Here is a 57,671-nt window from a genome sequence, read left to right as displayed (position 1 = left end):
ACACCGGAACAGGGTGCGCCAGTAGTTTCGACGCTTCGACCAGCGCGCGGGTCGGATCGACTCGGGAGTTGGTGAGCAGTGCGATGTTTGCCGGGGTGGGTCGGCGATCGACCAACTCGCCGGCAAGGTTGATCACAGCGGCGCCGTCGAGTTCGCGTGCCCAGTCGCCCACCGTGACGCCGTCCCACTGAACCTGCCTGTGCCTGCCGGGTTTCGGTGAGCGAGTCAGGACCACGACGTCATATCCGCGGTCCGCGAGATCGTCGCTGATTCGGCGGCCGAGAGCGCCGGTGCCGCCGGCGATCACGACCTTCGTCATCACTGCGCCTGGCTGACCGAGGACATGTGGAAGTCGGGAATGCGCATCGGCGGCATGGCCGTGCGGGTGAACCAATCTTTCCACTCCCGGGGAAGCGTGATCTCGGTGCGTCCAGCCTCGGTGACCCGCCGCAGGAGATCGAGAGGGCTCTCGTTGAAACGGAAGTTGTTGACGGCGCCGACGATCTTGCCGTCCTCGATCAAATACACCCCGTCACGGGTGAGTCCGGTCAACAGCAGCGTCGTCGGATCCACCTCACGGATGTACCAGAGGGTTGTGAGCAGTAGACCCTTCTCGGTACCTGCGATCATGTCCTCGATCGAGGTGTCGTCACCACCGGTCAGGATGAGATTGTCGCCGGGAACTGCGACAGGTCGACCGAATTCTCGTGCAGCGTGGCGCGGGTACGCCAGCGCATTGACGACGCCGTCTCGGACCCAGTCGACGGGTTCGATCTCCATACCGTTGTCGAACAGTGAGACGGATTCACTCGACGACGTCGTGATCACGAACGGCGCGGATTGCAAGCCCTCGGCGCCGGGGTCGGAGGTGAGTGTCAGTGGCAATCCGAGCTTCTCGCCGATCCGGGTACCACCGGTGGTGGACAGTGCGGTGTGGCCCTCTTCGGCGCCGCGACCCTCCATGGTCCACATCAGATAGATCATCAGGTCCGCCACAGCCGACGGCGGAAGAATTGTCTCGTAGCGGCCGGCAGGCAGACTGACGGAGTTACCCGCCCAGTCGAGTCGAGTGGTCAACTGCGACAAGAGCTTCGGTATCGAGATATCGCTGAAATCGACAGTTCCGGATCCGACCCAGGCACTTGCGTCGCCGCGCTTGCCGTTGATCTCCACGGAGCCGGTGGCCTGAGCCGTTCTACGTCGCACGCCCGTCGAAGTGCCGAGCCAGGTGGTGTGCAACTGGTGGTGAGCGAAGCCGAACAACTGGTCGCCGCCGTCGAAGGCCGTGGACAGGTCGGCAGCCAACGGCGCAAAGACACCGATGTCGGTCAGGGCGGCCGGCAGGTCCCAGTCGGTCTCTGCCGCCGACTGCGTGATCAGGTCGGACGCGTCGTCAGCCGGAGTGGCTGTGCGAGCAGCTGCCTCGCTTGCCTGTACGAGCGCGGAAATCTGCTCCGGATCGACACTGCTGGAACTGACAGTGCCCACCTTCGCGATGTCACCCTCGCGCACGATCGAGATCACCGTCCACGTCCGGGACAGCGAAACTCCGTTGGTGGTCATCGAATTGTTGGCCCACCGCAGCGACGCCTCACTCGCATCGGTCACGATCACCAACGATTCGTCTACCGTCCTCGCGGCCAATGCACGCTCGACGACCTGCTGCGGATCGATCACTGCTGAGCCTCCGAACGAGTGTTGAGGATGTTGACTCCGCGGAACAGAGCGGACGGGCAGCCGTGGCTGACCGCCGCAACCTGACCGGGTTGCGCCTTGCCGCAGTTGAACGCCCCCTGCAGGCGCCAGGTCGACTCACCGCCAACGGCTTCCATCGAGCCCCAGAAATCCGTCGTCGTCGCCTGATACGCCACGTCGCGCACCTGACCGTCGAGCTTTCCGTGACGGATCTTGAAGAACCGCTGACCGGTGAACTGAAAGTTGTAGCGCTGCATGTCGATCGACCAGGACTTGTCACCGACGACGTAGATGCCGTTCTCGACTCGCGAGATCAGGTCTGCAGTCGAGGTGTCCGTAGAAGGGTCGGGGGAGAGCGAGACGTTGGCCATTCGCTGGATGGGAACGTGATGTGCGGAGTCGGCGTACGAGCAACCGTTGGAACGCGTCAGCCCCAGCCTCGGCGCGAACACGCGGTCTAGTTGATACCCGACCAGTGTTCCCTCTGCCACCAGATCCCACCGTTGAGAGGCGACGCCGTCGTCGTCGAATCCGACGCTGGCCAGGCCGTGCTCTTCGTTACGATCGGCGGTCACGTGCATGAGTGGCGTTCCGTATTTCACCGTTCCCAGCTTGTCCGGCGTCGCGAACGACGTACCGGCGTAGGCCGCTTCGTAGCCGATCGCCCGGTCGTATTCGGTGGCGTGTCCGATGGATTCGTGGATCGTGAGCCACAGATTGGTCGGATCGATCACGAGGTCGGTCGGACCCGCTTCGACGGTCGGTGCCTTGGTCTTCTCGGCCAGCCACTCCGGGATCTGCGCGAGCTCATCGCCCCAGTTCCATGTGCTCTCCGCCCCGAGGTACTCCCATCCGCGGCCTACCGGCGGCGCCAAGGTGCGCATCGATTCGAAGCTGCCGGCCGACTTGTCGACGGCAGTGGCCTCGAACTCGGGGTGTAGACGCACCCGTTGCTGGGTGATCGACGAACCGGCCAGATCCGCATAGAAAGTTTGCTCCTTGACCTGGAGGACACTCGCCGTGACGTGATCCACGCCGTCGGCGGCTTGAAGCCGTCCGGAGTAGTCGACCAGCAGCGCTACCTTGTCGGCCGTCGGTGTCGCGAAGGGATCTTCGAGGTACGGGGACACCCACGTCGCGTCGGCGTAGACGGGCTCGTCGGCAAGGGTGACCGGATCCCGATTGAGCGAGCGCAATGCCTTCGCAACCTCGACCGCTTGGCGTGCCAGCGCAGCCGCGACGTCAGGGGATACGTCGGCGTGCGAGGCGAATCCCCACGTGCCGTCGACGATCACACGGACGGCGACCCCGATCTCGTCTCCGTCGGACACAGCCTGAACTACGCCGTCGCGCAACCTGATCGACTGTGTGAGCACGCGGTGGACACGAACATCGGCGTGCTGGGCGCCGGCCGTTCTCGCTGCCGACAGCGCCGCATCAGCGACAGCTCGCAGCGGGAGGGCGAGGAAATCTGCATCGACATCTCGGGTGACGGTCACGCACACGACGCTAGCCGACGACCGACGATCTCAGCCGAACTGCTGCCATCCGAGGCGAATTACCATGGCGATCACGACAACCAACAGCGTGATCCGCACGAACCCGGAACCCTTGCTCAGCGCCATCTGCGAACCGATGACCGCGCCGAGAACGTTGCACACCGCCATCGCCAAACCCAAACTCCACCAGACATGCCCGGTGACGGCGAAGTAGGCGAGCGCGCCGAAATTGGAACCGAGATTGATCACCTTCGCCATCGCTGCGCTCCGAACGAATTCGGTTCCGAGGAAGGTCGCGAAGCTGATGATGAGGAAGGTGCCGGTGCCGGGTCCGAGCAGACCGTCGTAGAGGCCGATGAGTCCGGCGGAGAGCAGCAGGACGAGGACGGTCTTGCGCTGCGTCGGACGATGGGTCGCGATCGTGGTGCCCAGCGTCGGACGCATGGTCACGAAGACGGCGACGGCGACGAGGACGACCATCACGATCGGAATGAAGTACTTCTTGTCGATCAGCGAAACGGCCGCCGCCCCGCACGCGGCCGTCACCGCAGCCAACGCGGCTGCCGGCGCCATCTGCCGCCACTCCATCGGGATTCGACGGGAGAACGTGTACACCGCAGCACTCGTCCCGGTGAATGCCGTCAATTTATTGGTGGCCAGTGCCGCCTGTGGGGTCAATTGCGGGGCGACCAGAAAGAGCGCCGGCAACAGAATCAATCCACCGCCGCCGACCACGGCGTCGACCCAACCCGCCGCCGTCGCTGCCGTCATCAGCAGTCCCCAATCAGCAATATCCACGGCGGTGACTCTTTCACAGCTGTGACACTCTTGAGCACATGCGGAGGTTCAGCCTGTGGCTGCGAGGAAAGCCGATGATCGCGGACAGCGCGCTGGCGCTCGTGTTCTTCGCGCTCGAGGTAGTTACGTTCGTCAGTTCGCCGCGTGAGGAGCGGTGGCCTCAGCTCGTCGTCGGATTTCTGATCTGCCTTCCCGTCGTGTGGCGTCGCAAGTATCCGCGTATCTCCGCCGCGTCGATTTTGTCGATGTCGTACTTCGCAACCTTGATGATGTGGGCGACAGGGGATCCGGCTGCGGAACATCCAGGCCTGTTGGCGCTCGGGGTCTCGCTCTACACACTCGTTGCGTATGTCGATCGACGCACCGGGGCGATTTTCGCGTGCTTCCTTGCCCTGGACATGACACTCTCGCTGCTCGTCATCCGCGAAGACGTGATCCTCACGATCATCATTGCGACCCTGCTCTATGCACTGGCCTGGATCACCGCCGAGTTCTTGAGCGCCCGCCGCGCCTACGACGAGGAAGTGGCCGCCAGACTCGAAGTGGCCGAATACGAACGGGATCGGCGTGCCGAGGATGCGGTGGCCACGGAAAGAACCCGAATCGCCCGCGAACTCCACGATGTCGTCGCCCACGCGGTCAGCGTGATGATCGTCCAGGCGGACGGCGCGTCGTATGCGGTCGATTCCAATCCCGCGTTGGCCAAGAAGGCGCTCGGCAACATCTCCAGCACCGGACGCGACGCCCTTGCCGAGCTTCGCCGTACCGTCTCGCTGCTGCGCACCGAGGTCAGTAGTGATGCGATGCCGCAACACGGAACTGCCGGCATCGCCAAGGTCGTCGAGATGATGCGGGCCGCTGGTCTCGGCGTGCGCCTCGAGCTGACCGGCGAGCTCGACGACGTCAGTCCTTCAGTCAGCCTGGGAATTCATCGCCTCGTTCAGGAATCACTGACCAATGTCCTCCGCCACGCCGGCGCAAACCCGAAGGCACGAGTCACCGTGCGCCGCACCGACACCGCGGTGCTGCTCGAGGTCGTCGACAACGGAACGTCGAGTTCGACCTTCTCCCACGGTTCGGGGAATGGACTGGTCGGAATGCGTGAGCGGGTGGCGGTACTGCACGGGACACTCGAGACGGGACGACGCCCCGACGGCAGTTGGCGTGTGTACGCAGAGTTGCCGCTCGAGATCCACGATTGATACCGGCTCGCCGCAATCGCATTGGCACCGACGTCTCAGGCCCGATAGGTTTACGCCGTGCCCATCACCGTGCTGCTAGTCGACGATCAGGAACTCATGCGGATGGGCCTGAACATGGTGCTCGAAGCTCATGAAGACATCTCCGTCATCGGTGAGGCCGGCGACGGGGCCGCGGCGGTCGCAGCGGCGGTGGCGCTGAAGCCTGACGTCGTGTTGATGGACGTGCGGATGCCGATTGTCGACGGAGTGAAAGCGACCGAGCAGATTCTTGCCTCCGGGGTCGAATCCAGGGTCCTGGTGATGACGACCTTCGACCTGGACGAACACGCTCTCGGTGCCTTGCGCGCCGGAGCCAGCGGCTTCCTTCTCAAGGACACCCCGCCCGAGGATCTCGTGTCGGCAATCCGCAGCGTGGCAGCCGGTGACGCGGTTGTTTCCCCGAAGGTGACACGTCGTCTGCTGTCGAGGTTCATCGTGGACGGTCCGGCGCCCCGGCGCGATCCGGTAGTTCTCGACGTCCTGACCGAACGCGAACGCGAAGTCCTCGGACACGTGGCCACGGGACTGTCGAACATCGAGATCGCACAGCAGCTGTACCTGTCCGAATCGACGATCAAGTCGCACGTCGGACGCATTCTCACCAAACTCGATCTGCGTGATCGTGTGCAGGCTGTGGTGCTGGCCTACGAGACCGGACTGGTGACTCCGGGCGCGTAGGCCAGCCGTCTGTCAGGCAGCGAGCGTTTCGCTCTGCTCAAGCATCAAAAGCGCCCACTGTTGGCAGCACGATGCAGGTCTTCCCGTCTGCGTAATCGACATTGCCGAACAGAGCGGCAAACACCTTGCCGTCACCGGTGTCGACGACCTTCGAGAGCAACGGCGTATCGAGTACGGGCAACTTCTCGTCCAACGGGACGATGCCGCCCTTGAACGTGCCGACGTTGATCCACGCAACACTCAACCCTGAGGTCTTGGGTATGCCGACGTAACCCGGGATTGCCTGGAAACGGAGATGGTCGGCCTCGACCCACGGCGGCAACGGGAAGTTCGGACCGGCCTGTGCGGAGCTGAGGGTTACGGTGACGGGTTCACCGGCCACGCCACACCCGACCGTCGGTGCGGGGTACATGAACGACTGCGGCTTGGTGACGCCGATGTCCGGGAGATCGAGAGCGGTCGTGATCTGATCAGCGCCTGCCGTGCCGATCAACTGCTGAACAGCAGCAGAGGCTTCGGGGGAGATGGCTGCGGCCTGCGCGATCAGTGCGGCAATCCCTTCGGGTACTACCGGTTCTGCGGCCGCGGTTCCCGCGCTGATCATCGCGCTGCCGGCGGTGAGTGCCACGACGGCGGCAGTGCCGGCGATGGCAGCGGGAATGCGTCGGGCGAGTGTCTTGCCGGGGAGTCGGCTCATGTCGGGCTCCTTCATTTCATGAGGCCGGGAAATGCGGCCCGAAGTGACTTGACCATGCGCAGAGTCTCAACGTCAACTTGAGGTTTAGAATCGTTAGCGGAGCGTTAGTTAACGCCAGGCAAGTCGCACGTGCGTGAGAGAAGGCCCGTGTGACTCACGGCACCCACCTGTTTTGCACCTCTGCGTCGTTGTCGGGAGAAAAACCGGCCCCTCGAGCGTTGAACGAATAGACCGTCTGAAAGGGGACGTCATGATCGCCGCCGTATTTCTCCTCTACGTGATCGTCGAGATCGCAGCCTTGGTCATCGTGGGCAACGCCATCGGTGTCGCCTGGACAGTGCTGCTGTTTCTCGCCGGATCGCTTGTCGGATTGATCCTCATGCGCTCGCAGTGGCGACGGGTCATGGACGGGTTCCGTAAGGCCACGCGGGGTGAGGGATCGCCGTCACTGGCGGTCGCCGACGGCGCCCTGGTCGCGGCGGGCTCCGCGTTGATGTTCGTACCCGGACTCGTGACTTCGGTTCTGGGCCTGCTGCTTCTGATTCCGCCGACCCGCTGGGCGCTGCGCCCGCTTGCAGTGCTCCTGGCAGGTAAGCGCGCAGCAGCATTTGCCGCCGGTGGTGACGCCTTCGCCGGAACCGTCGGCTACGCGGCGCGGATGCGCGGAAACGGCGAGGTGATCGACGGCGAGATCATCGTCGAGACACCCGAAACCACCGAGTACGTCGCCAGCAACGGCAAGGAACTCGTCCTCGAGGGTGAGATTCTGGACACGGATACACCCACCCGTTCGCGGGGGCCGCAGTACTAACAGGCAGACTGGGTGCTCGTGACTACTCGTCTGCTGGTCAACGGCCGGATCTACAGTTCATTTGCACCTGATGCGACCTCGATCGCCATCACCGACGGCACCGTCGTGTGGGTCGGCGACGAGCGCGCCGGACGGGCGTTGCACCCCGCCGCGGAGATCGAAGACCTGGGTGGTGCGTTTGTCACTCCCGGGTTCGTCGACACCCACGTCCACATCACCGCACTGGGACTCAATCTCGTCGGCCTCGATCTCGTGGGCGCGAACTCTCTGGACGAATGTCTCTCGCGAGTACGAATCTTCGCAGCCGCGAACCCCGAAACTGCCCATCCCGACGCAGTCATCTGGGGACACGGTTGGGACGACACCGAGTGGGCCGAGCAGACCCCGCCGTCGACCGCAGATCTCGACGCGGCCGCCCCTGGCCGCAAGGTGTATCTCTCGCGGATCGACGTTCACTCGGCCGCGTGCTCGAGCGCATTGCGCGACGGGATCTCCGGCCTCGCCGACACCGCTGGATACTCAGCCGAAGGCCCGTTGACGTTCGACGCACACCACCTGGCGCGCAATGCCGCTCGGAATCTGCTGACGGAAACTCAGCGCGCGTCTGCTCGTACCGCTGCGCTCGATCTCTGCGCCTCACGCGGAATCGTGGCCGTTCACGAGTGCGGGGGACCGGACATCTCGGGATTGACCGATTTCCAGGAACTGTTGGCCCACGATCACGGCGTGGAGGTTCGGGGCTACTGGGGTGAGCGTGTCGACAGCGAAGAGGATGCTCGCGCGCTCCTCGACAAAACCGGAGCAGACGGACTCGGCGGGGATCTCTTCATCGACGGCTCGCTCGGTTCGCATACCGCGTGGTTGCTCGAACCCTATGCAGACCAACCTGATTCGACGGGCAATGCCTACCTCGACGTCGACGCGATCGCCGCACACATCCGGGCCTGTACCCTCGCGGGCGTCCAGGCCGGGTTCCATGCCATCGGTGACGGCGCCGTCTCGTCGGCAGCTGCCGCGTTCCGCAGGGTCGCCGACGAACTGGGTGGCCCCAAGGTCGCCGCGTTGGGTCACCGCCTCGAGCACGCGGAAATGATGTCTATGGCCGACGCGGAAACCTTTGCCGCCTTGGGTGTCATCGCTAGCGTCCAACCGGTGTTCGACGCACTGTGGGGTGGCACCGACGGTCTTTACGCCACGCGCCTGGGAGTAGAGCGCGCAGCAGCGTTGAATCCGTTTGCACCTGCTGCCGGTAAGGGTGTCTCGCTCGCATTCAGCTCCGACGCCCCGGTCACCCCCATCGAGCCGTGGGCGATGCTGCGCGCCGCTGTCCAGCACCGCACCGACGGAAGTGGAATCTCGCCGCGTGCGGCCTTCTCCGCGGCAACTCGCGGCGCCTGGCGCGCGGGCGGAGTGCGGGACGGCGCCGCGGGAACCCTCAATCCGGGCGCACCGGCCTCCTACGTGTTGTGGGAGGCAGGCGAACTCGAAGTGAGCGCACCCGCCGACTCGGTTCAGCGATGGTCTACCGATCCGCGCTCGCGCGTACCCGCTCTGCCGAGGCTGGCGGAAGATGCGCCGATTCCGGTCTGCATCAAGTCGGTGCATCGCGGACGCGTCGTCTATCAGCGCGGCTCGTCGAGTGAGTGAGGCCGGCGCAGAGGCGTCTGTCGGTGATCGCTCCCGTGTGAGCGCTGTGCTCACCGGTTCCGCATGGCTACGTTCGCTGTACGCGGCCGCAGGTGGATTCCTGATCTTCGCAGGGTTCCCACCCCGCCCGCTGTGGTTCTTGGCGCCCGTCGGGATCGCTCTTCTGACGTGTGTGTTGACGAACTTCGGGCGCGGCGGACTGCGCCTTCGTGCCGGCTTCGGTTACGGATACTTGGCCGGTCTCGGATTTCTGGTGCCGTTGCTTCCGTGGATCGGTGTGTTCGTAGGTGCGGTCCCGTGGATCGCGTTGGCCGCGGTGGAGTCGTTGTTCATCGGACTGTTCGGGCTGCTTGCGGTTCTGGTGGCGAGGTTGCCATGGGCACCCTTGTGGATTGCCGCGACCTGGACGCTCACCGAGTGGCTTCGTTCCAGCGTTCCTTTCGGCGGATTTCCTTGGGGCAGGCTCGCATTCGGTCAATCCGAAGGGTGGCTCCTCCCACTTGCGAGTGTCGGCGGTGCGCCGCTGCTCAGCTTCGCGGTGGCCCTGACCGGTACCGGCTTGGCAGCAGTTGCAGTCGCTGTCGCGGCCAAACGATGGGACCGAGGATTCTTCGGAGCTGTTGCCGCTGCCCTCGTGCCCGTGATCATTGCTCTCGCGGTGTCGCCGTTCTTGTCCACCATGGATTCCGGTGATCGAACGATCACCGTCGCCGCCATTCAGGGAAGCGTTCCGAGGTTGGGCTTGGACTTCAACTCGCAACGCAAGCAGGTCCTCGACAACCATGTCGCCGAAACCGTGAAACTTGCTGCCGAGGTGGACGCGGGCCGCGTCGATCAGCCTGACGTCGTGATCTGGCCGGAGAACGCCTCGGACATCGACCCCCTGCGAAACGCCGATGCCGCTGCCGACATCACCCGGGCCTCCGAAGCGATCGGAGCGCCGATTCTTGTCGGCACCGTACTCGTGAACGCCGATCGTACGACCACCAATTCGGTGATCGTGTGGGACGGCGCCAACGGTCCTCAGGAACAGCACGACAAGAAGATCATTCAGCCGTTCGGCGAATACCTGCCCTACCGAAGCTTCTTCCGGAACTTCTCCTCGTACGCCGATCGCGCGGGCAATTTCGTTCCCGGCGAGGGCAACGGCGTTGTCCATGCAGCGGGGGTACCCATCGGTGTCGCGACTTGTTACGAGGTGGCGTTCGACCGGGCGTTCCAGGAATCTGTGCGCAACGGTGCACAGTTGCTGGCGGTACCGACCAACAACGCCACTTTCGGGGACACCGAGATGACCTATCAGCAGCTGGCAATGTCGCGTGTGCGGGCAGTCGAGCACGGCCGCGCCGTCGTTGTCGCCGCAACCAGTGGTGTCAGCGCCATCATCGCTCCCGACGGTGCGGTGACTTCGCAAACCGACCTGTTCGTGCCGGCGACCCTGGTGGCGAAGGTGCCGCTCTCGACCAGCTCCACCCTTGCCAGCCGAGTAGGTCCGGTGCCGGAGATCGTGCTCAGCATCATCGCGGTCGGCGCGATTGCCATGGCAGTGCTGGCCAGGCGCCGAGATCAGGCTGAGCACTCACCCGAGGAGACTGCGGCAATCTGAGCCGAGCATCGGATATTGGGGCTGCCGATGTTCCGAGGAGCGCCTACGCGGGTACTCGCTGTGCCACCCGTTCCTGCGTAAGCGGCTTCTTGTGACCGAGCCTGAGAAAACCGAGCCAGACAAGTCCGAGCCCCGGGATGCAGTTCACAAAACCAGTGTCGTCGACGCGGTTCTGCAGTCACCGCTCGCCGGCCTGTCACCGTGGATCTTGCTGTCCTTGCTCTCCGGGCCGGGAAGGTTCGAGGAATCCGCGGCCGCAGCCCTCGGGTTGTCGCTGCTGATCTTGGCGGCCAGTCACCGGCGCGGCGGCACCGTGAAGCTGTTGGAGGTCTTCGACGTCGTGTTCTTCGGCGTTCTGGCAGTCATCGGGCTTCTCGCGTCGGCGAACACGATTCGGTGGTTCGAACTCTGGGGAGGCGAACTGACCAACATCGCGCTGGTGGTCTTTGCCTTCGGATCGATCCTGCTCCGCAATCCTTTCACTTTGCAGTACGCGAAAGAGTCGACGCCTGAAGAGTATTGGACGACGCCACTGTTTCTGCGCATCAACTACGTCATCACCGCAGTGTGGGCGCTCGCCTTCACCTGGTCGGCCGTAGTGGGCCTGTTCGGAGACGCACTGCTGCACGACGGTGACAACTTCTGGACCGGATGGATTCTGCAGTTGCTCGGAACCTTCTTCGCGATCTCCTTCACCGAGTGGTACCCCGAGTATGCGCCGAACAAGGCCGCTCAGGCTCAGGGCGTCGAAACCGAGCCACCGCAGTCGATTTTCAGGCTGTTCGACTTTTTGCCGGTGTTCGTAGCCGTGGCCGGCATCGCGGGGTTGGTGACCGACTCCGTTTCCGTGACCGCAGGCGTCACGTTGATTCTGGTCGGCGTGTTCGGACATCTGGCGATGCGACGGTTCACCGTCGACTAGGAGCTCTCGGTGATCTCGCGCCGACGGGAACCTGGTGCACGATTGCTTTCATGACCGGGAGAGTGTTGACCGCCTCGATCGCATCCCACTTGTATTGGCCGCACGTGCCCTGGGGAACGAGGGATCCCGTGGGTCGGAGGGCACCCTGAAGGCGGACAGAACCGCCGACAGATCGCCCCTACGATGCAGCTCAACCCAACCGACCGTGTGCTCGCCATTGTTACTGCCATTGCCACTGCCAGGTGTACCGATAGTCGCAAGTGATCACGTGAGTGGGGGTGAATCCATCGGGGATCGATTTCGGATCGGAAACGATCACGCCTGTGCCGAGCGACGCGCCGAGATTGTCCGCGAGGAGGTCGCCGGTTCGAGCATCGAAAGATCGATTGTCGGGGATTCGGCACTTCCACAGCCCACAAGGAGAAGCAGTGCGCTCGCGCCGACAAACATTCCTGACGGTCTTATTTCGGCAATGTATCCAAGGTGTCCCCATGCCGTATAGAAGTTTCACGCCGTACCGAAGTTTGGTGTACCGAAGTTTGGTGTACCGAAGTTTGGTGTGTCGCGGGGTGGGGGATACAGCTCACACTGGTGCACGAAGCAGTGCCGATGGTTCTCCAGCGCAAGTCCAGGATTTGCGCACTGTCGGCCCGCGAGTGCGCCTGGATGCTGAATGACGTTGTCCTGAAGTGTCTTTGAGGACCGCGAAGCATCCTGAAGTTGCCACGTCGAAGAAGGGCCGAAGTATGACGTCGACTTGTGAACGATCAATCCCCGTAGAACGAGAAAGACCGCCCGGTGTAGAACCGGACGGTCTTGATCGAAGTGCTAGTTCATGCGCCGCGACGCTTGGCCTTCAGCAAATCGAGACGCTCTTTGAGGAGCTCTTCGAGTTCCTCGACCGAGCGACGCTCGAGCAGCATGTCCCAGTGGGTGCGGGGAGGCTTGACCTTCTTGGCTTCGGGAGCAGTCCCCTCCATGAGGGTGCCTTCGAGGCCGTTTCGGCACAACCAGGTGCCGGGGATCTCGGCTTCGTCCGCGAACGGGATGTCGAAGATCTCGCCGTTCTCGCACTTGTACTTGGCCATACGACGGGGCGCGAGGTCATGGTCACGGTCGGTCTCGTAGCTCACAGCTCCGAGTCGGCTACCTCGAAGTACGCGATCTGCCATGGTGGTGTCCTCTCTTCGTTCGTCACCGCTGGTGGGCGCCCTGACTTGGGGAGTAGACGCTCACACTCATCTACAACGCCACGAGCACCCGATTGGTTCCCGTGTGGCGAGAAGACGCAACCTCTCCATCTTACCGGGTACCGTGCGCGTTCATCGAAGGCGTCCGAATCTCGAGTACAGTGTCGATTCATGGCTGAGAGCACACGCGTCGGATCACCGCAGTCTGCGCGTTCGGGAAACCCGTGTGTGTGGTGTGGTCGAGAGGTCGCGGTGACCGGTGTCGGTCGTCGACGCCGGTACTGCAGCCAGTCTTGTCGACAGCGTGCGTACGAGCAGCGCAATGCCGTCAAGGGCACGTCGATCCCGGCTGACGCCGTCATCTTGACCGCAGTCGAAGCGGTCGAACTCGTGGATCGGATGTTCGAGGTCCGATGCGCTGCCGAAGATGTGGCGACAGCAATTGCCGAGGGCGCAGAGAATTCAGAGCTCACACAGTTGTGTGAACGGTTGACCGAGCTTGCCCGCGAAGCCGAACGTTTCCGGTAGAGCAGGTGTGGGCAACCGGTTTCTAGCCTTGCGTCGAGCACTGCAACACTGCGGTGCTCCTGACGCCTGACGACGACAAATTTTGATCCTGAGTTCGGACCTTCGGGGAGGTTCGGACTTCGAAGCGACCCTTCGTCGAGGTCGATGACCTTCGGCTGCGCTCTCGCAGGATCGCCACATGGTTTCCACTCGATATCGAGGCGGTGCGATGTTTCTCTTCAATCCCCGAGCCACACTTCCCGGCGCTGATCGTGACAACGCTGATCGTCACAACGCTGTGTGGGGGTGGTCGTGATGGATACCGACAAGAGGATCGACCCGCTCACCGGATCGCGAAGCCTGCCGGCAGGAGCGTTCCCCCTGTCAGCGGTGCAGCGCAGCATGTGGTTTGCGCAGCAACTTCACCCGACGGTCCCGTACTTCATCGCGCAGTACATCGAGTTCCACGGCGATTTGGACATGCAACTGCTCAGCCGCGCCGCGGTGGAGGCTGCCCACGAGTTCGAATCACCGTTTCTACGGTTGATGTACCCGGATGGGGAGCCCTGCCAGATCGTGGACTTCACGATCGACCCGGGCATCGACTACTTCGACTTCCGCGAGCGTGAGAACCCTCGGCAGGCTGCCTCGGAGTGGATGGACAACGATTACGCGACGACGCTCGATCTGACTCGCGATCGTCTCGTCGAGATGACAATTCTTCAAACTGGTGATCGGGATTACCTGTGGTACACCAGGATTCATCACGTCGCTCTCGACGGATACAGCGGTATGACGATCGTCAATCGGATTGCGGCGATCTACACCGCAGCCGTCGAAGGTCGAGAGCCTGCGGTGAACAAGGCGCTCGACGTCACGACGCTGTCCGAGCTCGACCAGAAGTACCGCGAATCGAGCCGATTCGAAGCCGACCGCGAGTACTGGGCCCAGCGTGTGTCGGGCGTCGAACACGGTTCGACGTTGGCCACCCGTGAGGGACCCCCGACTGCACGCAGTGAACTCGTCAGTGCCGCGATGTCGGCGAACAGCCTTGCTGCCTTGGACGAGTGGAATTCACGTTCCGGTGCAACTCCGGCCGCAGTGTTGATTTCGGCACTGGCGTGCTACCTGTCCCGCAGTACCGGCTACGACGACGTGCTGATCAACCTGCCGGTTTCCGCGAGGACGACGGCACCGCTGCAGCGGTCCGGCGGAATGCTGGTCAACGTCGCGCCGCTACACATCCACGTAAACCCGGACGAAAGTGTCGACGATCTGGTCGGGCGCGTGCAACTCGAACTTCTCGGTGCGCTTCGTCATCAGCGATGCAGCCTCGAGGACATCCGGCGTGATGCCGGTCTGACCGTCGGCGACGCGCGTCTGTCCGGCCCGATGATGAATGTGATGCTCTTCCGGCAGGAGATAACCCTCGGGCCACTGACCGGTGAGTATCACATCGTCACGTCGGGTCCGGTCGAGGATCTGCTGGTCAACGTGTACCAGAGCGGCGATCCGGCGCAGACGTTGATCGACTTTCGCGGAAACCCCAATCGCTACGGACACGACGAACTGGCCGAGCACCACCGGGCGTTCACCGAGTTGGTCGCAGAACTGACAGCAGCACCGGCCGGTACGCCGATGAACCGGATTCATCCGGCAAGTGCCGAGGCAGGGGCGCGCAGTGCACAGCGCAGGGAACTCGAGCGGTTCTGGGCGAGATACCTGGGGGACTCCGACGAGGGCTCCACACTGGACCTCGAGACACTGGGCCTCGAGCGAATCGACGCCGAATCGGAGCCCACCGGTACGAATCGGCTGAGCGTCCCACTCGATCCCGCGGTCGCCGAACTTGCGCGCACGGAAGGCGTCTCCCTCTTTGCCGTTGTCCATGCCGCATTTGCTTCGTTGCTGTCGAGATCGACCGAGCGCCGGGACGTGCTGATCGGAACGAGGACCGAGTGGGGAACTTTGCCCCTGCGCTGCGAGGTCGATCCGGCGGCGCCGTTCGACGAGTTCGTGAGTTCTCTTGCTCGAGAACGCGATACGTTGTCGATTCGATCGGCGGCAGGTGTCCCCGCACTGCCCGAGTTGCACGTCCACCTCAACGACGGCTCGCAGGAGACCACGATTGCCGGCCTCGACGTGGCGATCGACGTCCACGCAGATACCGGCGCCCTCGAGGTTGCGTACTCCACGCAGCACTACGCCGAATCCACGGTCCGAGCCTTCCTCTCGCGACTGGTGCGGATCCTTGCAGGCGCAGCAGCAGCCCCGCGAACGCCGGTCGGAGACCTCGATCTCCTCGACGACTTCGAGCGTGAGTCCCTGGTACCGGCGCGGGGAGCGACCGCGTCCTCCCCGTTGACCCTCCCCGATATTCTCCGCCGGGCTTCGGCTGTGAACCCCGATGCCCCAGCGCTCGTTTTCGGTGATCGTGAGGTGAGCTACCGGGATCTCGACGCCGAGTCGAACACACTCGCCCGTGAACTGATCAACAGGGGAGTCGGCCCCGGCACCTATGTCGCCCTTGCGCTGTCGAGGTCTCTCGAATCGGTGACCGCGACGTGGGCGGTGGCCAAGACCGGCGGTGCCTTCCTCCCGATCGATCCGCACTACCCCGAGGATCGTATTCGGCACATGCTCACCGATTCGGGAGCTGTAGTCGGAATCAGTTTGGGGGAGCACCACGGCGGGCTCGCCGATTCGGTGGATTGGCTGCTCCTCGACGAACTGGACACCTCGCACCATTCCGATGCACCGGTCGACGACGCCGAGCGGCGTACGCGCCTGAGCTACGACGATCCGGCATACCTCATCTACACGTCCGGCTCCACTGGTGTCCCCAAAGGCGTCGTGGTCAGTCACCGCGGGCTGAGCAGCTTCGCCGACGAAGAACGAGTCAGGTTCGGAGTCGAACCTGGAGACCGCACCCTGCATTTCTCTTCGCCGAGCTTCGACGCTTCGGTCCTCGAACTCCTCCTTGCCTTCGGGGGCGCGGCAACGATGGTGATCGCGCCGCCCACCGTGTACGGCGGCGACGAACTGGCACAGGTGATGCGTATCGGACGGGTCACCCACGCCTTCGTCACCCCGGCCGCGCTGGCAACAGTCGATCCCGCCGGCCTACCGGATCTACGAGTGGTCGTGACCGGCGGCGACGCATGCTCACCCGCGCTGGTGGATCAGTGGTCACACGGACGCTCGATGTTCAACGCGTACGGACCGACCGAAACCACCGTCGTCGCCACTCTGACCGGACCGCTGAGCAGCGATGTTCCCGTCACCATCGGGAAGCCGATGCGCGGAGCCGCAACCGTCCTCCTGGACTCGCGGCTTCAACCGGTGCCGATCGGTGTCGCCGGCGAGCTCTATGTGAGCGGTGTCGGTTTGGCGCGCGGGTACCACGCGCGTGCCACGATTACGGCCGAACGATTTGTTGCCGACCCCAACGGTGTTGCGGGAGAGCGCATGTACCGCACGGGTGACCTCGCGCGGTGGAACGGCGAGGGTGAGCTGGAGTACCTCGGCCGGAGCGACTTCCAGATCAAGATCCGCGGTTTCCGCGTCGAGCTCGGCGAGATCGACGACGTGCTGCGCCGCCACCCGAGCGTCGCACAGGCAGTCACCGCCGGAGTTGCGGGCCCGAGTGGGGAAACACTGTTGGCGGCGTACGTCACGGCGGCTGCGGGCACACACATCGACAACTCCGAGCTGGTCGCCCACGCGAGATCTTCGTTGGCAGCCCACATGGTTCCGGCGCGGATCGTCGTCCTCGACTCCATTCCGTTGACTCCGGCAGGAAAGATCGACAGGAAAGCGTTACCGGACATCGATTCTGTGGGCGGGTCGGCTGAATACCGTGCCCCCGAGACCTCGACCGAGAAGCGAATTTCGGCGGTGTTCTGCGATCTGCTCGGTATCACCCGGGCGGGAGCAGACGACAGTTTCTTCGACCTCGGCGGTGACTCGTTGATCGCGACCCGCGTCGTGTCGCGAGTCAACGGAGCTCTCGGAACGACGCTGAGCGTTCTCGACCTCTTCGAGGCGCCGACCGTCTCCGCTCTGGCAGCACGTGCCGACCTCGCGGACTCGCGGAACACACGTGCCCCGGCACTGACGCGTATCGATCGCCCTGACCGGATACCGGTATCTCTGGCGCAGCAACGAATGTGGCTGACCAATCAACTCGATCCGAGTTCGCCGGCGTACAACATTCCGATCGCGGTTTCGATGACCGGCGATCTCGACGTCGATGCACTGTTCACCGCGCTGAGGGACGTGATCGTTCGACACGAGATCTTGCGGACCGTTTTCCCCGAGAGTGCGCGTGGCCCCGTCCAGCACGTTCTCGATGTGGACGAGATGTTCGATCATCTCGAGGTGGAAACGGTGCCTGCCGCAGCGACCTCGGCGCGGGCGAGTGAGCTCGCGCGAGAGGGATTCGACGTCAGCGAATCGGTGCCGATCCGCGCGACTCTGCTCGAGGTGAACGAACGCGAGCACACCTTGGTCCTCGTCGTGCACCACATTGCAGCAGACGGCCTGTCGATGGCGCCGCTGGCTCGTGACGTGATGGTGGCGTACGCCTCGCGGGCGAGCGGACGCGTGCCGGCGTGGCTGCCACTCGAAGTGCAGTACGGCGATTTCAGCGAGTGGCAACGCGGAGCGCTCGGTGAAGCGTCCGACCCGGATTCGATTCTTGCCGAGCAGTTGCGGTTCTGGTCGCACACGCTCACCGAACGCGGTGAGCTCGCGGAACTGCCGATGGATCATCCGCGCCCTGCGGGTGTCTCGCTGCGCGGTGACGATCTCGATTTCCGGATCGACTCCGCGACGTACCGCCGGGTCGGCGAGATCGCGGCGCGCAGCGATGTCAGCGTGTTCATGGTGATCCACGCCGCGCTGGCCGTCCTGCTCAGCCGAGAATCCGGAGCGAACGACATCACGATCGGCACTCCGGTGGCCGGGCGGAGCGAGCGCGCTCTCGACGACGTCGTCGGAATGTTCGTCAACACGGTGGTGCTGAGGACGGTTCTCGAGGGGGGACTCACCTTCGGTGAAGTTCTCACCCGCGTCCGCGACGTCGACGTGGCCGCCTTGCAGCACACCGAAGTGCCGTACGACGTACTCGTCGAATCCCTCGCAGACAACCAGGCGCCGCTGTTCCAGGTGATGCTGGTGATGCAGGGCGCCGCTCCCACCGAGGTCACTTTGCCCGAGCTCGAGGTCACGGTCGACGAACTGTCGACGGGCGCGGCAAAGTTCGATCTTCAGGTCATTCTCACCGACCGCGGCGACCATCTCGACGGCCAGTTGAACTACGCCAGCCAGCTTTTCGACTCGGACACCATGTCCGGCCTCGCTGATCGCTTCACGATGCTCCTCGACGCGGTAGCTGCCTACCCGGAATCCGTCGTCGGCGACGTCGATCTCACAGCTCCGGGCGAGGCGGAACTGGTCCTCGAGCGTTGGAATGCCACCGAACACGCCGTACCGATCACCACCCTCTCGGACCTGGTGGCGGAGCAGGCAGCCCGGACACCCGAGGGGGCCGCGCTGGTCTACGGCGAGCGGACACTGACCTATGCGGAGTTCGACGCGAGGGTCGGTGAACTTGCCAGAACCCTCATCGCCCGCGGGGTCGGCCCGGACATGCGCGTCGCGGTGTCGATTCGACGGTCACCGGAACTACTCGTCGCGGTCCACGCCGTGATCCGTGCCGGTGCGGCATACGTCCCGGTGGATCCCGACCATCCCGCCGAGCGCATCGCGTACGTCTTCGACATCGCGGAACCGATCTGCGTGCTGAGCCGGCCCCAGGACCACGGCGCTCTTCCCGCGCGAGTCCCGATCGTGGACGTCGATCTCGATCGTCAGGTGTCCACGACGGCGCCGATCACCGACGCTGATCGGCTCGGACCCCTCCGCCCGGACAATGCTGCTTACGTGATCTTCACGTCCGGATCGACGGGTCGACCGAAAGGTGTTGCAGTATCACACCGTTCGATCGTCAATCGCCTGCTGTGGATGCAGGACACGTACCCCCTTCACGCGTCGGACGTGGTGCTGCACAAGACCCCGGTGACCTTCGACGTCTCGGTGTGGGAACTGTTCTGGCCCCTGCAGACCGGCGCGCAGTTGGTGATCGCGGAACCGGACGGGCACCGTGATCCCGGGTACCTGTCGGCGTTGATTGCCGACAGAGGCGTCACGACGGCGCACTTCGTTCCGTCGATGCTCGCGGAATTCGTCGCTGCCGCGACTGCCGGGCAGTGTGCGAGCCTGCGTCAGGTGTTCTGCAGCGGTGAAGCCCTCGCGCCTACCACTGCGGAGGCGTTCACCCGTCTGAGTTCTGCGGGACTGTTCAACCTGTACGGACCCACAGAGGCTGCCGTCGACGTCAGCGCCGCCGAATTCACCCCCGACATGACCGTCACCGTTCCCATCGGTGCGCCCGTGTGGAACACCCAGCTCTATGTCCTCGACGGGCGGCTGCATCCGGTTCCGGTCGGCGTTCACGGCGAGCTGTATCTGGCGGGAGTGCAACTGGCGCGTGGATACCTCGGGCGCAGCGATCTCACCGCCGACAGGTTCGTGGCCGACCCGTACGGCCCGTCTGGCACCCGGATGTACCGAACCGGTGATGTCGTCCGGTGGCGCGCCGACGGGCTGCTCGACTATGTCGGTCGACGCGATTTCCAGGTCAAGATCCGCGGCCAGCGCATCGAACTCGCCGAGGTCGAAGCAGCATTGCTCAGGCTGCCCGGTGTCGCGCAAGCTGCTGCTCTCGTCCATCACGACGACGTGGTCGGTGACAGTTTGGTCGGCTACGTCATCGCCGACACCGGCACTTCGATCGACACGGACGGCCTACGCACCGAGTTGAGAGGTCTCCTTCCGGCCTACATGGTTCCCGCTGTGGTCATCGCCCTCGACGTGTTCCCTCTCGGTTCGACCGGCAAGCTTGATCGGAAGGCTCTGCCCGCGCCCAGCTTCGACAGCTCGCAGACGTATCTGGCGCCGCGAACACCGCTCGAAGCGCAGTTGGCGGCGATCTTCGAGGAGCTTCTGGAATCCGGGGCAGTCGGTGTTCACGACAACTTCTTCGAGATCGGCGGAAACAGCCTCGTCGCTGCACGCGCTGTGGCGCGCGTGAACGATTCGCTGTCGTTGAACTTGTCGATCAGAGAGTTGTTCGACGCGCCGACCGTTGCGCAGTTGGCGGTCGAGTGCGCCACGGCACGAGGGGGACCGGCAGTCCTTCCGCTCGAGGCATTGCCGCGGCCACAGACGATCCCGCTGTCGCTGGCACAAAAGCGCATGTGGTTCGTCAATCAATTCGACGTCACGTCCGCGGCGTACAACGTCGCCATAGCGATCAGGCTGAGAGGCCGGTTGGACGTTGCCGTGTTGGAGGGCGCGATCACCGACGTGCTTACTCGCCACGAATCGCTGCGCACGCTGTTTCCCATGATCGAGGGAGTGCCGGCGCAGGTGATCGTCGAACCCGGTGAAGCGTTGGGCGCGCTGCCGGTTGTCGCCGCAAACGCCGAAGCGGTACTCGGGGAGATCGAACGTCTCACCTCGAGGGGCTTCGACGTCACGCAGGCTCCACCGATCAGGGCGGAACTGATCGAGGTCGACGAAGAAGATCACGTCCTGACCGTGGTCGTCCATCACATCTGCGCCGACGGATTCTCGATGGCACCGTTGGCGTTCGACGTGATGAGCGCGTACTCGGCAAGGCATCGAGGTGAGGCGCCCGACTGGTCTCCTCTTCCGGTCCAGTACGCGGACTTCGCCATCTGGCAGGAAAGGGCTCTCGGTCGGATCGACGAAGCGGACAGCACTCTTGCAGGTCAGCTCGAGTACTGGACACGTCAACTGGCGAGTGTTCCCGAACTTCTTGCGCTCCCCGCAGATCGACCGCGTCCGCGTGTGCAGGATCTCTCGGGCGGCGTCGTTCGATTCGACATCGATGCCGGCATCCACCGCCGTCTGAGCGAAACCGCGATCGAACACCGAAGCAGTATGTTCATGGCGGTACACGCCGCATACGCAGTGCTCGTGGCGAGATTGTCCGGCATGGAAGACATCACGATCGGCTCACCGATCGCCGGGCGCGGAAATGCCCTGCTGGATCCGATGGTCGGTATGTTCGTCGGCACGTTGGTCCTGCGCGCCGACGTCGACCCCGCCGCCTCGTTCACCGATCTGTTGGCCAGAGTTCGCAGCACCGACCTCGACGCCTTCGCTCACGCAGACGTCCCCTTCGAGCGCGTCGTCGATGCGCTGGCTCCGGAGCGGTCGACGTCGCATTCACCGTTGTTCCAGGTGATGCTGGAGTTCAAGAACACCACTCGGCCAGCAGTTCGTCTGACGGATTTGGACGTCGAGGTCCTCGAACTCGAATCCGCCGTCTCGAATTTCGATCTGCAACTCACGCTTGCCGAGACCTTCGACGACGACGGCCGGCCGGCGGGAATCGAGGCCGGGTTCACCTACGCCAGCGCCCTGTTCGACGAGTCGACCGTCGAAGGTTTCGCTCGATACCTGGTTCGGATTCTCGGTGCTGTCACCGAATCACCGCACACGCCGGTCGGCGACATCGATCTCGTGAGTGATCTCGACACGATTCGCGCCGTCACACCGGAACTTCCCGAGCAGGTTCACTTCTCGACGTTGCTCGAGCGGAAGTACGTCGACGAACCGCAGAGGACTGCACTGATTTTCGGCGACCGCCATCTGACCTACTCCGATCTGGACCGCCGCGCCAACCGGCTTGCACGACTGTTGATCAGCCGCGGGGTCGGTCCGGAATCCGTTGTCGCCCTGGCATTACCACGCTCACTGGAATCCGTGGTCGCGATCTGGGCGGTTGCCCGGTCCGGCGCTGCATTCGTACCCGTCGACCCGGCGTATCCCGTCGACCGCGTGCACCACATGATCAACGACTCGGGAGCGGGCGTCGTTCTCACCACCGCCGAGCATGTGGGTGTCGTCCCCGACGAGGCAGACGCCGTTCTGCTCGATCAGGCAAAGACACTCGCAACCCTCGAACAGATCGGTGATCAGCGGATAGATGCCTCGGAGCTGCTGGCTGCGGCGTCCCTGGACAACCCGGCCTATGTCATCTACACCTCCGGTTCCACCGGCGTCCCCAAAGGCGTCATGGTCACTCACCGTGGGCTTTCGGCACTTGCCGAGCAGGAACGCAGTCGCTTCCGCGTCGAGTCGACCTCGCGCACGCTGCATTTCAGCTCACCGAGCTTCGACGCCTCGATTCTCGAACTCCTGATGGCTGTTGGTGCCGGGGCCACGATGGTCATCGCCCCACCGAGCATCATCGGCGGAACCGAACTGACGAGTCTGATCGCCGACCAGCACGTCACGCACGCCTTCATCACTCCAGCCGCACTGGCCACGGTCGATCCGAGCGGACTGAACGAGCTGGTGTGCATCGGAACCGGCGGCGACGTCTGCCCACCCGACCTCGTCGCCGCCTGGGTCAGCGATCACCGGATCATGATCAATGCCTACGGACCAACCGAATCGACGGTCGTCGCCAGCATCACCGAGCCGATGTCCCCGACCGATCGAGTCACGATCGGTCGCCCGTCGACAGGCATCACCGCGTGGGTCCTCGACAATCGCCTGCACCGCGTCCCGGTCGGAGTGACGGGAGAGCTGTACGTCAGCGGCGACGGACTCGCCCGCGGTTACCGAAACCGCGCCGGCACGACCGCCGAACGATTCGTGCCCAATCCCGCGGGCAGTGCGGGCACACGGATGTACCGAACCGGCGACCTCGCCAGGTGGAACAAGAACGGCGAACTCGAGTACCAGGGTCGAGGCGATTTCCAGGTCAAGATTCGCGGATTCCGCATCGAACTCGGCGAGATCGAGGCAGTTCTGGCTCGCTATCCCGGCGTTGCACGTTCCGTGGTGACCACGCTCGAACGTGACGGAGGCGCCGCACGGATCGTCGGATACGTCGTGCCTGCCAACGACGCTCAGACTGTGGATCCCGAGGCCGTCATCGCGTTCGCGGGCTCGGCTCTGGCCCCGTACATGGTTCCTGCGGTCGTGGTCGTTCTCGACGAACTGCCGATGACTGCCAACGGAAAGCTCGACCGCCGAGCCCTGCCGGTTCCCGACTTGCGAGCAACCCAGGCACGCTCGCGGGCCGCCGAATCCGATACCGAACGCACGCTGGCCGCCTTGTTCGTCGATGTCCTCGGTGTCGAATCGGTGGGCGTCGACGACTCGTTCTTCTCGATGGGCGGCGATTCGATCATGTCGATTCAGCTCGTCGCCCGTGCCCGCGATGCCGGGCTCGTCTTCACCCCGCGTGACGTCTTCGAGGTGAAATCGGTCGCCGGTCTTGCGGTTTTGCTGGCATCGACCAAGGACGACGAACCCGAGGTGCTCGAGGAACTTCCCGGAGACGGCGTGGGCCACGTGCCGTTGATGCCGGTGGCTCAGTGGTGGCTCGACCGGCTCGGCTCCGATCTCCGAGGTCTCGATTCGTTCTCCCAAGCGACTCTTCTCAACGCGCCGCACGGGCTTCACAGTGTGGAGCAGTTGACCGCGGCTCTTCAAGTTGTTCTCGATCGTCACGACGTCCTTCGCGCACGCCTCGAGCTCGACGGCGAGCGCAGGCTTGTTGTCGGCGAGCCGGGATCTGTTGCAGCCGAGAATATTTGCCGGGTGATCGAGGTAGAGGCCGAGCCGGGCACCGCGGTGTTCGACGGGGCGATCGTCGACGCACTGGGCGGTGCGCGTCGAGAACTCGACCCCGGCCGGGGCGTGATGGTGCGGGTCGTCTGGTTGTCCGGCGTGCGCAACACCGGCCGGCTGCTCCTGGTGATCCACCACCTCGCCGTCGACGGTGTCTCCTGGCGCGTCCTCGTGCCGGAACTTGCGTCGGCTTTCCACCGCATCGATGCAGGCGAGGAACCGGAGCCGTCGTACTCGGGCACGTCGGTTCGTCGTTGGTCGCATGCGCTCCGCGACATCGCGCCCGATCGAAGAGTCGAATTGCCCCGGTGGCGTTCGATACTCGAAGGTGCCGACCCGCTGATCGGAACCCGGCCGCTGGACCCGCGGCTCGACACGTTCGATTCGGTCGGCCGAGTTGTCGCCGACGTACCCGTCGAACTGTCCGACACAGTCCTGACCACGCTTCCGGCGCTTTTCGGTGGATCAGTCAACGACGGTCTCGTTGCTGCTCTCGCACTGGCACTGACGCAGTGGAGGCAGGCACAGGGCATACGAACCGACAACGTACTCATCTCGATGGAGGGCCACGGACGCGAAGCTCACGTGGTGCCCGGTGCGGACGTCCTGCACACGGTCGGCTGGTTCACCAGCGTCTTCCCGATGCGGATCGACCTCGCCGGCATAGACATCGCGGAAGTGATGAGCAGCGCCCCAGAGGCAGCGGTGGTGCTCAAGCGTGTCAAGGAAGAACTCTTGGGTGTTCCGGACAGCGGCATCGGCTACGGAGTTCTGCGTTACCTCGACGAGGTGGGTCGAGCGGAACTCGAAGACCTCCGCCAACCGCAGATCTCGTTCAACTATCTGGGCCGTTTCTCCGGCACCGAAGCAGGAGAGTCACTGGGGGACTGGGCACTGGCCCGGGACGTCGATCTGGAAGCGGCAGCGCGGTCCGAGATGCCAGTGGGTTCGGTCCTGGACGTCAACGTCGTCACCACCGAGATCTCGGGCGCACCGCACATCGGTGCCACTATCGCCTATCCCACCGGCGTGCTGGCAGAGCGCGATGCTCGCGCCATCGCCGACCTCTGGGTGCAGGCGTTGCGCGCGCTGGCCACCTATGCCGAACACAGCGAACGCGGGGGACTCACCCCGTCCGACATCGACCTGATCGACCTCGACCAGGATTCCATCGACCACCTCGAGCGCGAGTTCCCGACACTGACCGACGTCTGGTCCCTCTCACCGCTGCAATCCGGACTGCTCTTCCACGCCCGCTACGCCGAACACACAGTCGACGCGTACACCGTCCAACTCGCACTCGAACTCGACGGCGTCGACGCGTCCCGGTTGCACCGTGCCGCACAGGCACTGCTCGACAGACACGAGAACCTACGCGCGGCGTTCACGACCGACACCGGTGGACGATCGGTGCAGGTGATCAACGCAGACGTTGACGTGCCGTGGACCGAGATCGACATCTCTCCGTTGGCCCCCACCGAACAAGCGACCGAGATACGCGAGCTTCTCCATGCGGATCGGGTCCGCGGCTTCGACATGGCCACTCCGCCCCTGCTGCGGTTCCTGCTTCTGCGAACCGGTGACGACGCTTATCGGTTGATCCTGACCAACCACCACATCCTCCTCGACGGATGGTCGATGCCGCTGCTGGTCCGCGACCTACTGACGCTCTACGCGACAGACAGTGATCACAGTGCCATCCCACGCGTACACCCCTACCGGGACTATCTGAGCTGGATCAGCACTCGCGACGACAGCGTGTCGATCGAAGCCTGGGGCGAAGCACTCCGCGGACTCGACGACCCGACGCTGCTCACCGGAACTCACGCCGTCGACGAGGACGGCGCTACCTCACGCTCGACGACCACAGCGCTCGGAGAACGTGAGACGGAACTTCTGCGTGGATTCGTCCGCTCCCGTGGCCTGACGACAGCCTCCTTGATCCAGGTGGCCTGGGGAATCGTGCTCGCCGAACTCCTCGGCCGCGACGACGTCGTCTTCGGTGGAACCGTCTCCGGCCGACCACCCCAGGTGTCCGGCGTCGAGTCGATGGTGGGTTTGTTCATCAACACCGTCCCCGTCCGAGTTCGCCTCGATCCAAGAGAGTCCCTGGCGGCGCTGTGCGTTCGCGTCCAAGCGGAACAGGCGCGGTTGTCCGATCACCATCATGTCGGGCTTTCGCACATCACTTCGGCTGTGGGGTCCGCTGCATCGTTCGACACGCTGACTGTGTTCGAGTCGTATCCCGTCGACCGCGGTGGACTCTCCTCCGGCACCGACATAGCCGGAATGCACGTTCTCGACGTCCACGACGCCGAGGATGCCGCGCACTATCCACTCGCGATCGTCGCCTCTGCGGCAGACGGGCGACTGCGGCTCAAATTCGAGTATTTCCCGGGAGTCCTGGGCGATCACGACATCGACGCGATCGCCGACCGGCTGCTCCGCACCCTCGAGCTGATCACCGCGCAACCGGATCTCCCGCTGGCGAAACTGCGCCTGATGCCGGATTCGCAAGTGCAGCAATTGGTTCCCGCGCGCGGCCGGCAGGGCCGCTCGGTCAGGACACTCGATCGCATCTTTTCGGACACCGCGAGCAGATTCCCCGAACGGGTCGCACTGTCCTGTGGTGACAGAAAGATGACCTATCGAGAGCTGGACGAGGCGTCGAACCAGTGGGCGCGCGTGCTCATCTCGGAAGGCGCCGGCCCGGACTCACGGTTGGCGATCTGTGTGGAACGGTCCTTCGAATCCGTCGCAGCGGTCTGGGCGATCACCAAGACCGGCGCCGCCTTCGTGCCGATCGATCCTCGCTACCCGAGTGACCGGATCTCGTTCATGCTCGAGGACTCGGCATCCTCGCTCGGATTGACCACGGCTGCCCACAGACCCGGCGACGGCGGTGTGACGAAGTGGCTCGAACTCGACGACCCGACGAGCATCGCTCGGCTCTCCGGAGTATCCGCGGCACCGCTACGCGAGGACGAGCGTCGAGGAACCCCGCGGTTGGAGAACACTGCCTACCTCATCTACACCTCGGGCTCGACCGGCCGACCCAAGGGCGTCGTCGTCACGCACACCGGTCTCGAGAACTTCGCCGACGAACAGCGTCATCGCTACGGTCTCACCGAGAATTCACGCGCACTGCATTTCGCCTCTCCGAGCTTCGACGCCTCCGTTCTCGAGTACCTGCTCGCCTTCGCCGTCGGCGGCGAACTGGTCGTAGCTCCCACCACCGTCTACGGAGGAACCGAACTGGCCGACGTTCTCCGCGAGGGACATGTCACCCACGCGTTCATCACGCCTGCAGCGCTGACGTCGGTGGATCCCGAGGGAATCGACGAACTGACCACCATCACGGTGGGCGGCGAGGCGCCCTCGGCGGACCTGGTGCGCACCTGGGCGCCGGGAAGATCGTTCGTCAACGTCTACGGACCCACCGAAACCACCATCTCCTGCAACCTCAGCGACGCCATCCCGGCCGGCGAGAAGGTCTATCTCGGACCGCCGAACCGCGGATTCAGCGAGGTCGTCCTCGATCGCAGACTTCAACCGGTGTCCGTCGGAGTTCCCGGCGAACTGTATGTCGCCGGAGTCGGACTCGCGCGCGGCTATCACGGGCGCTCACCACTGACGAGCGAACGATTTGTCGCCAACCCGTACGGCGAGCCGGGGGAGCGGATGTACCGCACGGGCGACGTGGTGCGCTGGCGCAGCGACCGCACCATCGAGTACCTCGGACGCAGCGACTTCCAGGTCAAGATCCGCGGCTTCCGTATCGAACTCGGCGAGGTCGACACGGCGTTGGGTCAGCTGCCCGGCGTGGAGTACGCGGTCACGTTGGCGGTGCGCGGACCCTCCGACGAGCAGGCCTTGGCGGCATATGTCGTCTGCGACGACGAACGCCGGGTGAGCGCCGAGGACATCCGGGCGGCGGCACGGGAGCTACTGCCGGCACACATGGTGCCCGCAAGCGTCGTCGTGCTCGACGAACTACCGCTGACCGGCGTCGGCAAGGTCGATCGGGCTGCTCTTCCGGCGCCTCGTTTCGACACCGATGCCGAGACACTCACTGCACCGGCCACCGAGTTGGAACGGCTGGTGGTGGGCGTTTTCGAGGACGTGCTCGGAGTGTCTCCGATCGGTATCGACACTCACTTCTTCGACGTCGGCGGAAACTCACTGACCGCGACCCGCGTCATCGCCCGCGTCAACGCACTTCTCGGCACCGACATCGGCGTTCGAGGACTGTTCGAGTCTCCGACAGTTCGGCAGCTGTCTCGTCTGGCGGAGAGCGTCGGCCGCGGAGAGAGCCCCAGACCACCGTTGACTCGGCGATCCCGCCCGGACCCACTGCCCGTGTCACTGGCACAGAAGCGGATGTGGTTCCTCAACCAGTTCGACGTGACGTCCCCCGCCTACAACGTTCCCCTGGCAGTGCGCCTCGACGGCGATCTGGACTTCGCCGCATTGCAGGCCGCGGTAGCGGACGTACTGGGGCGCCACGAGAGCTTGCGGACGAAGTTCCCCTCGATCGACGGACAGCCGGTTCAGCAGGTGATGTCCAGCGACGAGGTCATGCCGATCCTGGAGCCGGAAATCGTCACTGCTGCCAGAGTGTCCGATCGAATCCTCGAGCTGGCCTCGGCAGGCTTCGACGCCTCGGCCGAAGTTCCGATCCGCTGCGCGGTCCTGCGCGTCGACGGGGACGAGCGCAGGCACGTACTCGTGATCGTCGTCCACCACATCGTCGCCGACGGGTTCTCGATGAACCCCCTCGCAGCGGACGTGGCAGCGGCTTACGCGGCCCGCAGTGCCGGCAGTGCGCCGAACTGGTCGGAACTGGCCGTGCAGTACGGCGACTTCGCTGTGTGGCAGCACGAAGTGCTCGGCTCCGAGGAAGATCCGGACTCGGCTCTGACCCGTCAGCTCGATTACTGGAAGGACCGACTCGCGGGACTGGGCGAGCCGATCGCGTTGCCGACGTCGTTCCCACGTCCGGCAAAGCCGTCCATGGTCGGCTCGGTCCACCGGTTCGCGGTATCGCCGCAGACCCATCGGGCGCTGACCGACCTGGCACGTGAGCACGGCACCACCATGTTCATGCTCATGCACGCAGCACTGGCGGTACTTGCGGCGCGCCTGGCCGGTACCGAGGACATCGCCATCGGGACACCCGTCGCCGGCCGCGGCGAGGCCGAACTCGATCACCTGGTCGGTATGTTCGTCAACACTCTCGTGCTGCGAACACAGATCACGCCCGACGCGTCGTTCGAGGACGTCCTCGCCCAGGTTCGCGAAGGCGACCTCGGCGCGTTCCAGCACACCGATTTGCCCTTCGAAAGGTTGGTCGACGCACTCGACCCGGAACGCTCGACTTCGCACACTCCGTTGTTCCAGATCCTCATCGAGTTCCGCAACAATGCACTCCCACAACTCGAATTGCCGGGGCTGTCGGTCTCGGGAGTCGAGTTCGACCTACCCGTCGCCAAGTTCGATCTGCAACTCTCGGTCACCGAGCGTTACGACGCGGATGGCGGAACGGATGGAATCGACGCCGAATTCATCTACGCCACAGACCTGTTCGACGGTGACTTGATCGATTCGTTCTCACGCAGACTGCTCACCATCCTCGAGGCGGTCTCGCGAGAGCCGTCGACTCCTACCGGTGACATCGACGTCGTGAGCGCCGACGAGCGTCGACAGATGCTGACCGAGTGGAACACTCACGCCGAACCGGCTCCAGCGGACAACATCGCGGACCGATTCTTCGAGGCTGTTGCAGCACATCCGTCGTCGACCGCGGTCAACGACAGCGACGGCGCCATGACGTACGCCGAACTGGACGGGCGCGCTAACCGCCTGGCCCGACTCCTGATCGGCCGCGGTATCGGTCCGGAATCCGTGGTTGCCGTTGCAATGCCCAGAACCACCGATCTCGTGCTCGCCCTCGTCGCCGTCATCAAAACCGGAGCGGCATACCTGCCGGTCGACATCACCTACCCGGCCGAGCGCATGCGGTTCCTCTTCGACGACGCGCGGCCGGTATGCCTGGTCACGACCGGAGACTTCCGAAGCGACCTACCTTCGGAGATCATCGAATCCGGCATCGACATCGTCGAACTCGGATCGCCGGAGATCGCGGTACGCCTCGATCACTCCGCGCCCCATCGCATCACCGACGCGGACCGGACGACACCACTTCTGCCCGACGCGATCGCGTACATCATCTACACGTCCGGATCCACAGGGCGCCCCAAAGGTGTCCAGGTCAGCCACCGAAACGTCCTGACTCTGATGGACAACACCGCCCCGACGTTCGGGTTCGACGACACGGACGTGTGGACGATGTTCCACTCGTACGCATTCGACTTCTCCGTCTGGGAGTTGTGGGGGCCGCTGCTACACGGCGGCCGGCTGGTCGTCGTCGACTACTACACGACCAGATCACCGGACATGTTCCACGAACTGCTCCGCCGTGAGCGAGTGACGGTCCTGAACCAAACGCCCACCGCCTTCTACCAACTCGCCGAAGCCGACCGTGCGTACTCACCGAACGGCACCGGTCCCGACCCTGCACTGCGTTACGTCGTCTTCGGTGGCGAAGCGCTCGACCTCGGGCAGTTGCGCAAGTGGTACGACAGGCGGGCCGACACGGCTCCGACGTTGGTCAACATGTACGGGATCACCGAGACGACAGTGCACGTCAGTCGAATCGCACTCGACCGCAACGACAGCGAGCACGCGTCGGCGAGCATCATCGGGCGAGCAGTACCGGGATTGTCCGTCTACGTACTCGATCGGCGACTGAACTTGGTACCACCAGGTGTCGTCGGCGAAATGTACGTCGCCGGTGATCAGGTGACTCGGGGATACCTCGGGAAACCCGCATTGACTTCGGTGCGGTTCCTTCCCGATCCATTCGGTAGTTCGGGGGATCGAATGTATCGGAGCGGGGACCTGGCGAGGTGGAACGACGCGGGGCAGTTGGAGTACGTGGGCCGCAGTGATTTCCAGGTGAAGGTGCGTGGTTTCCGCATCGAACTCGGCGAGATCGAAGCCGCAATGCTCCGCTGCCCCGGCGTCGCTGCCTCGGTAGCACTTGTTCGGACAGAGGGAGCGTCACCGCGGATCGTCGGGTACGTGGTCGCCGAAACAGGCAGTACCGTCGATTCAGCGACGGTGACCGACTTCGTCGCCGCCGAACTCGCGGAGTACATGGTGCCCACCGCCATCGTCGTCCTCGAATCGCTTCCACTGACGGTCAACGGAAAGCTCGACCGACGCAGCCTCCCGGCTCCGGACTTCACCGTCACGGGAACAACCGAGGCGACGCGGGCGCCGGCCACCGCTACCGAAGCGGTCCTCGCGGACCTCTTCGCGGAGGTGCTGGGTCGGGGCAGTATCGGAGTAGACGATTCCTTCTTCGGTCTCGGCGGCGATTCGATCATGTCGATCCAACTCGTCTCACGGGCGAAGTCCGCAGGCCTCGTCTTCACTCCGCGGGACGTCTTCGAAGCGAAGACCGTGGCCGGCCTCACCAAAGTGCTCCTCATCGAATCATCGGAAACGGCACCGGTTCTCACGGAGCTACCCGGCGGGGGAGCCGGCCCGCTACCGCTCACGCCGATCATGGAGTGGCTCGTCGAACGCAGTCGCGGTGACCTGAGCACGATCCGCAGTTACAGCCAGAGCGCGCTGATCGCACTGCCCGCGGATGTCTCCGGCCCCGCGCTGGAACGAGCATTGCAAACGATCCTCGATCGTCACGACGTGCTGCGGGCGCGCCTGGACGCCGCGACTCACCAACTCGAGATCCGCGAGCCAGGGAGCATCACCGCCCCCGACATCCTGCGCCGAACCTCCATCGTGTCCACCAGCGGCGAAGAATTCGTCGCCGCTGCGGAAACCGCGATGCAGGACGCATCCAGCCGCCTCGATCCCGAACACGGGAAGATGATCAGCGCAGTCTGGTTGGATCCCGTCAGCTCGAACGGCAACCGGGCCGAAGCCGGACGGTTGCTCCTGGTCCTTCATCACCTCGCGGTCGACGGTGTGTCCTGGCGCATGCTCGTCCCGGGCCTGGTCACTGCTTATGCCTCGGCGTTCGACGGAGAAACACCCATACTTCCGCCGGGCGGAACGTCGATACGTCGCTGGGCGACAGCGCTCGCCGAGACCGCTGCGCAGCGACGCGACGAGATCGACCTGTGGTCGAGAATGCGGACCGACGAGCCATTGCTCGGGGCACGCGGGCTCGACCCAGCCGTCGATGTCGGAGCCACCGTCGACCGCGTCAGCGTCGACGTTCCGACCTCCGTGACCGAGAACGTCATCTCGACGGTGCCTCAGCATTTCGGAGGCTCGGTGAACGACGGGCTGCTCGCTGCTCTCGCGATTGCCGTCACCGCCTGGCGTCGATCGCGCGGACAGCGCAGCGGGGACGTGCTCGTCAACCTCGAAGGGCACGGCCGCGAGGAGAACGCCGTACCGGGCGCCGACCTCTCGCGCACGGTCGGCTGGTTCACCACCTTGTTCCCCGTCCGGATCGATCTCACCGGACTCGATGTCGTCGATGCACTGGCCGGGGGATCAACCGCCGCCTCCGCCGTGAAACTCGTCAAGGAAACGCTGCTCGGCCTGCCCGACAACGGAATCGGGTTCGGCATCCTGAAGTACCTCGATCGAAACGAGGAACTTCGTGAGCTGCCCACGCCGCAGATCTCGTTCAACTACCTCGGACGATTTGCCGGCTCGGATCCCGAGCACGGCGAAGTGCCGTGGCTGCCGATCTCGGAAGTGACCCTCGACGAAGCGCACAGCGGCGAATTGGCCGCCGCGTCGGTGCTCGACATCAACGCCGTCACGACCGATACCGCACACGGTCCGATTCTGCGCGCTACGTGGTCCTTCCCCCGCGGCATTCTCAGCGAGGCCGAAGTCACCGAACTGGCGGAGCTCTGGACCCGAGCACTGGGCGCACTGAGTGAATACGTGGAGGAACACTCCGAGCGCGAGCTCACGCCCACCGATCTCGATCTCGTCACCGCGGATCAACAGAGCATCGAACAGCTCGAGCGCAGATTCCCCGACCTGACCGACATCTGGTCACTGTCACCTCTGCAGTCGGGCATGCTCTTCCACGCCCAGTTCGACGAAACCGAAATCGACCCGTACATGGTGCAACTGACCCTCGAGCTCGGGGGTCGGGTGGAGGCGCCGCGCCTGCGCCGCGCCGCGCAGGCCTTGGTTGATCGTCATCCGAGCCTGCGCGCGGGATTTGTCTCCGCACCGGGAGGGCGGGCACTGCAGGTGATCCGTTCCGGTGCCGACATCGGCTGGGCCGAGATCGACCTGTCCGGGGCCGAAGACAGTGAAGTCGCGTTCGGTCAACTGCTCGAACGCGATCGCGCTCATCGTTTCGACATGGAAACAGCCCCGCTGATCCGCTTCATGCTCGTGCGAATCGGACCGGACACAGCACGCCTCGTCGTGACGAACCACCACATCCTGCTCGACGGCTGGTCCACCCCGCTGTTGCTTCGAGACCTGCTCACTCTCTACGCAACCGACGGTGACCCCGAGATTCTGCCCCGAGTTCAGTCGTATCGCGACTATCTCTCCTGGATCTCGAAGCAAGAACCCGAGACTTCGCTACGGGCGTGGCAAGAAGCGCTACGGGGCGTCGACACGTCCACCCACCTCTCGAGGGCAGACACCGCCGCCGAAACCGTGGCAAGTGAAATCCACTCGTACTCGCTGCCGACCGAACGAGCCGAGACTCTTCGGGCGTTCGCGCGAAGCCGCGGCCTGACCATGGCGACCCTGGTACAGGTGGCATGGGGAATCGTGCTCGCCGAACTTCTCGGACGCGACGACGTCGTCTTCGGCGCAACGGTCTCAGGACGCCCACCACAGGTGCCCGGTGTGGAATCGATAGTCGGCCTGTTCATCAACACGGTGCCTGTCCGAGTCCGCCTCGACGCCCGAGAAACCCTCGCCGAAATGGCCATTCGCGTCCAATCCGAGCAAGCGTCATTGCTCGACCACCACCACATCGGACTGTCGGACATCGCCGGAGCAGTCGGCGCCGCCGGTTCCTTCGACACCCTGACGGTATTCGAGTCGTATCCCGTCGACGAGACAGCCCTGACCGCCGAAACCGACATCGCGGGAATGCACGTTCTCGGCATCGACGGACGCGACTCGGCGCACTATCCGATTGCCGTGGTGGCGTCCGAAAGTGACACGCTGAATCTGAAGATGGAGTACTTGCCGACGCACTTCTCCGCCCGCGAAGTCGCCAAGATCACCGAGCGCGTGGGCATCGTCCTCGGGCAACTCGCCTCGGCACCGGATCAGCCGCTGGCCCGTCTGCAGGTTCTCACGGAGTTCGAGAGCCGTGATCTTGCGCCGGTCTTCGGCTCCCCGGGGCGCTCCGCGCGAACGCTCCCAGAGATTCTCGCCGACGTCTCTGCCACCTATCCCGACCGCATCGCGCTCTCGGCCGGCAGCCGTTCCATGACCTACGCCGAACTGGACCGGCGCTCGAACCAGTTGGCCAGAGCCATGATTCGCCGCGGCGCCGGGCCCGAGACGTCGGTTGCCATCGGCATCGAAAGGTCCGTCGAATCCGTACTCGCGGTGTGGGCGGTGGCCAAGACCGGCGCAGCGTTCGTCCCCGTCGACCCCACCTATCCGGCTGACCGAATCGAACACATGCTCAGCGACTCCGAGGTGCTGTTCGGGTTGACCGTCGTCGACGCCATCGACACACTTCCACCCATCGTGTCCTGGTTGGTGCTCGGAGAAGAGGCATTCGACGACGACGTCGCCACCAGTTGCACGCTGCCGATCACCCAGGACGAACGGCGGGCACCGGTGGTCATGGACAACGCCGCCTACGTGGTCTACACCTCGGGATCCACCGGCCGACCCAAGGGAGTTGTCGTCACCCACACCGGACTCGACAGCTTCGCACTCGACCAGCAGCGTCGATTCCACGCAGATCACCACTCTCGAACCCTGCACTTCGCCACCCCCAGCTTCGACGGAGCCGTCTTCGAGTACCTGCAGGCATTCGGTGTCGGAGCAACCATGGTGATCGTCCCGACCGACATCTACGGCGGCGCCGAACTGGCAAGTCTCATCCGCCGCGAACACGTCACTCACGCGTTCGTCACCACGGCAGCACTCGCCACCGTCGACCCGGCCGGCCTGGACGAGTTCCGGCACGTCGTCGTCGGGGGAGAGACACTACCGCCGCATCTCGTCGGCCTCTGGGCTCCCGGACGAGAATTCGTCAACGCCTACGGCCCGACCGAGACAACCGTCATGGCAGACATCAGCGAACCCATGACAGTGGGCGCACCCATCACGATCGGTGGACCGATCCGCGGCGTGCACGAGATGATCCTCGATTCGCGCCTGCAACCTGTACCCGTCGGAGCTCCCGGTGAGCTGTACATCGCCGGCATCGGCCTGGCTCGCGGATACCACCGGCGTCCCGGACTGACCAGCGAGCGATTTGTCGCCGACCCCTTCGGCAAGCCTGGCGACCGGATGTACCGCACGGGCGACATCGTCTCCTGGCGAAGCGATCACACCATCGAATACGTCGGGCGTAGCGACTTCCAGGTCAAGATTCGCGGATTCCGCATCGAGCTCGGCGAGGTCGACGCCCAGATCACCGCAATGGCGAGTGTCACGAATTGCGTGACACTCGGCGTCGACGGACCGGCCGGCGCCACAGTTTTAGCGTCCTACCTCACCGTCGAGGAAGGATCGACGCTGACCGGGGCAGAGATCACCGCGCACCTCGCCGGACGTGTTCCCTCGCACATGGTTCCGGCCAGCATCATGATCGTCGACGAGCTACCGCGCACCGCGGTCGGCAAGCTCGATCGAAAAGCGTTGCCGACGCCGGAGTTCACCGGAACCGGTGTGGAATTCCGGGCGCCCGGCACCAGCCTCGAACGTCGGATCGCCGATGCGTTCATCGACGTACTCGGCGTCGAGCGGGTAGGCGTCGACGACAATTTCTTCGAGCTCGGCGGAAACTCGCTGATCGCCACTCGCGTGGTCTCGCGGCTCAACTCCGCACTGAACATCGACGTCGGGGTGCGCGTGCTGTTCGAGGCACCGACGACGGCTCAGCTCGCCGAACGGCTCTCCAGCGCTGTCACTGCCGTCGGCACTGTGCCGCTCACTCCCATGGAGCGCAATGGCAGCGTCCCGCTCTCGTTGGCGCAGAAGCGCATGTGGTTCCTGAACCAATTCGACACACGCTCAGCCGCGTACAACATCCCACTAGCTGTTCGCCTCACCGGTGACCTCGACGTCACGGCCATGCAACAGGCCATCGCCGACGTCGTCGAGCGGCACGAAACACTGCGGACGGTGTTCCCCGCCGTCGGCGGCGATCCGATTCAGCAAGTGCTCACCGTCGACGAGGCAGTACCGCCGGTCCGTGAAATGACGTTGGGGGAGGACGAACTCGCGGAGCGCATGCAACGACTCGCCACGACCGGCTTCGACGTGTCGGTGGACCTGCCGCTGCGTGTGGCACTGTTCCGACTCGACACCGCTGAACCCGTTCACATTCTGTTTGTCGTGGTCCATCACATCTGCGCCGACGGATCGTCGATGGCGCCGCTCGCACGCGACGTGATGACGGCCTACCTGGCGCGTACGGCAGGGACCGAGCCCACGTGGGCGCCGCTCGAGGTGCAGTACGCAGACTTCACGTTGTGGCAGCATCGCGTCCTCGGATCGGAAGACGACCCGGAATCCGTCATCAGTCGCCAATTGCACTACTGGAGTGAGCAACTCGCCGGACTCGACGACGTCATCGCACTGCCCGCCGACCACCCGCGACCCGTGCAACAGACCTTCCACGGTGACCGATTCACCTTCGACATCGACACGAACACCCACCGCGCCCTCGCGGACCTCACCAGGGCAAACGGTGTCACGATGTTCATGGCGCTGCACGGCGCGCTCGCAGTGCTGATGTCCAAGTTGTCGGGCGCCGACGAAGTCACCATCGGCACACCGATCGCCGGCCGAGGTCAGGCAGCGCTCGACCATCTCGTCGGAATGTTCGTCAACACACTGGTCCTGCGAACCAGCGTCGATCCCGACATCACGTTCGCCGACCTGTTGGAGCACGTCCGGGAAATCGACCTGGCCGCATTCCAGAACTCGGACCTGCCATTCGAACGGCTCGTCGACGTCATCAACCCAACCAGATCCACGTCGTACTCACCGTTGTTCCAGGTCGCCCTCGAACTTCAGAACAACGAACCCGCACATTTCCACCTACCCGGCCTCGACATCGACGGACTGACCGTGGAAACCAAATTCGCGAAGGAGGACCTGGAGCTGATCGTCGACGAGAAGTTCGACGAGTTCGGCATCCCGGCTGGGATGTCCGCAGCCTTCGACTTCGCAACCGATCTCTTCGAACCCGCCACCATTCGTCGGTTTGCCGACCGACTGCGCCTGATCCTGGACGCTGTCGGACGCGAACCCGCAACACGTATCGCCGACATCGGCATCCTCGGCGCCGACGAAACAGCTGCCCTGGTGCCGGCATCCGGTGCCGCCGCGACTCGAGCGCGGGTGTGGCCGGAGATCCTCGCCGAAGCAGTCGCCTCGAACCCGGATGCCCCAGCCCTCTCGAGTCGCGAGAGGTCGATGACCTACCGCGAGCTCGACGAGGAATCGACGAAGCTGGCGCGCGCGCTGTGTCGGCGCGGCGTCGGTCCCGAAGATTTTGTGGCGCTGGGTCTGCCGCGGTCCACCGCGGAGATCGTCGCGATCTGGGCGGTCACGAAAACCGGTGCAGCATTCTTGCCGGTCGACCCGAACTATCCCGACGATCGCATCAACCACATGCTCGACGATTCGCGGGCCGTACTCGGCATCACCGACGACGCTCACCGCAGTCAACTTCCCGACACGGTCGAGTGGATGGTCCTCGATGAAGCCGAGACCGTCGACGAGATCGACGCCCAGAGCGCAGCCGCGATCACCGATCGCGACCGCACGATCCCCTTGCATCACGGGCATCCCGCGTACCTGATCTACACCTCGGGTTCAACCGGGAAGCCGAAGGGCGTCATCGTCACCCACCTCGGGTTGTCAAACCTCAACGCCGAGGAACATCAGAGATTCAACGTCCAGCCCTATTCGCGGATCTCTCACCTGGCATCACCGAGCTTCGACGCCTCGGTCTTCGAACTCATGATGGCATTCGGCAGCGGAGCGTGCCTGGTCGTCATCCCACCGACGGTCTTCGGCGGATCCGAGTTGGCCGAAATCTTTGCCGACGAACACGTCTCACACGCGTTCATCACTCCGACCGCGCTCAGCTCGATCGAAAGCTCCGCGCTACCCGAACTCCGCGTACTCGCAGTCGGCGGCGAAGCCTGCCCACCCGAACTCGTGGACATCTGGGGCCGCGACCGTCGCATGTTCAACGGATACGGACCCACCGAATCCACCATCCAGGCCAGCGTCAGTGAACCCATGCGGCCGGGCAAGGACATCAACATCGGACGACCGGCCATCGGCTTCGCCGGACTGGTCCTCGACGGGCACCTCAAGCCCGTGCCGGTGGGAGTCATCGGGGAGCTGTACGTGACCGGCCCCGGACTCGCCCGCGGATACCACAATCGTCCCGACCTCACCGCCGACCGATTTGTCGCCGATCCGTTCGGCGAACCAGGCCAGCGGATGTACCGCACGGGCGACCTGGTGCGCTGGCGCTCCGACAGCACCCTCGAATACCTGGGCCGCAGCGACTTCCAGATCAAAGTCCGCGGATTCCGCATCGAGCTCGGCGAAATCGACTCTGTCCTGATGGCACACCCATCCGTCTACTTCGCCGCCACACTCGGGCACGAAGCGCCGTCGGGGGAGACGATGATCGCCTCCTACATCCAGCCCGTGGAAGGACAGACCGTCGACGACTGGGAGCTTCGCCGCCATCTGTCTTCTCGCCTGCCCGCGCACATGGTTCCCGGCGCGATCGTCGTCGTCGACCGCATTCCGGTGACACCGGTCGGCAAGCTGGACCGCAAGGCACTGCCGACCCCGAGCTTCGAGCGACGCACGGTCCCGTACGCACCGCCGACAAACAACACCGAACGAACGGTCGTCGACATCTTCGAGACCGTGCTCGGGCACGAGCACATCGGCGTCGACGACGACTTCTTCGAACTGGGCGGAACGTCGATCGTGGCCACTCGCATCACCATCGAACTCGAGAAGCGTCTCGGGATGCGAGTGCCGTTGCAATCGCTTTTCCTGGACCCGACACCTGCCGGAGTCGCCCGGGCTGCCGACGGAATGGACGCACACTCGCCGGACGATTCGTCGGATCTTCTCGCCCCGATGATCACGCTCCGCGCCGGATCCGATCGTGCACCACTGTTCTTCGTCCATCCGGGTATCGGATTGTCCTGGGGTTACGCAGAATTCGTCAAGCATCTCGAGCTGGATCAACCCGTCTACGGTCTTCAGCTACCGTCCCTGAGCGGCGGGCCCAGCTTCGACTCGCTGACCGAACTCGCCGACGACTACGCGAATCGCATTGCAGCCGTGGCATCGACCGGCCCGATCCATCTGGCCGGCTGGTCGCTCGGCGGCGTGATCGCACACGCCGTGGCACACAGCCTCACTCGGAGCGGACGTGACGTGACTCTGTCGATACTCGACAGCTATCCGTCGTCGGATTCCGATCAGCCCGCAGAACTCTCGGTCTCCGAACTACTGGCCGGGCTCGCGATGCCGGCGGGATCCAAGACGGTCGAGACCTTCGAAGAAGCGGCGGAATTGCTGGAGCAGACCCTGGGTGCCGGAATCGGAATCGAAGCGGAGCATCTGGCGCGGATCAGTCGCGGTTACTCCCACTCCGTCGAATTGACGAATCGGCACCAACCGCCTGTCCACGTTGGAGCCATCGAGTTCTTCGTAGCCGGAAGATCTACGGAGAACGGACACGATGTCGCCGAATGGCGAAGGTTTGTAGAAGGGGACATCCGAGTCACCGAAGTCGATTGCGAACACAACCAGATGATCGAACCGGGTCCGGCGGCAACCATAGCTGTACGATTGCGAGAAGTTATCGCTCAGTGGGGTGTCTGAACCAGGTTCGACATGGGTATGAGTGAAACACACAGGGTGATGGACCCCGGGTGGGTCCGGACGAGGGGAAAACGTTGAAACTGCGAACCACACGCGTGTTTACCGGATCGATGCTGACTGCCGCTGCACTGACTGCCGCACTGCTCTCCGGGGGGACTGCACAGGCCGATCCCGCATATCCGGCACCGGACCCGGACCCGTTCTATTCGCAAGCAGCGGCCGAGGGGACCGCCGGCACGCCGATCTCCGTGCGCCGGGCCCCTGACCTGATGACCTTTCCCGGCGTCGCGATCTGGCAGGTCAGTTACAGGTCCACGAACTCCGAGAACAAGCCTATTGCCGCGGTCAGCACGATCCTGGTCCCGCCGAATCAAGCACAAGACGGCCCGTTGCTCTCGTATCAGCACATCGTCAATGCACTCGGTACGGGATGTGCGCCATCTCGCGCGCTTTACGCATCGGATCCCAACATCGTCATCCGTGAAGCGCCCATCCTCAACGTCGCGCTGCAACGTGGATGGACTATTGCCCTTCCCGACCATCTCGGACCCAACAGTGCGTACGGCGCCGCGCGCCTGGGCGGACAGATCACGCTCGACGGTATCCGCGCCGTTCAGAAAGTCCCCGAATTGCGTAGTGGCGCCAGCCCTGTCGGTATTGCCGGCTACTCCGGCGGCGGCATGGCCACCGCGTGGGCGGCCGCACTGGCCCCGAGCTACGCACCCGAGGTCAACCTTGTCGGTGTAGCCGAGGGCGGCGTCCCGATGAATCTGTCCAAGATGGCAAACGGCCTCGGACAGGATCCGCACCCGGCATTCGGCCTCGCCTTCGCCGCAGCCATGGGCCTCGAACGCGAGTATCCCGACCTACTGCCGCTGAGCAACCAACTCAACGACCTCGGACGGTCGATGCGGGCCGAACTCACCAACGCGTGCACCAACGACATCCTCAGGGTCGGTGCCGGGCGCAGTGCCTCTCAGGTGTCGACGTCGACATCCTTGCTGTCCAGCCCTGAAGTGCGAAAGGTGATGGACGACAACAGCGTCGAACTCTATCCCGGTGTGCCGACTGCCCCGGTGTTCGAATGGCACACGCCCGACGACGTTCTGATCCCCATCGATTCGGTGGTCAACACGATTTCGCGGTACTGCGCCGCCGGAGCCACGATTCAATCCCAACTGTTCCCCAGCCCGGACCACCTCACCACTGCGGTCCTCGGTCTGCCCACCGCATTCGAGTACCTACAGGACCGATTCGACGGAGTGCCGGCCCCGCGTTCGTGCTGAATGTCTCCGGAGTGACGTATCGAGCAGGCGCGGCACATGGCCAACTCGGTGTGCCCGTGGCATCGTTGATCGTATGAGCGACACGGATGACACCGGCGCGGCCGGCAATGGCGATTACAGTCTCGATCCCGACGACCAGCTTCAACCTGAAGACACTCTGATCGATCGAGGCGTCGACGACATTCTCGACGAGGGAATCTCACCACCGGAACGCCCACTGGGACTTGATGCCCACGGGTTGACCGGCAGCGAGGAATCAGCGGGGGAGACCCTCGACGAGCGCCTGGCCGAAGAAGAACCCGATCCGTACGCGTCGCTCGGAGATCCTTTGAAGGATCCCGCCGATGCCGACGAATTCGAACGGGAAGAAGAATTCCCGAACGGTGACGAAGTGGGTAACCGTCGGGTCGGGCGTCTCGTTGCCGAAGACGAGGGCAGATACGAGGACGAGGAAAGTGAACTCATTGCCGGCGACGTCGGAATCGACGGCGGCGCAGCGTCGGCAGAGGAAGCCGCGATGCATCTGATCGACGATTCAGAGGACTGAACGACCGCCTGACTGTTGTGGCTGTTGTAGCAGTTGATCGGTGAGAACGATGGAGTGGACGTGATTTCCACCCATTCTCTTGCTTTCGTACATCGCCGAATCGGCGAGGCGATGTAGATCGTGAACGCCACTTTCTGCTGCTTGTACGTCCGGCCAGGCGCCGTTGTGGATGGCTATGCCGATGCTGGTCGTCGAGATTGGTTCGCCTGTAGGGGAGTTCATGATGGGCGCGATCCGGGCCAGTAGATCGCCGACGTACGGCAACGGCATCATCTGAACGACGACGAACTCGTCACCGCCGATGCGCGCTATCGCCGCGTCCGATCTGGCCCAGTCGTGTAGTCGATAGGCCGTGCGCAGTATGACTCGGTCGCCGACGTCGTGACCGTAGGTGTCGTTGAAGTGTTTGAAATTGTCGATGTCGATCACTACCACCAGCAAAGACTGGTCGAGGCTGGATTTCGCTTGCAGTAGTTCGGAAGTCCGCCGTGCGAGTCCGCGCCGATTCAGCAGGTCCGTCAACGGATCGAGTTCTGAGCTTTGAGCGTCGTTGCTCAGGAGCGCCAGAGCAATCTGCGTGACCACCGGTATGACAGTGATGACAGGAATGGCAAAGGCAATGCGCCCCAGGACGTCTGGAAGGCCAGAAGGTACATCGGTGAACACGCCGATGCTGGCAACAACGATGACCGCCCCGGAAAACAGCAGGTGCCACAGCTGAGTTCGAAGATTGTGAAAGAAGGCTATGTACGAGCCGACGAGCCCGAAGACGAGACATCCGAGCAATCTCTGATCCGGATTCGCCTCAGCCAGCACGATCACCGCAACGGCGAAGTCCCCGGCAACGACGAAGAAATACGACCTTTCACGGGTGGTCGCTACGACAGGCAGGGCAATTCCGCCGATCATCACAAGCACTGCGACGACGACGTCCAACGGAAATCCGATGGTCTGTACCGAATGAGTGCCCAGTCGCTTCAGCAGAATCGTGATACCCAGGAGGAAAACCAATACGCCGATGCCTATCCGAGTCGGCATCAAAATTCCGTTGTCGCGCAAGAATCGCGTGAATCGGTCAAACTGGTCTGGCACTGCGAGCCAGCGATGCACGACCTTGGGTGTGTCGCTCATCGCGGCCACTGACCATGAGAAGCGGCCGGTCGAATACAACACATGCGGCGATAGTAGTCCGTGGCGATGACAAGGGAACTGAACTCGCCTCCAGCCTGTCGACCATAATACGTCACAGTGACGAATTGAGGTGGGGTAGCCGGAAGTCGGTGAGACGTGTTTATCGGCATCAATCCACATCAGAGCACTTATTGGTCGTTCCTGACGTCCAGGTCGCGCGGCGTAGCCGCAGTCGCCGGCGAGGCCAGGCGGTGATCGGTACCAATTCAGCCGGCGATCGCGGAGTCGCAATGGTCGAGTCGTGCAAGCCGGTCGCAGATCTAGGACGGAAACGCAGGAAAGCCGGCAAATGTACCGGCAGACAGACATAGGTGGGCGGAAACAAGGAAGGTTGCACGAACCAGGCGTGAGCCGGATATCGCCAGGTCGAGAATTTGCCGATAATCTACATTATGTCAAGTAAAGGATATTCGAACGTCCCCCGTCAGCTTGTCGCTAGCTTTACCCACATGGATTCCGTTGCACTCGTCCTCGGTTCACCACGTGGCCGTCGCTTCTGTGCGAACGTCGGTTACGCATGCCAGCAGAAATGTCCGAACTCGAGATTCTGCACTGTCTTGCGTATGCCGTAGATTTTGCACGCTACTGGGAGCCGCCGGACGAAGAAGATCTGATCTTCGTCCGCCCTGAGGTGATCGCGGCATTGCGACCGATTGCCGAAGCACTACTCGACTCGCCACACACTGCCTGGTGGACCGAGCCGGTCGACCGTCTGAACCAGAATCTGGTTGAAAAGCGAAACCCTATTTACGGCTGGTCGGACCTTCCCTTGCGGATTTACCGTGCAGAGGACGGCCTCGAACAGTGGCGTGCTGAGGCACTCGACAACGAACGTCAGTTTCTGGAATACCAGATCGAAGATCCGGACCGTCACATCGGAGGCGAATAGTGGTCTATCCCGTTTGCCAACGGCACAACCGAAACAACCAGGGCCCGCGACGGTATCGGGGCGCTCGGGGTGCTTCTCGAAGAAGACAGCTCCTCGAACGAGGCGCGGGTGCAGCCGGTAAGGATCTACGGCGCGCCCCGGATCTACGAGATCACCGGTCCGCAGGACTGGGCGAATCTGGTCGATACCTATCCCCTGCCTGTGCCCGCTTCACGTCGCTCCGTGTGGTACGACACGACCGGTGAATACCGTGACTGGTTCATTCCGGACTGGCTTTCGGTGTCCGCGGATTACGACGCCGTCCACCTGACCATGATGGCTTATCTGACCACGCCAGGCATCGCGATCCCGTTGTCGGCCAACTCGGGTGCCACCGTGCTCGCCGGGTGGGATCCGGACGCCACCTTCTGGCTACGTAGCAACAACATCACCGTTGACGACGACCCGTCGGGCTGACGTTCGGCTACACCGAGTTGAGCAGGTGCGGGCGCACTGCCAGCCACCGCGCGGTGTCCTCGATCCCCTGTTCTAGGGTGAATGTCGGAACCCACCCGAGTAGTCGCAACGCACGATCGTTCGTCGCGTAAGCGCCGGCAGTGTCACCGGCGCGTCGGCCGGCAGCGACCACGTCGATATCTTCACCGCGCACGTTCTCGAATGTGTGTACCAGCTCCCACACCGTCGTCCCCCGCCCGCTGCCCAGATTGACCACAGTCATGCGTGATGATTCAGCGGTGACCCGGTCGAACCTTTCCAGCGCTCGAACATGAGCGTCTGCAAGGTCCCAGACATGAACGTAATCACGCACTCCGGATCCGTCGCGCGTCGGCCAATCCGTTCCCGTAACCCTGAAAGGCGTTCCTGTCGAATATGATTCGAACAGCTTTCCGAGTGCGTGGGTCGGGCGTGCCGATGGTGTACCACTTCGCAGCTCCGGATCTGCCCCGACCGGATTGAAGTAGCGTAGAGATATCGCCGATAATTTAGTGGCCGCCGCAATGTCGTCGAGCATCGTTTCGAACTGAGCCTTGCTGTGCGCATAGGGACTCTGCGGTGCGATCCCCCAATGTTCATCGACACACCCACCGTCGCTCGGCGCATACACCGCCGCAGAGGAACTGAACAAGAAGCGCTCACACCCGTTCCGAAGGACACTCGATACCAGCGTCAGCGACTTGGATACGTTGTTCTCGTAGTACCGCGCCGGGCTACTCACGGAATCTCCGACCACGATCAAGGCCGCACAGTGAACTGTCGCATCGATATCGGAATGATCTGCGAATACCTTGTCGAGCAGTTTCTCGTCCGCGATGTCGCCGCGGTAGAACGGGAATCTGTGCGCAAATTCGGCGCGGCCGGTCAGCAGGTTGTCGAGAATCACGACATCGATCCCGGCGTCGACGCACTTCGACGCGACGGTGCTACCGATGAATCCCGCTCCGCCCGTGATCAGTACTTTCACGCCGCTCCCCCGGCATCTTCGACGGCAGTCCTCGCACGACGGACGAAGTGGGACACGCGTGAGCGGGCCAAGTCCCATCCACGTAGGTCGCGCCCGTCCCGGATGGATAGCCGATCACGGTCGAGAAAGAGCGGCACCATGACCAGATCGCGGTAAAGCGAGTGCAGACGTGGGCGATCCGCCAACCACAGCGTCCATCGCCACCACCAACGCGCCGAGACGGTCGTCACTCCGGTGCTGACGCCGAAGATCGATTCCACCGCCGCCCAGTGGACGTTCACCGCCCGACGGACATCGCGTGGCAACTGGCGTCTGGAGAGCGTCACAGCGAGTTCCGGCTCGGAAGTGAGCAGGTACCCCACGTCGAAGACACTGTTCAACGACAAATCGGCTCGAATCAAGGCCCGATCGGCAAGCCGCGCGTGAGCGATGACGTGCAGCGTCACGTCGGCCATCGCAAGGCGGGATCCTTCCGCCTCCGAGCTGATTCCTCGGACCGCGGCCTCCCGGGTCAGCGCGTGACGGGCGAACCTCGGAAGTAAGTGCGAATGGATTTCGACGGAGCCATGACGGTCGTCGCGAAGGAGTGCCGGTTCCTGGTGATCGTCGTGATCGATGGAGGCGGAGTCCACTTCGTCGGGGCGGACCATTCGGTAGCCGAAATCGAGGATCGCGTCGTTGGCCGGAACGGCATGTGCAGGGTCGACGACCAAAAGGTCGATGTCCGTCATCCGTCGAGCTGCCGGGTTCGGCCAGATTCTTCGCTCGAGAAGGGCGGCACCCTTCAGTGCAACCGTCGGAAATCCGTTGCTGTGTAACAGCTCTTGCAGTTCCACTCGTTGCGCGTCGAGGTCCGAGATCCTTATGGTGTTTCGGTGATGGACAAGGCTCAGCGTCAATTCCGGACTCGATGCGGTGGCCGAGGATTCCGACAGCATTTCCGCGAAGCTCGCAGGTAGGACCGATGCGAAGCCGGCCTCGACCGCTCGGGAGGCGAGCAGCGGCAATACCTTGTGCCTTACAGCGGCGTCGATGACTCTGGGCCAATCCTGCTGCGAACACAAGCGGATGACGTCGGCCCCACACTCGGGTTTCAACATGGAAATCAGGTACCGGGTGTCACGCATGACGCCACCAGTTCCTCCACCGTGTCGGCGCCGGTATCGCCGTGATGTCGAATCAGTCTGTAGCACGGGGCATTCGAGAGTAGAGCAGCGATGTTTCTCAGGGTCACTCCGTGATTGTCGGACCACAGGGCGGATTGCTCGGCCAGCGACTGTATCGCTTGGGGTACGGGCATCGGAGCGAGTCGAGTCGGCCCCTCGTCCCATCCATCGAGGATCAGCACCAGGTCGATTCCGCGAACCGCCGAGCTGACGTTTCGTTCAGCAGGCAAGGTCGACGGGTCCAACGCCCACACCGGCGGGGCGTACGGAAGATACAGCGAATCGTGCGCTTTGATCTCCGGGAGGACGTCGAACGTACCGGCTTTGAGGTGAACCCGCCGCGGTAAGCCCACAGCTTCGGTACCACGAATGAAGACGCCTTCGTCAGCACGCAGTTGTGCACCCCGCATGGCAAGGGCGAGCGCCAAGGTGGTCTTGCCCGCCCCTGAATGCCCGGCGATCGCCACTCTCACACCGTTGCAGTCGACCAGAGCGGCGTGCAGGCGTGTCCACTGTCGGGCGTGCGCGGCCGTCATGACATCCCGGTGCACCGTGCGGTACACGCTCTCCGCGAGCTGGAGACCGTCCAGACCGATCAGCGTTTCATGGCTGCCGCCGATGGTCGATTCGATGGTGACGTCCCAGCGACCGAATGTCGCTCGATTCCGCTGAATCCGAACTTCGACGTTGTTGTCCGCAGGCCACGGGCTGGCAATCCGATGCTCGACGACACCGACCTCGGGTATGCGGAAACCGCGCACAATCGCGTCAACCCAAAGGTAGTGCGCCCGGAATTGTGGTACGTGGTTGCCTGTCACGGAATTCTCACACCAGCAGACGAGAGGTGCTCAGCCGTCCGTACGTCTCGTTGACTACCGACTTCGCCTCGTCGTCAGGGATCTCGAGCACTTCTGCCACGGCCTGGACAATTTCGCTGACGGTCCGGCCGTCACACAGTTCCCACACCAACGTCGCGACCGGGTTGAGGTGATGGGCAACCTCGCTGGAGCTGTCGTACAGCACAACACCGTCGGTGAGATCGTTGCTCTCCACCGTCTGAGAGCGTTGCGGTCTCACACCTTCGAGTAGTTCGGTCAAGATATCTCCTTGGTTCAGCGAATCCGATTTCGTTTTGGTGGTGGTCTCACAGTGCGAAGCGTCGTGAGTATTCGGATTCGATTGCGCCCGAACGAATCAGGCTGCGTGTGGAGGCGATGCCGGGCGACAGCGTCAGGCACGTGAGCGCTCCCCCGGCACTCGCATCCACCAGGTAGTCGCCCAGAGTTCGGTAGTGACCCGCCCATTGTCCGAATGCTTCGGGATCTGACTCCGGATCCGCAATCTCGTCGAGAATTCGCTCGAAGGCGCGTGAATGTACGAGAACGGCGTGGACTCCACGGTTCTCAGGACTGGTGCGCAAGAGTGCCGAACCGTCGAGCAGAGCTCCGTCCCTCGATTGCGGGTCGTGTCCGAGGTGGACGACGTCCCAATCGCCGTGATCCAACTCTTCGCGGGCATGGCCAAGGATCGATGCGGCGGCATCCAGCAAACTGACGTCGTCAGCAGCGATGAGGACCGAATCCCAGCCCTTCTCAGTCGCCCGAGCGAGCGCACGACGCCACGAGACGGCAAAGGCCGCGTCCTGATTCATCGCGTCCTCGAAAGCCGACACTCTTTCCACCGCTGTTACGCGCGGTAAGCGAATGAATCTATGCCAAGACGCTTTCCATCTGTCGATGTCGAGATCGAGATTCACGACGGCAACACCGAGGTCCGACTCAGAATCCTCGACAACGGGGTTGGGTTCTCCCCCTACTCGGACAGGCGACAGTGGGCGATCGAGCACAACGTCGACTGCGCCTCGCTCGAGCAGATAAGCCGCCAGTGAAAAGTCGGTCGGCGCGGGTCCGTTGATCCTTCGTGAGAGTTCGTCTCGCAAAGTTCCGTATGTCGCCGCGCGAACAATCAGTGCAGCTCCGACCAGATCTTCGCCGTGTGCGTGGATGACAGCCGTATCGGCCTCGGCCGGGAGGTCGTCGACGATGTTCCGTAGCTTGTACATAACCGCGGGTTCGATCACGCGCGCCTCGTCCAGAAAAACCACCGACTTCCAGGCCAACAGAATGGCCTTGTCGATTCCGGCGACGAACGCAGACGCAGTCCTCCACCCATCCGGAGCGTCGTCCTCCGCCGGAATGGCACGGTGAACGGTCAGTTCGATCGACTCGGCCTCCGCCAGGCATGAACGCCACGGAGCGACTCGGCGGTCGTCGCCGAGAACGATCACTCCACCAAAGGCCAACTCGGGTCTCTGGACGCTCAGCTCCGCACGGAGACGGATCTCGGGATACGAATCACCGAGGTATTCGGAGAACTGACGATGGAGTGAATCGATGTCCCAACTGACCTCAGTCCAACCGAGCAGGTAGTTGTGAACACGATCTTCCCAGTTTATTCGATACGGGACACCCGCCGGGCGCTCGAACCGATGGTGCCAACCGAAAGCCGGAAGGCAGACGACCTTGCCGCCGTTGATCCGGAACTTCTCGTGGATGTATCCCTCTTCACCTCCGAATCCGGTGAAGTGCGAGTTCAATCCCGGCCACGCCTCACGCCTGCAGGCAAATGAGCCGAGGCCCTGCATGACGATCTCGAAAGGCACGTCCGGGTGTTGCTTCGCTCGCGGATCAACTCCCCACGAGCCGAACATCCCGTTGCGCCACTTGGGGTCCATGTGGGTGGCCGCGATGTGCGAGGAATCCTGGGAGAGCATCGGTCCCTGGATCAGATCGTCGGTTTCCGGATTTGCATCGAAATACGCCAGCAACGCCGACAACGATCCCGGTGCCAAGATCACGTGAGAGTCGAGGACCAGGACGTACTTTCCTGTTGCCTTGCGGAACAGGACGTCCCGCACCGCAGTCGATCGAACGTCGATGAACGGAACGTAGCGGAACCGATCGATATACCCCGCAAACGATTCGAGCATCGGCGCCGGCAACCCCTCGGGGTTGTTGTCCAACAAGACGAATTCGACTCTGTCCAAAACCTCGCGATGATGGACCAAGATCGAGTGGATCGTGAAGTACGCGCCGTCGAAATCGTCGTAGGTTGCGATCGCGACAGTCAGATCGGCAAGTTCTCCGTGCGGAGGAGTCTCCTTCACCTGAACCGACCCCGCGCTCTGAAACTTCTTCAGAGCGCGGTGTAGCGCGACGTCGAACTCTGTCATCGTCGGTGTTCCCCCTCGGAACCAGTCGCGTCGTGTCGGCTACGTAGGTTCCGTGGGATTTGTCGGCTGGGTCGGAGGGGTCGGGAAGGTCGGCTCGGTGCGAGTGGTCGGCACCGTCGGTACGGTTGGCACAGTCGGGACGGTAGGCTCCGTCGGCGCTGTCGGCCCGGTGGGTTTGGCGGTCGTCGTTCCACCCGAACCTGACGAGCTACCGGTTGATCCGGAACCTGTGGAACTTCCGGACGGTCCCGAACTCCCGGAACTACCCGAACTTCCTGACGATCCCGAACTTCCCGATGATCCGGGATTGCCCGGCTCGTTTCCGCCCGGCTGATTCCCTCCCGGAGTATTACCACCGGGTTGATTCCCGCCTGGTTGCTCGCCGCCTGGTTGATTCGGATTCTGCTGGCCACGACTTGGCGCTCCGGAAAGATTCGGCGTGTCACCGGCTGCGAAGGCCGGCGCCGCACCACCGAGGCTGATCGACGTCACGACGGGCACAGTTACCGCCGAGGCCGCTAGAACTGTCTTGACGAACTTGCGTCGATCAACTGGAACATTCTGAAAAGCGTCGTCGCCCATAGTGTTTCTCCCATGCGTCCGAGACGAGGTCGTCCTCACTCGATGTCGGGCAAAACGCTAGCATCCTTCTGGCAACTTTACAGACTGAACGCGCCAATATTTGACGGTTATGCGAATTTGAGTCCGGACTGGGCCGACTGTTCGGACAAACGTACGGCGATCTCCTCCTGTTCAGGGGACTCGTTTGTCCCGGTCGACAACCGTCAACCGACCGGCATCTCCCACGGCGCCACCGGAAGAGTATTTCCGGTTTCGAGGTAGGACTTCAGATTCGACAGCACCGCCGACCATCCGCCGGCCACCTCCATGCGAGCCGATTCGTCCGCCAAATCGGTGTGCTTGACGGTCAGTCGCACGATCGCGCCGAAGGCTTCGATGTCGAAACTCACCCGAGAGATGTCGACGCCCGGTTCGCCGTTCGGATCAGCCCAGGTGGTGACCAACCTCGACGGTGGGCTGCTTTCGACTACGGTGCCGACTACATCCGCGATGTTCGAACCGTCGATCCGGCGGTGCTCCCAGGTCGATCCCGGCTGCCAGTCGGAGACGTTGCTGTGTCCCCAATACTCTGCGGTGGCCTGTGCGTCGGTGAGCGCTTTCCAGACGTTGTCCGCCGTGCTCGCAATGTAGGTGACGTACACAAAACTGGGCTTGTCGGTCATGGCTTCCTCCGCGATTTTTTTGACGGTACTGAGCGCACGAAGGCGCGGTACCTCGAACTTGTTGATCCACCGCTCTCGAATCTCCTCGAGCGCAACGGGATTGAGATAGTGAAGCTTTGCCCTCCCCTGTCGGACCGTGCTGATCAGATTGGCGTCCTCGAGCATGGTGAGGTGTTGAGTGACAGCTTGCCGACTCATGTCGAGGCTGTCGCACAGCTCGCCGAGCGACTGACCGTTGGCTACGAACAAGCGGTCCAGGAGAAGCCTTCGTGTGGGATCGGCCAGTGCTTTGAAGGCTGCATTCATCCGGTCGTTCACAACTTCACAATATGCAAGCATTTACTTGCATGTCAACGGTTGGGCGTGCCGGGTTTCGAAAGTTGGGACAGATGAGGTGTGATGTCTCTAGGCAGATGTGATCTGAATCCCGGATTGCACCGTAAGAGAGGTTGGGCACATGGACTGGGCAGCAATTGGAGTGGGTGTCGGGTATGCCTCGGTGGCCCTGTCGATCCTGGTTTTCGTCGGCGGGTGCATCGCACTGTTCATCTTGTCCGTCCGCCAGTAGCTGACACCTCGACAAAGTGGTGATCACCCCGGGGTCCGGCCAAGCCGATCACCTCGGGAGTGATCACCCTCGAGGCCGCTTGATCGATTCGGACACACCGGCGCGCGTCGGACTGCTCGCAGAGAAGCTCGGCCGCGGTGGGACTACCGTAGGACTGTCGCCTAGAACTCGAGGAGTACGGAATGAGCATCCAGTCGGTTGAACCGCACCGCCACCGCGTAGTGGTGATCGGTTCCGGCTTCGGAGGATTGTTCGGCACTCAGGCTCTCAAAAAAGCCGATGCCGACATCACGATGATCGCGCGTACAACCCACCATCTGTTTCAGCCGCTCCTCTATCAGGTTGCGACCGGCATCCTCTCGGTCGGTGACATCGCTCCCGCCACGAGACTGGTGCTGCGCAAGCAGAAGAACGCACAGGTACTGCTCGGTGAGGTCGAGACCATTGATCTCGAGAATCAGACCGTGACCTCGCGCCTGCTCGAACGCGTCACTGTTACGCCGTTCGACAGTCTGATCGTGGCAGCCGGTGCCGGTCAGTCGTACTTCGGCAACGACCAGTTCGCGGAGTTCGCCCCCGGAATGAAAACGATCGACGACGCCCTCGAACTGCGCGGACGAATCCTTGGGGCCTTCGAACAGGCCGAACTGTCGGACGATCCCGCCGAGCGTGCGCGCTTGCTCACCTTCGTCGTTGTCGGCGCCGGCCCCACCGGCGTGGAGTTGGCCGGGCAGATCGCCGAGCTTTCCCGTCGAACGCTGGACGGCGCGTTCCGCAAGATCGATCCTCGTGAAGCGCGCGTCGTGCTCCTCGACGGCGCCCCTGCCGTGTTGCCCGTGTACGGCGGGAAGCTCAGCCGCAAGGCTGCCGAGACGCTCGAGAAGCTCGGCGTCGAGATCCAGCTCGACGCGATGGTCACCGACGTGGACAACGACGGTCTGATCATCAAGGAGAAGGACGGCACGCTTCGCCGTATCGAGTCGCAGTGCAAGGTGTGGTCCGCCGGCGTGCAGGCCAGCCCCCTCGGCAAGCAGCTCGCAGAACAGAGCGGCGGAGAAACCGACCGCGCCGGCCGCGTCATGGTCAATCCCGACTTGTCTCTGCCCGGGCACCCCAACGTCTTTGTCATCGGCGACATGATGTCGCTCGACAAGCTGCCCGGATTGGCTCAGGTTGCCATGCAGGGTGGCAAGTACGCGGCCAAGCAGATCAAAGCGTCACTGGACGGCAAGTCACCGTCGGAACGAGTTCCGTTCAAGTACTTCGACAAGGGCAGTATGGCAACGATCTCGCGCTTCAGCGCGGTAGCCAAGGTGGGCAAGCTCGAGATCAGCGGCTTCATCGGGTGGGTTGCCTGGCTGGCAATTCACCTCCTCTACCTCGTCGGATTCCGTTCCCGTGCCTCGACGCTGTTGTCGTGGGCGGTGACGTTCTTCGGGCGTGGCCGTGCTCAGATGGCGTCCACCGAGCAGCAGGTCTTCGCGCGAAACGCGATGGGCGAATTGGAGAAGAAAAACAAGGAAGCGACGGAGTCCGGCAGCGCTTCGAATGGCGAAGCCAAGAAGGCTGCCGGCAAGCAGCAGAAGGCCGCCGGCTGATCAACACCTGAGTGACCGGCGGAGGGCGGCTGTGGAGTTCAACTCCACAGCCGCCCTCCGTCATTCGATCGACTGCCGCGTGGTCAGTTTCCGATCTTCGCCACCTCGGTGATGTTCGCGAGGCGAACCTGTCCCTTGGAAACGAGTCGGTCGTTCTCGTCGGTGATGCGAACTTCCCAGAGTTGCTGGGTGCGTCCGCGATGAATCGGGGTGGCTTCAGCGGTGAGAGTGCCCTCCCGCGTTGCGCGCAGGAAGTCGGTGTTGTTGTTGACTCCGACCACGTGTCCTCGCTCGCCCAGCCACACGGTGCCACCGACGCTGGCGAGAGACTCCACCACCGAGCAGTACACACCCCCGTGCTGTATCCCGGCGGGCTGGTGCAGCGTGGGCTTGACGGTCCATTGCGCCCGCACGCGATCTGGGCTCAGTTCGGTGTATTCCAGGCCGATGGTGGCGTCGAAGCCCGTTCCGAGCCGTTTCATCATCTCTGCGGTCTCAGCAGTGTCGACCATGCCATCTCCATCTGTGATTCTCTGGCGCCGGTGTGGCTGCCACTCCCTACCTGATTACACGAGAGGTAACTCGAGCTTGGAATCAGGTCTGGAAAAAGAACCGGCGGGTTTCACATCATTCGATGTGAAACCCGCCGTGGGAAGGACCGGGAGTCTCTGCAGCCCTCAGGACTCCGGCGCGGTCCGGCAGTTTCGTCACTCTCGCGGGGTGTAACTCTCCGCGTGGTGTTCCACAATCATAGGCAAGGCTGACCTAATTTAGCAAGCCCTTCGTCGAACTGGTTCCAACGAGGACGCAGCGAGACCTTGCGGCGTGCACGCACGGGCAGTCCGGCGGCGACAAAAGCGTCCAGCAGCCCCTGCCCGCGGCGCTGAGCGGCTGATTCGCCCCCGCCGGCCAAGATGGGGACATATGCCGCTGCGCCCAGGATCGACTCCCCTACCAAGCCCCAGAATCTGAACTGGTCGACGGGCGCACACCTGGAGACGGCGTCGTAGATCGCCCGTAGCGAGGTCAGGCAACGGTGCGCGGTCCAGACGAGGAGCGCTTCTTCGCACGGCATGTCGACGACGCCGTCACTGCCGGACTCCCGTCCGTTCGGCGCAACGCGCAGAGTCTCGTCGATCACCCCGGCCCAGTCGATACCGCCGTCGCTGTCCATGTGGATGAACAGGTTCTCGAGGCCTGGATCCCAAGCGGCACCTTCGGAGACGATCGATGCGGCAACCCTGCCGACCACAGCGTGAATCAGTGATGTTGCGACCTGTATCGCCGCAGCTTCGGCACTGTCGAGATCCTGGAGCGAGCGGGCGAACATCTGATGCACCCGATCCCCGCACAAGCCTTCACTCAACTGCCACCAACGCCGTTTGCCTTCACCTGACATGGCGGCAACCGCGTAGACGCGCGGGTAGTCAGGGTTGAGTGCTCGTAGGCGAACGCTGGTGCGGCTCAATGCGTTCGACCGGAGTTCGAATTCACGAACATCCGCATGCTGGGTGGTCAAGGTGATTGTCACCGTGCACTCCAATCGGCCGAAGTTGTCTTGTGGTTCTTAATGTAGGTTAGCCTCACCATAATTCAAGAGTAAAGAACTGTGACGCTGGGCACCGCATATTCACAGGAACTTGCCCCGCAGGGAGCACACCCACATAGGGTTCCGTAACCTAAGATGCGAATTCCCTGCGCACAAAGACCAGGAGCTCGATCCGCCAGTGACGATGATCAAACCGCTCGGGAACGGACATCCCCGAGGACCCAGCGAGACGTACGGACGGCGCATAGTGCCGCGCGGCCCGGCTCCTGTCCGAATGCGTGTTCTAGCTGGGATTTTCGACGCGGGGGTGTTCCTGCTTCCGTTGCTCGTCGGCTGGTACGTCGTTCAGTCGCTCCGAGACGAGAACGGTGGCGGCGAAGCCGACCGCGCAGTATTCGGTGGGACGGCAATAGCCATTGCCGTTGGTCTCCTCGTGTGGAACCTGGGATTCCGCGAAGGTGCCACAGGCCGGACCTCGGGAAAGGGATGGGTAGGTCTGGTCACGCGTGACGCGAAGACAAAGCAGCCCATCGGTGTTCGCCGGGCTCTGCGCAGGCCGTTCGATCGAACCGGTATCGAGGTGGTCCGTGAAAGCACGGCGCGCGAAGAAGGGTTCGAGGAACTCGCGCGCGACAACAGCGTCGGGGCAACTCGTCGACGCCGGCTGATCGGTCTCGCGGTGCTCACGGTTCTTCTCGCGCTCGTCATGCTCGCGAGCATCGCGGTGGGCGCACGTCCGCTGACGTTTGCCGAGATCTTCCACGCCATCTTCAGTTCGGACGGCACCCAGACGGACATCATCGTGCGAACGTTGCGCGCTCCGCGGACCATCCTGGGTCTTGTCGTCGGCATCGCACTCGGTATCGCCGGCGCCCTGATTCAGGGACACACGCGTAACCCGTTGGCAGATGCCGGACTACTCGGCCTCAACGCCGGCGCGGCTTTCTTCGTAGTCATGGCGATCTATCTCTTCGGCTTCACCGCACCGAGTCAGTACCTCTGGTTCGCGTTTGCAGGATCGTTCGTCGCCAGCATCGTCGTCTTCGGCTTGTCCTCCATCGGAAACGGCGGCGCGAGTCCTCTGAGTTTGGCTCTGGCGGGCGCAGCCGTCGCGTTCTTCCTGCAAGCCATGACCAATGCCGTGATCATCCTCGACCAGACCAGTCTGGACGCCTACCGTTTCTGGGTAGTCGGGTCGGTGTCCGGTCGCGGGTTCGACGTTCTCTGGCAGGTCCTCCCCTTCCTGATACTCGGTTTGGTCATCGCCCTGGCGAGTACGCCTGGTCTCAATGTCCTCAGCCTGGGTGAAGACGTCGCAAAAGCGTTGGGAACGAACATCGCGTTCAGTCGCACACTCGGCATCATCGCGATCACCCTGCTGACCGGCGCCGCGACCGCAGCGTGTGGACCTATCGCGTTCATCGGATTGGTGGTCCCCCACGTGGCCCGGGCCATCACCGGACCCGACTACCGCTGGCTGGTCCCGTACGCGGGCTTGCTCGGCGCGGTCATGTTGATCACCGCGGACATCATCGGCCGCGTAGTCGTGCGCCCCGGCGAGTTGCAGGTCGGAATCATCCTGGCCCTCTTCGGCGCCCCGTTCTTCATCGCTCTCGTACGCCGCAGGAAGTTGGCAAGTCTGTGACGCTCAAGCAAGAACTCCGGGTACTCCCCCGGACCGTCCCCTCACGTAAGTCGATTCGTATCGGTGGATTCTCGCTGGTCTACCGTCCACTCGCGGTGTCGGTGTGCATTGCGCTCGCGGTCGCACTCTTCCTTCTGCTCTGCATCAACATCGGACGCGGCGACTATCCGATCTCGATCCCCGATGTCATTTCCGTCCTGCTCGGTAATGGAAGCAAGACACAGAACCTGATCGTCTTCGATCTCCGACTTCCTCGATCGCTCACCGCACTCTTCATCGGCATGGCACTCGGCATTGCAGGTGCGGTCACCCAGACGATCGCTCGCAACGCCCTCGCCAGCCCCGACATCCTCGGAATCACGGCCGGATCGAGTGCTGCCGCGGTTGCTCTCATCGTGCTCGGTGGTGGCGGGTCGTTCGTGGGACTGCTTGCCACACTGGGGATTCCGTTGGCTGCACTCTGCGGCGGCCTACTGACAGCAGTGGTGATCTACGCCTTGGCGTGGCGCAAGGGCGTCGAGGGGTTCCGCCTCATCCTGATCGGTATCGGCATCAACGCCATGCTGGTGGCAGCGACGGGATGGCTTCTCATCTCGGCGGACATCAACGACGCTTCTCGCGCACAGGTGTGGCTCAACGGTTCACTCAACGGTGCCACCTGGAATCAGATGTGGCCGGTAGCCATCGCTGTCGCAGTAGTCGGCGGCTACGCGGTGATCGCATCGTTCACCATGGGAGCACTGCGGTTGGGCGACGACAACGCAACCTCTCTCGGTGTTCGCTTGCAATCCTCCCAGGCCAAGCTGTTGCTCTCCGCCGTGGCGCTGGCCGCCATCGCAACCGCCGCAGCAGGTCCGGTCGGCTTTGTCGCCCTGGCTGCGCCACAGGTCGCTATGCGTCTGGTGCGCTCTGCCGGCCCGCCCATCGTGGCGTCCGCGCTGACCGGTGCTGTACTGGTGGTCGGCAGCGACGTCATCGCTCGAACAATTCTGCCTGTGGAACTCCCCGTCGGAATCGTGACTTCCGCACTTGGTGGTCCGTTCCTGCTCTACCTGTTGGTTCGTAACAATCGGAAGGTCACAGCATGACCACCATCGCCCAGTCCACCGAT

32 protein-coding genes (2 of these 32 only partly in view) are annotated in these 57,671 nt (G+C 63.3%); 17 read left to right on the top strand and 15 right to left on the bottom strand.

Features of this window, described 5'->3' with window-relative positions; genetic code table 11:
- The 4 genes in view from BH682_RS14780 to BH682_RS14765 are tightly spaced (at most 30 nt apart) and all read right to left on the bottom strand, a layout consistent with a single transcriptional unit that may run on beyond the window.
- Positions 1–319, bottom strand: the 5' portion of a protein-coding gene (locus BH682_RS14780) for a TIGR01777 family oxidoreductase (protein ID WP_075833202.1). Its footprint begins 587 nt before the window's first position; 319 of the gene's 906 nt are visible here — the first part of the coding sequence; the start codon lies at positions 317–319; its stop codon lies off the left edge, out of view.
- On the bottom strand, positions 319–1,677 hold the full coding sequence (locus BH682_RS14775) for a metallopeptidase TldD-related protein (RefSeq protein WP_075833200.1): 1,359 nt from the start codon (positions 1,675–1,677) through the stop codon (positions 319–321). Before BH682_RS14775 ends, BH682_RS14780 begins: the two co-directional genes overlap by 1 nt.
- Positions 1,674–3,194: a TldD/PmbA family protein gene (locus BH682_RS14770; protein ID WP_075833198.1), complete on the bottom strand. Its 1,521-nt coding sequence runs from the start codon at positions 3,192–3,194 to the stop codon at positions 1,674–1,676. The genes BH682_RS14775 and BH682_RS14770 overlap by 4 nt, the downstream gene beginning before the upstream one ends.
- 30 nt (positions 3,195–3,224) lie before the next feature.
- Positions 3,225–3,992 carry a TSUP family transporter gene (locus tag BH682_RS14765; RefSeq protein WP_075833196.1) on the bottom strand — a complete coding sequence of 256 codons (768 nt, stop codon included), beginning with the start codon at positions 3,990–3,992 and terminating at the stop codon, positions 3,225–3,227.
- Between the two features lie 38 nt (positions 3,993–4,030).
- Here BH682_RS14765 and BH682_RS14760 point away from each other — a divergent pair, with 38 nt between their 5' ends.
- Positions 4,031–5,194, top strand: a complete 1,164-nt coding sequence (locus BH682_RS14760) for a sensor histidine kinase (RefSeq protein WP_037131789.1) — start codon at positions 4,031–4,033, stop codon at positions 5,192–5,194.
- Between the two features lie 57 nt (positions 5,195–5,251).
- The gene (locus BH682_RS14755; RefSeq protein WP_075833194.1) at positions 5,252–5,911 is read left to right on the top strand and encodes a response regulator; all 660 of its coding nucleotides are present in this window, start codon (positions 5,252–5,254) and stop codon (positions 5,909–5,911) included.
- A gap of 37 nt (positions 5,912–5,948) precedes the next feature.
- Here the strand turns inward: BH682_RS14755 and BH682_RS14750 are convergent, their stop codons facing one another.
- A complete protein-coding gene (locus BH682_RS14750; RefSeq protein WP_003944837.1) occupies positions 5,949–6,608 on the bottom strand; it encodes a hypothetical protein in 660 nt (219 codons plus the stop codon).
- A 250-nt stretch (positions 6,609–6,858) separates the two neighbouring features.
- On the opposite strand from BH682_RS14750, the gene BH682_RS14745 reads away from it, so the two are divergent.
- From BH682_RS14745 to BH682_RS14730, 4 genes are all read left to right on the top strand, one after another.
- A complete protein-coding gene (locus BH682_RS14745) occupies positions 6,859–7,419 on the top strand; it encodes an FxsA family protein (protein ID WP_003944915.1) in 561 nt (186 codons plus the stop codon).
- Positions 7,420–7,431: 12 nt separating this feature from the next.
- Positions 7,432–9,066 carry an amidohydrolase gene (locus tag BH682_RS14740; protein WP_063316394.1) on the top strand — a complete coding sequence of 545 codons (1,635 nt, stop codon included), beginning with the start codon at positions 7,432–7,434 and terminating at the stop codon, positions 9,064–9,066.
- 37 nt (positions 9,067–9,103) lie between these two features.
- Positions 9,104–10,672, top strand: coding sequence for an apolipoprotein N-acyltransferase (gene lnt, locus BH682_RS14735; RefSeq protein ID WP_050655285.1), 1,569 nt, complete (start codon positions 9,104–9,106; stop codon positions 10,670–10,672).
- 91 nt (positions 10,673–10,763) lie between these two features.
- On the top strand, positions 10,764–11,594 hold the full coding sequence (locus BH682_RS14730) for a hypothetical protein (protein ID WP_075833192.1): 831 nt from the start codon (positions 10,764–10,766) through the stop codon (positions 11,592–11,594).
- Between the two features lie 833 nt (positions 11,595–12,427).
- On the opposite strand, the gene BH682_RS14725 is transcribed toward BH682_RS14730, so the two are convergent.
- A complete protein-coding gene (locus tag BH682_RS14725) occupies positions 12,428–12,766 on the bottom strand; it encodes an RNA polymerase-binding protein RbpA (RefSeq protein ID WP_003944971.1) in 339 nt (112 codons plus the stop codon).
- 189 nt (positions 12,767–12,955) lie between these two features.
- Here BH682_RS14725 and BH682_RS14720 point away from each other — a divergent pair, with 189 nt between their 5' ends.
- The 4 genes from BH682_RS14720 (at position 12,956) to BH682_RS14705 (ending at position 42,016) form a co-directional block, all read left to right on the top strand.
- Positions 12,956–13,312, top strand: coding sequence for a hypothetical protein (locus BH682_RS14720; protein ID WP_054781759.1), 357 nt, complete (start codon positions 12,956–12,958; stop codon positions 13,310–13,312).
- Between the two features lie 294 nt (positions 13,313–13,606).
- A complete protein-coding gene (locus BH682_RS14715) occupies positions 13,607–40,183 on the top strand; it encodes a non-ribosomal peptide synthetase (RefSeq protein WP_075835282.1) in 26,577 nt (8,858 codons plus the stop codon).
- Positions 40,184–40,293: 110 nt separating this feature from the next.
- Positions 40,294–41,469, top strand: a complete 1,176-nt coding sequence (locus tag BH682_RS14710) for a lipase family protein (RefSeq protein WP_054827626.1) — start codon at positions 40,294–40,296, stop codon at positions 41,467–41,469.
- Between the two features lie 73 nt (positions 41,470–41,542).
- Positions 41,543–42,016: a DUF5709 domain-containing protein gene (locus tag BH682_RS14705; RefSeq protein ID WP_003945009.1), complete on the top strand. Its 474-nt coding sequence runs from the start codon at positions 41,543–41,545 to the stop codon at positions 42,014–42,016.
- Here BH682_RS14705 and BH682_RS14700 read toward each other — a convergent pair.
- On the bottom strand, positions 42,005–43,054 hold the full coding sequence (locus tag BH682_RS14700) for a GGDEF domain-containing protein (protein ID WP_223304530.1): 1,050 nt from the start codon (positions 43,052–43,054) through the stop codon (positions 42,005–42,007). The two genes, BH682_RS14705 and BH682_RS14700, sit on opposite strands and share 12 nt — an antisense overlap.
- Positions 43,055–43,724: 670 nt before the next feature.
- On the opposite strand from BH682_RS14700, the gene BH682_RS36705 reads away from it, so the two are divergent.
- Together BH682_RS36705 and BH682_RS36700 are read left to right on the top strand one after the other, a co-directional pair.
- Positions 43,725–44,096, top strand: coding sequence for a hypothetical protein (locus tag BH682_RS36705; RefSeq protein WP_223304529.1), 372 nt, complete (start codon positions 43,725–43,727; stop codon positions 44,094–44,096).
- Between the two features lie 69 nt (positions 44,097–44,165).
- The gene (locus BH682_RS36700) at positions 44,166–44,552 is read left to right on the top strand and encodes a hypothetical protein (protein WP_223304528.1); all 387 of its coding nucleotides are present in this window, start codon (positions 44,166–44,168) and stop codon (positions 44,550–44,552) included.
- Between the two features lie 7 nt (positions 44,553–44,559).
- Here the strand turns inward: BH682_RS36700 and galE are convergent, their stop codons facing one another.
- Genes galE through BH682_RS14670 form a run of 5 tightly spaced genes read right to left on the bottom strand, consistent with a single transcriptional unit; the run spans position 44,560 to position 49,956 of the window.
- Positions 44,560–45,558 carry a UDP-glucose 4-epimerase GalE gene (gene galE, locus BH682_RS14690; RefSeq protein WP_075833190.1) on the bottom strand — a complete coding sequence of 333 codons (999 nt, stop codon included), beginning with the start codon at positions 45,556–45,558 and terminating at the stop codon, positions 44,560–44,562.
- Positions 45,555–46,685 (bottom strand): nucleotidyltransferase family protein, encoded by a 1,131-nt coding sequence (locus BH682_RS14685; RefSeq protein ID WP_075833188.1) that lies wholly within the window; start codon positions 46,683–46,685, stop codon positions 45,555–45,557. Before BH682_RS14685 ends, galE begins: the two co-directional genes overlap by 4 nt.
- Entirely contained in the window at positions 46,664–47,542 is an 879-nt protein-coding gene (locus BH682_RS14680; protein WP_223304527.1) for a hypothetical protein, read from the bottom strand. The genes BH682_RS14685 and BH682_RS14680 overlap by 22 nt, the downstream gene beginning before the upstream one ends.
- A gap of 7 nt (positions 47,543–47,549) precedes the next feature.
- Positions 47,550–47,822, bottom strand: coding sequence for a PqqD family protein (locus tag BH682_RS14675; RefSeq protein WP_042919772.1), 273 nt, complete (start codon positions 47,820–47,822; stop codon positions 47,550–47,552).
- A 46-nt stretch (positions 47,823–47,868) separates the two neighbouring features.
- Positions 47,869–49,956, bottom strand: coding sequence for a glycosyltransferase (locus BH682_RS14670; RefSeq protein ID WP_075833186.1), 2,088 nt, complete (start codon positions 49,954–49,956; stop codon positions 47,869–47,871).
- Between the two features lie 52 nt (positions 49,957–50,008).
- On the opposite strand from BH682_RS14670, the gene BH682_RS14665 reads away from it, so the two are divergent.
- On the top strand, positions 50,009–50,290 hold the full coding sequence (locus tag BH682_RS14665) for a hypothetical protein (protein ID WP_042450929.1): 282 nt from the start codon (positions 50,009–50,011) through the stop codon (positions 50,288–50,290).
- 451 nt (positions 50,291–50,741) lie between these two features.
- On the opposite strand, the gene BH682_RS14660 is transcribed toward BH682_RS14665, so the two are convergent.
- Positions 50,742–51,539: an ArsR/SmtB family transcription factor gene (locus tag BH682_RS14660; protein ID WP_083954668.1), complete on the bottom strand. Its 798-nt coding sequence runs from the start codon at positions 51,537–51,539 to the stop codon at positions 50,742–50,744.
- A gap of 411 nt (positions 51,540–51,950) precedes the next feature.
- Between BH682_RS14660 and BH682_RS14655 the strand changes: the two genes are divergently transcribed.
- A complete protein-coding gene (locus BH682_RS14655; RefSeq protein WP_003944885.1) occupies positions 51,951–53,366 on the top strand; it encodes an NAD(P)/FAD-dependent oxidoreductase in 1,416 nt (471 codons plus the stop codon).
- Between the two features lie 83 nt (positions 53,367–53,449).
- Here the strand turns inward: BH682_RS14655 and BH682_RS14650 are convergent, their stop codons facing one another.
- Together BH682_RS14650 and BH682_RS14645 are read right to left on the bottom strand one after the other, a co-directional pair.
- A complete protein-coding gene (locus BH682_RS14650) occupies positions 53,450–53,878 on the bottom strand; it encodes a PaaI family thioesterase (protein ID WP_003945020.1) in 429 nt (142 codons plus the stop codon).
- A gap of 236 nt (positions 53,879–54,114) precedes the next feature.
- Positions 54,115–54,897 (bottom strand): hypothetical protein, encoded by a 783-nt coding sequence (locus BH682_RS14645; RefSeq protein ID WP_003944809.1) that lies wholly within the window; start codon positions 54,895–54,897, stop codon positions 54,115–54,117.
- A 202-nt stretch (positions 54,898–55,099) separates the two neighbouring features.
- On the opposite strand from BH682_RS14645, the gene BH682_RS14640 reads away from it, so the two are divergent.
- The 3 genes in view from BH682_RS14640 to BH682_RS14630 are tightly spaced (each overlapping or abutting the next) and all read left to right on the top strand, a layout consistent with a single transcriptional unit that may run on beyond the window.
- The gene (locus BH682_RS14640) at positions 55,100–56,560 is read left to right on the top strand and encodes a FecCD family ABC transporter permease (RefSeq protein WP_073512408.1); all 1,461 of its coding nucleotides are present in this window, start codon (positions 55,100–55,102) and stop codon (positions 56,558–56,560) included.
- Entirely contained in the window at positions 56,557–57,648 is a 1,092-nt protein-coding gene (locus BH682_RS14635; protein WP_003944960.1) for a FecCD family ABC transporter permease, read from the top strand. The genes BH682_RS14640 and BH682_RS14635 overlap by 4 nt, the downstream gene beginning before the upstream one ends.
- Positions 57,645–57,671: the beginning of an ABC transporter ATP-binding protein gene (locus tag BH682_RS14630; protein ID WP_003945031.1), read on the top strand. Its footprint extends 825 nt past the window's final position; the window shows 27 of its 852 coding nt (coding positions 1–27); its start codon is at positions 57,645–57,647; its stop codon lies off the right edge, out of view. Before BH682_RS14635 ends, BH682_RS14630 begins: the two co-directional genes overlap by 4 nt.

The sequence above is a fragment of the Rhodococcus sp. YL-1 genome, from assembly GCF_001942025.1.
GTDB lineage: Bacteria > Actinomycetota > Actinomycetes > Mycobacteriales > Mycobacteriaceae > Rhodococcus_F > Rhodococcus_F qingshengii.
This window is presented reverse-complemented; position numbering and strand designations above follow the sequence as displayed.

What these genes read in the sequence shown, in the direction of transcription:
- BH682_RS14760 (WP_037131789.1), top strand. Translation starts at nt 4,031, where the DNA reads ATGCGGAGGTTCAGCCTGTGGCTGCGAGGAAAGCCGATGATCGCGGAC.
- BH682_RS14750 (WP_003944837.1), bottom strand. Translation starts at nt 6,608, where the DNA reads ATGAGCCGACTCCCCGGCAAGACACTCGCCCGACGCATTCCCGCTGCC.
- BH682_RS14745 (WP_003944915.1), top strand. Translation starts at nt 6,859, where the DNA reads ATGATCGCCGCCGTATTTCTCCTCTACGTGATCGTCGAGATCGCAGCC.
- BH682_RS14725 (WP_003944971.1), bottom strand. Translation starts at nt 12,766, where the DNA reads ATGGCAGATCGCGTACTTCGAGGTAGCCGACTCGGAGCTGTGAGCTAC.
- BH682_RS14720 (WP_054781759.1), top strand. Translation starts at nt 12,956, where the DNA reads ATGGCTGAGAGCACACGCGTCGGATCACCGCAGTCTGCGCGTTCGGGA.
- BH682_RS14715 (WP_075835282.1), top strand. Translation starts at nt 13,607, where the DNA reads ATGGATACCGACAAGAGGATCGACCCGCTCACCGGATCGCGAAGCCTG.
- BH682_RS14710 (WP_054827626.1), top strand. Translation starts at nt 40,294, where the DNA reads ATGCTGACTGCCGCTGCACTGACTGCCGCACTGCTCTCCGGGGGGACT.
- BH682_RS14705 (WP_003945009.1), top strand. Translation starts at nt 41,543, where the DNA reads ATGAGCGACACGGATGACACCGGCGCGGCCGGCAATGGCGATTACAGT.
- BH682_RS14700 (WP_223304530.1), bottom strand. Translation starts at nt 43,054, where the DNA reads ATGCCGACTCGGATAGGCATCGGCGTATTGGTTTTCCTCCTGGGTATC.
- BH682_RS36705 (WP_223304529.1), top strand. Translation starts at nt 43,725, where the DNA reads ATGCCAGCAGAAATGTCCGAACTCGAGATTCTGCACTGTCTTGCGTAT.
- BH682_RS14685 (WP_075833188.1), bottom strand. Translation starts at nt 46,685, where the DNA reads ATGCGTGACACCCGGTACCTGATTTCCATGTTGAAACCCGAGTGTGGG.
- BH682_RS14670 (WP_075833186.1), bottom strand. Translation starts at nt 49,956, where the DNA reads ATGACAGAGTTCGACGTCGCGCTACACCGCGCTCTGAAGAAGTTTCAG.
- BH682_RS14660 (WP_083954668.1), bottom strand. Translation starts at nt 51,539, where the DNA reads ATGCTTGCATATTGTGAAGTTGTGAACGACCGGATGAATGCAGCCTTC.
- BH682_RS14655 (WP_003944885.1), top strand. Translation starts at nt 51,951, where the DNA reads ATGAGCATCCAGTCGGTTGAACCGCACCGCCACCGCGTAGTGGTGATC.
- BH682_RS14650 (WP_003945020.1), bottom strand. Translation starts at nt 53,878, where the DNA reads ATGGTCGACACTGCTGAGACCGCAGAGATGATGAAACGGCTCGGAACG.
- BH682_RS14640 (WP_073512408.1), top strand. Translation starts at nt 55,100, where the DNA reads ATGATCAAACCGCTCGGGAACGGACATCCCCGAGGACCCAGCGAGACG.